The following is a 57671-nucleotide window of genomic DNA, read 5'->3' as shown; positions in this document are numbered from 1 at the left end:
GAGCTCGGCGAAGCGGTGAAGCGCAAATACGGCCTGCGGCAGGTGGAAATCGTGCCGAGCGATCCGGGCTCGGACTCGGCCACGACAGGCCTTGCCGAGGCCGGTGCCGCGGAAATCGAGCGCTGGCTGAAACAGCCCGAACCGCTGATTCTCGCCATCGGCACCGGACGAACTCTGCGCGCCGCCGTCGACCAATTGCCGCCGATGGCCTGTCCGCAGCACCGCATCGTCTCGCTCACCGGCAATATCAGCCCGGACGGCTCGGCTGCTTATTACAACGTCATTTTCTCGATGGCCGACGCCATCCAGGCCCGCCACTTCCCCATGCCGCTGCCCGTGCTGGTCTCGTCGCGTGCAGAGCGCGACCTGCTGCACCAGCAAGCCCTTGTCATTCCAACGATTTCACTGGGCACCAAGGCCGACGTGACCTTTGTCGGCATCGGCGAAATGGGTCACCAGGCGCCACTCGAAGTCGACGGTTTCCTGCAAGCCGACGAGATGGAAGGCCTGCTGACAGCCGGCGCCACCGGCGAGATCTGCGGCTGGATTTTCGACGCCAACGGGCAGCTGCTCGACAACCCCGTCAACGAGCGGGTCGCCAGTATTCCGCTGCCGTCGCGCGACACGTCCTGCGTCATCGGCATTGCCAAGGGCAAACGCAAGCACGCCGCCATCCGCGCCGCCGTCCAAGGCCGCTTCGTCAACGCGCTGATCACCGATGAAGACGCCGCGCGCTACCTTCTGAAAGCCTGACAGCCCTCGGCCACAAGTTTTTTCCAAGCCCATTCAGACCGTTAGCCCCCCGCTTCGGCAGTGCAGCATGGATTCTGCATTGACTTTCGTCGCGCCAAAAGTGAGTAATTGCCCATGAGCAAAGCGAATGCTCATTTCTCTTCTGGGAGGAAGACATGACATTGAAGACTTTTCTGCTGGGCGCATGCTCGGCATTGGCACTGGCTGGAATGGCCTCGGCCGAAACCCTCACCGTTGCCACCGTGAACAACGGCGACATGATCCGGATGCAAAAGCTGACGGAAGATTTCACCGCCAAGAACCCCGACATTCAGGTTGAATGGGTCACGCTGGAAGAAAACGTGCTGCGCGAACGCGTCACCACGGATATCGCCACCAAGGGCGGCCAGTATGACGTGATGACGATCGGCACCTATGAAGTTCCGATCTGGGCCAAGCAGAACTGGCTGCTGCCGCTCGACAATCTCGGCGCCGATTACGACGCCGCAGACATCATCCCGGCGATTGCCGGCGGTCTCTCCGTCGACGGCAAGCTTTATGCAGCCCCGTTCTACGGCGAAAGCTCGTTCATCATGTACCGCAAGGACCTGATGGAAAAGGCTGGCCTCACCATGCCCGACGCGCCCACCTGGGACTTCGTGGCCGACGCGGCCCGCAAGATGACCGACCGTAGCGCCGAGATCAACGGCATCTGCCTGCGCGGCAAGGCCGGCTGGGGCGAGAACATGGCCTTCCTGACCGCCATGTCCAACTCGTTTGGCGCCCGCTGGTTCGACGAAGAGTGGAAGCCGCAGTTCGATCAGCCGGAATGGAAGAACACGCTGCAGTTCTACGTCGATCTGATGAAGGATGCCGGCCCGGTCGGTGCCTCCTCCAACGGCTTCAACGAGAACCTGGCGCTGTTCCAGCAGGGCAAATGCGGCATGTGGATCGATGCCACCGTGGCAGCCTCCTTCGTGTCCAACCCGAAGGACTCGACGGTTGCCGACAAGGTTGCCTACGCCCTGGCACCGGACACCGGTCTCGGCAAGCGCGGCAACTGGCTGTGGGCATGGTCGCTGGCCGTACCGGCTGGCACGCAGAAGGCGGAAGCCGCCCAGAAATTCGTCTCCTGGGCAACCGGCAAGGCCTATCTCGAGCTGGTCGCCTCCAAGGAAGGCTGGGCCAACGTTCCCCCGGGCACGCGCTCCTCGCTCTACGCCAATCCCGAGTATCAGAAGGCGGCTCCGTTCGCCAAGATGACGCTCGACTCGATCAATGCCGCCGACCCGACCAAGCCGACTGTCAAGCCGGTACCGTATGTCGGTGTCCAGTTCGTCGCCATTCCTGAATTCCAGGGCCTTGGCACGACGGTCGGCCAGCTCTTCTCGGCAGCCCTTGCCGGCCAGATGAGCGTTGACGAGGCACTGAAGCAGGCCCAGGATGTCTCGACATCCACCATGACCGAAGGCGGCTACATCAAGTAGTCCTGACGAAAACGACTGAGCAGGGCCGCAGATCCACTCGACCGGCCCTGCCCATGGTCGCCCCCTCATCAGGCGGGCGGCCATATGTCTCTCAAGGCAAGAACCGCGGCGGCGGACGCGATGCGCCCCAGGTCACCGAAGCTGCGGCCGCAGGACGGTCGAGACCGCCCTGACGATCCCGGCAACGACCTTCGCGCGATGACGCGCCGACATGCAGCAAGAGACCGAACGGTCCAGATCAATCAAGGGAGGACTTCATGGCCACGCGACAGACGCAAACGCTTGCCAGGCTGATGCTGGCGCCATCCGTGCTGATGCTGTTCATCTGGATGATCGTACCGCTCGCCTTCACCCTGTGGTTCTCCTTCCAGCAGTATAATCCGCTGAACCCCATGCGCGATGGCTTCGTCGGTTTCGCCAATTATGCGCTGTTCTATTCCAATCCGGCTTTCCTCTATTCGATCATCAACACCCTTTTGATCGTCGGCAGCGTGTTGTTGATCACCGTGATCGGCGGCACCCTTCTGGCGCTGCTGCTCGACCAGCCGATCTTCGGCCAGGGGATCGTGCGCATCCTGGTGATCTCGCCGTTCTTCGTCATGCCGCCGGTGGCGGCACTGGTCTGGAAGAACATGATCATGCATCCGAGCTACGGCGTCTTTGCCGACATCTCGCGTTTCTTCGGCCTGCAACCGGTCGACTGGTTCGCGCAATATCCGCTGTTTTCCGTCATCATCATCGTCGCCTGGCAATGGTTGCCGTTTGCTACCCTCATCCTGCTGACCTCCCTGCAATCGCTGGACGGTGAGCAGAAGGAAGCCGCCGAAATGGACGGTGCCGGCTTCCTGTCGCGCTTCTGGTATCTGACGCTGCCGCACATGTCGCGGGCGATCACCGTCGTCATCCTGATCCAGACGATCTTCCTCTTGGCCGTCTATGCGGAGATCCTGGTCACCACCAATGGCGGCCCCGGCTACGCCTCCACCAACCTGCCCTTCCTGGTCTACCAGAAGGCCTCGCTCGAATTCAAAATCGGCCAGGCATCGGCCGGAGGCATCATCGCCGTCATCCTTGCCAACATCGTCGCCTTCTTCGCCATGCGCGCCGTCGGCAAGAACCTGGACAAGTAGGAGAAGACATCATGGCACGCGCTATCAGCACAAAACGCAAGGCAGTCTTCACCGTCGCGGCCTGGATCGTCGCCCTGATCATTTTCTTTCCGATCCTCTACACGATCATCACATCGTTCAAATCGGAAACGGAAGCGATCGCCGGCTTCAACATGATCCCCTCCGGCACGCTGGAAAGTTATGCCGAGGTCCAGGGCCAGTACAACTACTTCAAACCCTTCATGAACTCGGTGATTCTGTCGATCGGCTCGACGCTTCTCGCGCTACTGATCGCCGTCCCGGCCGCCTGGTCCATGGCCTTCTCGCCGACGAAGCGCACCAAGGACATCCTGATGTGGATGCTGTCGACCAAGATGATGCCGGCGGTGGCGGTGCTGTTTCCGATGTACCTGATCTTCCGCAACCTCGGCCTGCTCGACAGCCGCATCGGCCTGACCGTCATGCTGACCATGATCAACCTGCCGATCGTCGTCTGGATGCTCTACACCTACTTCCGGGAAATTCCGTCGGAAATCCTCGAAGCGGCCCGCATGGACGGCGCGTCCCTGTGGAACGAGATCATCTATGTCTTGACCCCCATGGCCGTGCCGGGCATCGCCTCGACCATGCTGCTCAACATCATTCTCGCCTGGAACGAAGCCTTCTGGACGATCCGCCTGACGGCGACCAATGCCGCGCCGCTGACGGCCTTCATCAGCTCGTTCTCCAGTCCGCAGGGGTTGTTCTGGGCCAAGCTGTCGGCCGCATCGACGCTCGCCATCGCACCGATCCTGATCATGGGCTGGTTTAGCCAGAAGCAACTGGTGCGCGGCCTGACCTTCGGCGCGGTGAAATAAGAGACGTCGGCAATCCAATAAGCCGAGAACGCTCGGGGAGAAAACAACATGGGCAATATCGTACTGAACAAGGTCTCGAAGTCCTTCGGGGCGACCATCGTCATTCCGGGCATCGACCTGGAGATCAAGGAAGGCGAATTCGTCGTCTTCGTCGGCCCGTCGGGTTGCGGCAAGTCGACGCTTTTGCGCCTGATCGCCGGCCTGGAGGACACCACCAGCGGCCACATCGTCATCGACGGCCGTGATGTCACCGGCGAAGCGCCCGCCAAGCGCGGTCTTGCCATGGTGTTCCAGTCCTATGCGCTTTATCCGCATATGTCGGTGCGCAACAACATCGCCTTCCCGCTGAAGATGGCCAAGCTCGATCCCGCCGTCATCGACAAGAAGGTCAACGACGCCGCCCGCGTGCTCAACCTCACCAATTATCTCGACCGGCGTCCGGGCCAACTGTCCGGCGGCCAGCGCCAGCGCGTCGCCATCGGCCGTGCCATCGTGCGCGAACCCTCGGCCTTCCTGTTCGACGAACCGCTGTCCAACCTCGACGCCTCGCTGCGCGGCACCATGCGGCTGGAGATCAGCGAGCTGCACCAGCAGCTGAAGACGACGATGATCTACGTCACCCACGACCAGGTCGAAGCCATGACCATGGCCGACAAGATCGTCGTGCTGAGTGCCGGGCACATCGAGCAGGTCGGTTCGCCGCTCGATCTCTACAACAAGCCCGACAACATCTTCGTCGCCGGCTTCATCGGCTCGCCGCGGATGAACTTTGCCACCGGCGCGGTGGCTGCACCCTACCAGGCCCACACCATCGGCTTTCGCCCGGAACATATCAAACTCTCCAAGGAGAGCGGCACCTGGCCCGGCATCGTCGGCGTCGCCGAGCATCTGGGATCGGACACCTTCCTGCACATTCAAGTCGACGGGATCGGCATGGTGACGGTGCGTACCAGCGGCGACTTTCCCGTTGGTCACGGTGACAAGGTCTTCCTCACCCCGGATGCCGACCGTATCCACCGCTTCGACGACAAGGGACTGGCAATACGATGAACAGACTGGCTGGAAAAAGCGCCCTCATCACCGGCTCGGCACGCGGCATCGGCCGGGCTTTTGCTGAAGCCTATATCGCTGAAGGCGCGACAGTTGCCATTGCCGATATCGACTTCGTGCGGGCCAGCGACACCGCCGCGGCCCTCGGGCCGAATGCCTATCCGGTTCTGCTCGACGTGACCGAACAGTCCTCCATCGATGCCGCCATCCGGGCCGTCGAGGAGAAGACCGGCGGCATCGACATCCTGATCAACAATGCCGCCCTGTTCGACCTGGCGCCGATCGTCGAGATCACCAGGGCCAGCTACGACCGGCTGTTCTCGATCAATGTCGCCGGCTCGCTGTTCATGCTGCAGGCCGCCGCCAAATCGATGATATCGAGGGGCAAGGGCGGCAAGATCATCAACATGGCAAGCCAGGCAGGACGGCGCGGCGAAGCGCTGGTCGGTGTCTACTGCGCCACCAAGGCGGCGATCATCTCGCTCACCCAATCGGCCGGCCTAGACCTCATCAAGCACGGCATCAACGTCAACGCGATCGCCCCCGGCGTGGTCGACGGCGAGCATTGGGATGGCGTCGACGCGCTGTTTGCCCGCCACGAAAACTTGGCACCCGGCGAAAAGAAGAAACAGGTCGGCGACGCCGTGCCCTTCGGCCGCATGGGCCGGGCCGAGGACCTGACCGGCATGGCGATCTTCCTCGCCTCGCCCGAAGCCGACTACATCGTCGCCCAGACATACAATGTCGACGGCGGCAACTGGATGAGCTGAGCGCCCCGGCGCCCATTTCGCAAAGACTATGCGTCTCGCTACCCGAGGACCGTGACATGACCCATACCCTATCGCTCGCCAATCTCGCCGACATCGCCTCGACGGCTGCCGTACCGGCCTATCGCCGCGAGCAGCTGAAAGCCGGCATCCTGCATTTCGGCGTCGGTAATTTCCACCGCGCCCACCAGGCAATCTATCTCCACGAGCTGTTCAACAAGGGCAAGGATCTCGACTGGGCCATTGTCGGCGCCGGCATCATGCCGTCGGACCGGCTGATGAAGGAGAAGCTCGAGTCCCAGGATTACCTGACCACCGTCGTCGAGCAGGACAACAACCGCAGTGCCGCCACCGTGACCGGACCAATGACCGGCATCCTGACCGCGCCTGACTTCGACCAGATCATCGCGGCGCTCGCAGACCCGGCGATCCGCATCGTCTCGATGACCATCACCGAGGGCGGCTATTACATCGACCCGGCCACCGGCAAGTTCGATCCGACCCATCCGGCCATGGTCGCCGATGCCGGCGATCCGAGCCATCCCAAGAGCGTCTTCGGCCTGATTATCGCCGGCCTCAAGGCCCGCCGCGCCGCCGGCATTCCGTCCTTCACCGTGATGTGCTGCGACAATATCCCCGGCAATGGCGAAGTGACGGAGGCAACCATCACCGGTCTCGCAAAACTGTCGGATCCGGATTTCGCCCACTGGATCGAGGAGAACGTATCTTTCCCCAATGCCATGGTCGACCGCATCACGCCGGCGACCGGCGAGCGCGAGATTGGCATTGCCCGCGACACCTACGGCATCGACGACAAATGGCCGGTGTTCTGCGAAGAGTTCAAACAATGGGTGCTGGAGGACAAGTTCCCGCTCGGCCGCCCGGCGCTTGAAGAGGTCGGCGTGACCTTCGTGCCGGATGTCGCCCCTTACGAGCTGATGAAGCTGCGCATCCTCAATGGCGGCCATGCGGCCATCGCCTATCCGGCCGCCCTGATGGACATTCATTTCGTGCACGAATCCATGGAAAACCCGTTGATCCGCGCCTATCTCGCCAAGCTGGAAAACGAGGAGATCATCCCGATCGTGCCGCCGGTACCCAACACCAGCCTGGCAGACTATTTCACCCTGATCGAAAGTCGCTTTTCCAACCCGAAGATCGGCGACACCATTCCGCGCCTGGCGCAGGACGGCTCCAACCGCCAGCCGAAATTCATCCTGCCCTCGACTGCCGATCGCCTTGCCAAGGGCCTCGACGTCACCGGCCTGGCGCTGGTGTCGGCCCTGTGGTGCCGCTATTTCGAGGGCGTCACCGACAGCGGCAAGGACATTACCTTCAACGATCCGAGCGCCGACCGGCTGCATGCCACGGCGCTCGCCTCGAAGTCCGACCCGCTCGTTTTCCTGGCGCAGGGCGACATCTTCGGCAAAGTCGGGGAAAACCCTCAATTCATCAAGCGCTTCGCTGAGGCTCTTGCTAGCTTGCGCGCAGTCGGCACCGCTGGAACCCTTCAGCGTTATCTCGACGGTACACTCGGCGGATAGGATGATCGGCATGGCGCAGACGGCACGACAGCTCATCATCTTCGATTGCGATGGTGTGCTGGTCGACAGCGAGCCGATTTCCGTCGACGTGCTGGTCGATGCCCTGGGTGCGGCCGGTGTCTCCATCGACAGCGATGAGGCCTATCGCCGCTTTCTCGGCCGCAGCCTTGGCGCCGTCATCGAGACGGCCCGCGACGAATTCGGCCTGGAGATCGACGAGGCCTTCCTGCTGAAACTGCGCACCGATCTCTATGCGCGGTTCCGGCGCGACCTGCAGCCCATTCCCGGCGTCGCCACGGCGCTCGACGATCTGCAAACCAAAGGCTTTTCCTGGTGCGTCGCCTCGTCCAGCCAGCGCGAGCGCATCGAGCTGTCGCTGACCGTCACCGGCCTCATCGACCGCTTCGTGCCGAATATCTTCAGCGCCAGCATGGTCAAGCACGGCAAGCCGGCGCCGGATCTGTTTCTCTATGCCGCCGGGCAGATGCAGCGGGATCCGAAGGACTGTATCGTCATCGAGGACAGCCCGGCCGGCATCGAGGCCGCGCAGGCGGCCGGCATGACGGTCTTTGCCTTTACCGGCGGCTCCCATGCCGGTACAGCAGGCCATCGCGACGCCGTGACACGGCTGAAGCCGGACGCCGTGTTTGACGCCATGGCCGAATTACTCCACCTTATCGCAAAATGAAGAACCGGGACGGAAACAGGCCATAATGCGGGACCACGTGATTGCGGTGGATGTCGGAACGGGCAGCGCACGCGCCGGCGTGGTCGACCGCAACGGCCAACTTCTGGTGCGCTGCGAACATCCGATTCTGCTGCGCCGGCCGCAGGACGAGCGCGGCGAACATGGCTCCGAAGACATCTGGCGCGCCTGCTGCCATGCAGTGCGGGGCGCCCTGCAACAGTCCGGCATTGCGCCGGATCGTATCGCGGCGCTGGCCTTCGACGCCACCTGCTCGCTGGTGCTGCGCGACCACGACGGCGCGCCGCTGGCGCTTGAGACAGAAGACGGCGAGGCCTTCGACACCATCGCCTGGCTCGACCATCGCGCCGCAACGGAAGCGGAGGAATGCAACCGCACCGGCCATCCGACGCTTGCCCATTGTGGCGGCAGCATTTCGCCGGAGATGCAGATGCCCAAGCTGATGTGGCTGAAGCGCCATCGTCCCGACCTTTGGGACCGCGTCGGCTATCTCTTCGACCTCTCGGACTTCCTCACCTGGCGGGCGACCGGCTCGACCGAGCGCTCGGTCTGCACGCTGACCTCCAAGTGGAATTTCGTCGCCGGCCGCGTCAGCGGCTGGCAGGCCGATTTCCTGAGCCTGATCGGCCTCGATGACCTCGTGCAGAAGGGCACGCTTCCAGACACCGCCGTCCCGGTCGGCGCGCCGGTCGGCCGTCTCTCGGCGGCAGGCGCGGCGGAATTGGGCCTCGACGAGACGGTCAGCGTCGCGGCCGGCATGGTCGATGCCTATGCCGGGGCGCTCGGCGTGCTCGGCGGCGTGGCGGCCGATCCGCACACGCTGCACCAGCAGACGGCGCTGGTCGGTGGCACGTCCAGCTGCATCATCAGTTTTGCCGGCGATCCGCAATTCGGCAAGAGCCTGTGGGGGCCTTATCGCGAAACGGTGTTTGCCGGCCAATGGCTGATCGAGGCCGGCCAATCGGCAACCGGTGCCCTGCTTGGCCATCTGCTCAGGCTGCACAGCCTTGGCGGCGACCCGACGCCCGAGCGCCACCAGCAGGTCATCGCCCGCGTCCAGCAGCTCCGCGCAATCGAAGGCGCAGGGTTTGCCGACCGCATCGCGATCCTGCCGGATTTCCACGGCAACCGCTCGCCCTTTGCCGATCCGCACCTGACCGGCGTGATATCTGGCCTGACGCTCGATACCTCCTTCGACGGCCTCGGCCGGCTCTACTGGCGCGCTTGCGTCGCCATCGCGCTGGGGCTCAGGCAGATCCTCGAAACCATGGCGGCAAGCGGCACGCACAGCAGCGTGCTGCACCTGACCGGCGGCCATGTGAAGAACCCGCTGCTGGTCGAGCTCTACGCCGATGTCACCGGCTGCGACCTCGTCATTCCCGACAGCCGCGACGCCGTGCTGGTCGGCACCGCCATGAACGCTGCCGCCGCCGGCGGGCTCTATAAAAGTCTCACCGCTGCCGGCGCCGCCATGGCCCCCTCGGGCCAACGCATCGCGCCGAACCCGGCCCGCAAGGCCCTCTACGACCGGGATTATGCAAAATTCCTCACCATGCAGCGCCACCGGGTCGAGCTGAACGGGCTCTGATCGGGCCGACGGGTGAAGACAGCGCCATCGGTTCCCCCCTCTGCCCTGCCGGGCATCTCCCCCACACGGGGGGAGATCGGCAGATCGCGACCGCTCGCCCTTCAGTTATGACGGAAGTAACGATGCTGCCATCCAGGTCTTCGTTGTTTCCAATCTCGCCGTTGTTTAACGGCTTGGATGCAGCGCCAGCCCCGCGTCGATCTCCCCCCGTGTGGGGGAGATGCCCGGCAGGGCAGAGGGGGGTAAACCACATATGATACCGGTCCTACCGTGCCCTACCCCCACAACCCCGCCGCCGGCGCCTGCATCTGCGACCCCTCGTAGCGGATCGCCTCGTGGCGGTCGCTAGCCAGCAGCAGGGGGCCGTCGAGATCCGCGTAGGGCGCGCCCTGTGCCACCAGGAAGGCCGGTGCCATGGCAAGCGAGGTGCCGAGCATGCAGCCGACCATGATCTGAAAGCCGGCGGCCACCGCCGCATCGCGCATGGCCAGCGCCTCGGTCAGCCCGCCCGCCTTGTCGAGCTTGATATTGACCGCATCGTATTTGCCGATCAGCTGGCCCAGCGACGCCCGGTCGTGGCAGCTCTCGTCGGCGCAGACCGGCAGCACGCGCTCGATCGTCGACAGCACCTCGTCATGACCGGCCGGCAGCGGCTGCTCGACCAGCGCCACGCCGAGCCGCACCAGTTCCGGTGCCAAGGCGAGGTAATGCTCCGCCGTCCAGCCCTCGTTGGCATCGACAATGATCGTCGAGTGCGGCGCCCCGGCCCGGACCGCCAGGATGCGCTCCAGATCGGCATCGGTGCCGAGCTTGACCTTCAACAGCGGCCGACCGGCATTTTTCTCCGCCGCGGCGCGCATATTGGCGGGCGTGTCGAGCGACAGGGTAAAGGCCGTCTGGATCGGTTTTGGCGGGCTGAGCCCCGCCAGCTGCCAGACCGGTTGACCGGCCCGCTTGGCCTCGAGATCCCACAGCGCGCAATCGAGCCCGTTGCGCGCCGCCCCGCCCGGCAACCGCTGCTGCAGGCCGGCCCGATCAAGCCCTTGCGCAAAGTCCGGCCCCAGCGACAGGATCGTCTCGATCACCCCGTCGACCGTCTCGCCATAGCGCCCATAGGGCACGCATTCGCCGCGCCCGATATGCACACCATCCGAGATCTCCACCGTCACGACCCGGATTTCCGTGCGCGAGCCGCGCGAGATCGTAAACGTGCCGGAAACCGGAAACCGCTCCTCGACGACGCTGAGCGTCAAACCTTTTTGCATCCAAATCCTCTTCTTGGCCCCATCCGGCCCTGACCGCGAATCAGCAACCCCTTGCATGCCGGAGCAATCCTTTCTATATCCCTCAACAATCGGATCGATATCGAGAATTGCCGCAGACCCGCAATTTGGCGTCTTTCGCGGCGGCTGAGCCTTTGAGGACGCGATCCCATGCAACGCTTGAGAATGGCGGAACGCCCGTGAATAGTCTGGATTTTGACAAAAGGCCGGAAGACACCCGCGTCGTCGTCGCCATGTCGGGCGGCGTCGATAGCTCCGTCGTCGCCGGCATCCTGAAGCGCGAAGGTTACGACGTGCTCGGCATCACCCTGCAGCTCTACGACCATGGCGCCGCCGTGCACCGCGCCGGCTCGTGCTGCGCCGGCCAGGATATCGACGATGCGCGCCGCGTCTGCGAAACGCTTGGCATTCCCCATTACGTGCTGGATTACGAACAGCGCTTCCGCGACACGGTGATCAACCCGTTCATGGAAAGCTATGTGGCCGGCGAAACACCGATCCCGTGCGTAGCCTGCAACCAGACCGTCAAATTCGCCGATCTGCTGGCAACGGCCAAGGAACTCGGCGCCGATGCGCTGGCGACCGGCCATTACATCCGCTCGAAATCCGTGCCGCTCGCCAACGATCCCGGCCACCGCGCCTTGTTCCGGCCGATCGACAACGAGCGCGATCAGAGCTATTTCCTGTTTGCCACCACCCAGGAACAGATCGACTACCTGCGCTTTCCGTTGGGGCACCTCTCCAAGGCAGAAACCCGGGCGCTGGCCGAAGACATGGGCCTGGTCGTCGCCAAGAAGGCCGACAGCCAGGACATCTGTTTCGTGCCGCAGGGCAAATATGCCGATATCATCAACAAGCTGCGCCCCAATGCGGCGCTGGCCGGCGAGATCGTCCATCTCGACGGACGCGTTCTCGGCACCCATGACGGCATCCTTCATTACACGATCGGCCAGCGCAAGGGCTTGGGCGTCGCCACCGGCGAACCGCTCTACGTGGTCTATCTCGACGCCCGCTCGCGCCGCGTCATCGTCGGCCCCAAGGAAGCGCTGGAAACCCACCGCGTCTATCTGCGCGACATCAACTGGCTGGGTGACCTGACACTTAATGAAGAAGCCGCCGACGGCTTTGCCTGTTATGCAAGGGTGCGCTCCACCCGCCCGCCGGCACCGGCAACCCTGCACAGCGACAGCAGCGGCACCTATGTCGACCTGGAGATCGGCGAAGCCGGCGTCGCCCCCGGCCAGGCCTGCGTGCTCTATTCCGGCCTCGGCCCGGATGCCCGCGTTTACGGCGGCGGCTTCATCGAGCGCTCGGAACGCTCACACGAGGCCGAAGCAAGCCTCCAGGCCCTGCTGCAAAGGCCCGTCGCCGCCTGAACCGGCCCGGCCGGCGCGAGCCGACGGACCATGCAAAAGCGCAGGCCGATTTTTCACGACACAAAGATGAAGGCGGCGCTTGACAGGATGACGAGCCGCATCTTATAAGCCGGCCAACCTAAGGCCGGAGCGGCGAACGCCCCTTCGGACCCCTGTGGCGGGGTAGCTCAGTTGGTTAGAGCGTGGGACTCATAACCCCAAGGTCGGCAGTTCAACTCTGCCTCCCGCTACCATTTTTTCCCGGATGTTTTTGTTTTGTGGTGCGGCCGCCGCGAGTCGGTGCTCGAAGTGCCATTGGCTTTGGCCCACACCAGAACTCTCGCAGCAGCCGCGTGGTGTTACCCCACCTCTTCATGCTATGCATGCTTCGTTTCAGCATGGCGAACCACAAGGAGCCAGCCGTCATGAAGTGCCTGCGCATCTATGCCACCCCGGATGGCGAGTCGCATTTCGACGAAGTCGAACTCCCCACCACGAAGATATCGGTGCACCCCGATGCCGCGCCGTTCGACGTGACGGCCAGTTGTCCGGCGTCCCGCGTCCGCCTCACCCACATCCCGGCGGGCATGCGGCAGGTTGCCTGGCACAAGGTCCCGGAGCCTGTGCTGACGGTGAGACTCGATGGTTCGGTTGAATACGAAACCAGCGACGGCGAGGTTCGCCACGTTCAGGCGGGCAGCTTCGTGCTCGTGGAAGACACACACGGCAAGGGCCATCTGTCCCGCCATTCCCCAGAGGCACAGACTGTCATCTGGATCTCGCTCCCGAACGGCCTCGACTTGCCGCCCGCATAGTCCGGGCAGGCTGTCATCGACACATCCTTGACGTCCGATAGGGTCGCTTGCCGACAGGTGACCGCATATCGTGCTGGCACTTTGGCTGTCGACATTATCGGAATCGATGCAATGTCCGCAATTGGCGGAACCGGAAATCATTTCCGCTCTGCGCCAATAGGAGACATAACAGCACAGCTCGATATTATCGTCTTTCAACCTTTATTGCGGACGTCGGCTCAGTCGAGCCGCCGAAGACCTGACATTGACCTACCGGAAAAGCATGTCGCAGATTTCGGGAATGCTGAGACAATCTAGGTCGGTATTCAGAGATTTGAGATATATTTAGTCGGCCGGACCAGCAAACAGTATGAGGTTTTCGTCCGGGTCCCTAACAATGAAATTTCGAGCACCCCACGGCTCCTTCTTGAGCGCCTGGTGAAAATCCACTCCGGTAGCTTGGAAATCCAGAAAGAGTCGCTTGATCTCACTTGCGGTGTTAACCGTGATCGAGGCGGAGAGCAGATGTTCGCGTTGTCGCATGTCGCCGACAAACACAGGCTCACAAACTAGCCTCAGAGCGAGGCGCGCATTGTCACGAACAACCTGTCCATAAAATGGAGGGTCGCCGTAAGCAAAGTCGAGCGCGAAGCCGAGTTTGTCGGTGAAGAATTCACACGACGCTTTGATGTCGGAGACGAAGAGTTGCGCGGAGACAGAACTCAGAACCGGGTGGGATGCGGTCTGTCTGCTTTGATTGGTCATGCCACAGGCTCCTGACTTGAGCGCCAGCCACCCCTCGAATCCCAATTGACGTGCGACAAGTTCTTGCGCGTCATTCAGCTTGAAACTAGATTCCAATATCTGATTATCGTCGAGGTGTTGAAATCGTGGCAAAGCAGCGCGGATATGGGCCGCGACTGGATAATACCGCTCGCGATGCCACCGCAGATACTGCTTGGCTTGCTTCTTGAGGTTTTCGAGATTCGGCATAAGCGCTACCTTTGAAGTTGTAGGCGGGCGTTGCCCAGTCGGCTCAAAGGCCGGTGCACCCTACGAAGCGCCATTTTCAGAATGCAGAATATGCGTGAGACTGTCAACACTCACGACTTTGTTGCGCTCCGCGACTAATCCGGCGACACATTCTGGAACAATCGTTCCTTATGAAAGAGAATCGGCCACCGCTTATCACAAAGCTTCCAATCCAACTCCGAAGAGTTTCCTCTACGACGCCGAGTGGCGAGTGCTCCGAGAACCCAATGGTAAGGCGACTGCCCGCTTTTTACCCGATCTCAGTTTTCTGGAGACCGGCCCCTGAATGTCTCCTTAGGGCCGATAGCGACCATTCCACCCGACACACCTCGTCTCTCACCACTCCGCCCCCTCTAAAGCACATCATCCGGATCCCGCCCCGGCAGCGCCTTGCCCCTGGGCAGCTGCCAGCCGTAATAAAGCGCCCCGCCGCGCACGGCGAAGGCTGAGAGGAAGCCGAGTACGGAGGCGGCCGATTGCGGCAGGCCGACCCAGCTGGCCAGCACGAAGACGAAGGAGCCGCAAAGAGCGGCCGTCACGTAGATTTCCGGGCGCAGCAGCACCGAGGGTTCGCCGGCCAGGATATCGCGCAGCACGCCGCCGAAGGTGGCGGTCAGCGCCCCTGTCACCAGCGCCACGGTGAACGAGCCGCTGGCCGCGAAGCCTTTGGCCGCCCCCATTACGCAATAGGCGGCCATGCCGACCGCATCGAGCCAGACCAGCACGCGGTAGCGTGATTGAAACAGATGAGCGGTGAAGAACAGCACGATCGCAACCGCCGTGCTGATCAGCAGATAGATCGGGCTTGCCACCCAGAAGACCGGCGTGGCGCCGAGCACGACGTCGCGCATGGTGCCGCCGCCGATCGCCGTCACGCAGGCCAGAAAGACATAGCCGATGATATCGAGCTGCTTGCGCGACGCCGATAGCGCGCCGGTGGCGGCAAACACCGCGATGCCGGCATAGTCGAGAATTTCGAGAATCGGCATGCCCATCTCCACCCGGTCGTCTTTTTTATCACGAAGCGACGCATTGCGCATCGCCCGCCGCCGTTCAGCTCACCTTATCAAACCTATTCCCTGCCATTCGGCAATGGGCCGGTCATCGACGCCGCCCCGCCCCCGCACGTCAGTCCAGAACCCGCCCGTGTCCATTTCGCCACACCAAGGGAAAGCTGATTATAATTGTCACCTTTAAAGTTGACTCATTTGGTTCAGTTAATAATGTCCCGTCGAAACAGGCCAATGTGATCGGGGACAGGTCGCATCGGCACTGGCAGTTTTGAGAGACAGCATCAAGGAGAGACGGAGATGGGCTTAACAGTTCAGGCGGGGGCCGGGAACAGGAATAGGGCAAGGGTCGCCGCCCATTGCAGGGCACTATCGGCCGGCGCAGCTCTTCTGATCCTCGTGGCACCTTTGGCTCCGGCTCTTGCCCAGGATGCGACCTCGACCACCAGCCAGGATGGAACGACCCAGCTCGACCCGATCACCGTCACGGGAACACAAGGCGGCGGCCCGGTCGGACCGGATGCCTCGATCGTCGCCACCCAGTCGGCGACCGCCAGCAAGACCGATGCGCCGATCATCGACGTGCCGGCCGCCGTCTCGGTCGTCACCGAGGAAGAACTGGAAACCCGCGGCGTCGAGAGCCTGCAGGACGCGCTGGCCTATACATCGGGCGTATTGGTCGATGAATTCGGCTCCGACGACCGTTACGACTATTACCGCATCCGCGGCTTCGCGCAGACCGTGCTCGGCACCTATCGCGACGGTCTGCCGGCGCGCATTCCGGCCTGGTTCACGGCCAGCCGCCTCGAGCCCTACGGTCTGCAGCGCGTCGAGATTTTGAAGGGATCGACCTCCACCCTGTTCGGCCTCAACGGCCCGGGCGGCCTGGTCAATTCGGTCACCAAGCGTCCGCAGGACGAGTTCCATGCCGAGGTCTACACCACCTTCGGCGAAGAACATCTGGAAGTGGGCACGGATTTCGGCGGCGCCATCGATCCGGAAGGCGTCTGGAGCTACCGCTTCACGGGCCTCTGGCAGGATGGCGACCACGGCAGCGACTATTCCAACGACGACCGCGTCTATATCGCGCCGGCACTCACCATCAGCCCGGATGACGGCACATCGCTGACCATCCTCACCGATTACAGCAAACGCGACGGCAACGGCGCCCGCGGCTTCCCGACCGGCCTCGACATCGACCCCGACACCTTTCTCGGCGAGCCGGAATACAACAAGTTCGATACCGAACAGACCGATATCGGCTATCTCTTCGAGCACGATTTCGACAACGGCCTGACCTTCCGCCAGACCGCCCGTTATTCCCATCTGAACCTCGACTACGAGGAAGTCTACGGCGCCTCGACCGACCCGACCGCCGACCGCACCTCCTTTGCCACCTACGGCACCTCGGATCGCTTCGCCATCGACAACCAGCTGCAGTATGACAGCAGCTGGCAGACTATGGACAGCAAGCTGCTGGTCGGCGCCGACTTCGCCTATGACGATACCCATGAGGATATCCGCTATGGCACGGCGGGACCGATCGACATCAACGACCCGGTCTATTGCGGCCGTGCCTGCGTCGTGGATACGCCTTATGTCGACTGGGTGGTCAAGCAGAAGGCCGTCGGCATCTATGCGCAGGAACAGCTGACCATCGACGAGCGCTGGATCGTCACGCTCGGCGGGCGCTACGACTATGTCGACAACACCGCGGATTACCTGTTGACCGGCACCTCCGATCACACCACGGCCGATGCCTTCACCAAGCGCGCCGGCCTCACCTACAAGATCAATCCGCAGCTGGCCGCCTATGCCAATTATTCGGAATCCTTCCAGCCGCTGGTCGCCCCGACCGGCAATGGCTACACGGTGGAGGGCTCGCTGAAGCCGCAGGAAGGCATCCAGTACGAAATCGGCATGAAATATCAGCCGGAGGGTTTTGACGGCCTGTTCACCGTCGCCCTGTTCGATCTCAGCCAGACCAATGTGCCGACCTATATCAGCCCGGCGGTGCAGCGCCAGATCGGCGAGGTCAACGTGCGCGGCGTCGAGCTGGAAGGCAAGATGGCGCTCAACGACCGCTGGAACCTGACGCTGGCCTATTCCTACTGGGATGCCGAAATCGTCGAGGACGGCATCAGCGGCAATAAAGGCAACCGCCCGGACCGCGTGCCCGAGCACATCGCCTCGGCCTGGCTCGACTACACTTTCCCGGGCGATGGTTTCCGCGGCGACCTGACGCTGGGCGGCGGCATTCGTTTCGTCGGATCGACCTATGGCGATGCCGCCAACACGGTTCCGGTCGACAGCTACACGGTGGTCGATGCCTCCGCCAAATATGCCGTCACCGAAAATGTCAGCCTGGCGGTCAATGTCTCCAACCTGTTCGACAAGAAATACGAGACCACCAGCTATTACGGCACCTCCTATTACGGCGACCGCCGCAAGATCGTCGGCACGCTGAAATACACCTGGTAAGCGGATAAAGCCTCTCCGCATCGGTGACGGCCAAATTGAAACCCCGGCAGCCTTGTCAGAACGCCGCCGGGGTTTTTTGGTCTTTGGAAGATGCTGAAGGGACGGCAATCGTGCTGGAAAAAGATCCCCTCCCCCTCCCCACAAGGGGGAGGGCATTAACCCGGCCGAACGCTAAGCGGACACCAAATAAGATCCGAGCGGCGTCCGCGGGTCTTCTCCCCCCTTGTGGTGCGGTGAGCGACGGTCCGCGCAGCGGAGAAATCGATCCAGTGAATCGATTTCAGTGACGAACGCCGGCAGGCCAGAGAGGGACTTTTTCTCATAAGCGAATGTCAGCCACCGCTACCCGATCAGCCGCGGCGGCGCATCAGCAGCATCAGGAACGGCGCCCCGACCAGGGCCGAGACCAGTCCCGCCGGGATCTGGTAGGGATAGACGATCGTTCGGCCCACCCAATCGGCCATGACCATCAGGGCAGCACCGATCAGGGCGGCGCCGATCAGCTGCGGACGGGCGCGGGTCAGCCCCGCCTCGCGGGCCAGATGCGGCCCCATCAGCCCGACAAAGCTCAGCGGCCCGACGCAGAGCGTCGCCGCCGCACTCAAGAGACCTGCCAGCGCGAAGAGCAAAAGCCGGGTGCGCGACAGAGGCAGGCCGAGAGCCGTTGCAGCCGTCGGCCCGAGCGGCAGGATATCGAGCCAGCGGCGGGCGAGCACCGCCAGTGCGACCAGGATCAGCGCCGCCCCGCAGACCGTCACGGCGGTCGTGCCGGTGACATTGTAGGTCGAGCCGCTCATCCAGCGCATCAGGAACATGGCGCGCGGATCGCCGCTCGCCGCCAGCACGCCGACCACGGCATCGACCATGGCGCTGAGCGCAATGCCGGCCAGAAGCACGCGCTCCGGCGCCAGGCCCGAACGCATCGCGAAGAGAAAGATCACCATGAGGACAAGGAGCGAGCCCGCCGAGGCAAAGCCGAGCTGCGCGCCAAGACCGGGCACTGCGAAGACGAACAGGGCCACCGTCACGCCGATCGTCGCACCGGCGCTGATGCCGAGCACCTCGGGGCTTGCCATTTCATTGCCGGTCAGCCGCTGCAGGATCGAGCCGGCCACGGCCAGCATGGCGCCCGAGGCCAGCGCCGCAAACACCGGCGGCAGCCGCAGAGGCAGGATATCGGCAAACAGCGACCGGTCGAGCAGCGTCCACTGCCCCTCGACGCTGCGCCCGAAAAACAGGGCAAGCGCCACGATCAACCCAAGGCCGGCGACAGCCAGCAGCCCGGCGCGCAGGCCCGGCGCATGCCGGTGCACGTGGCGGATCTGTTCCTGCAGAACCCGGTGGCGGGTTTTCAGACGCGGCAGGAGCAGCAGCAGCAGCGGCGAACCGAAGATCGCCGTCACCGCCCCGGTCGGCAGGAAATCGGCCATGGGACCGGCCAGATACTGCACCGCGCCATCGGCGAACCACAAAAGGCAGGCGCCGATCAGGCTCGACCAGATAAGCATCTGCGCCGGCCGCCGCGCGCCCGACAGCCGGGCAATGGTCGGCGCCACCAGGCCGATGAAGCCGACCACGCCGACCGCACTGGTGACGAAGGCCGCCAGCGCCACGGCCGCAGTCACCGCCAGAAACCGCAGATGCGACAGGCGCACGCCCAGCGCGCTGGCGCCGCTGTCGCCGAGATCGAGCAGCGACAGCGGGCGGATGATCAGCCCGGCGAGCAGCGCGATCACCGCCAGCTTCGGCAGCAGCGACAGAGGGATGGCCCAGCTCTGCTGCGACAACGAGCCGGCGCCCCAGATGAACAGGCTGACGAGATAGCGCTCGTTGAGCAGCATCAGCACCGCCGACAGCGCGCCGCACCACAGGCTGATGACAAGCCCCGACAAGACAAGCGAAAAGGGCGAGAAGCCGCGCCGTGCACCGAGCAGGAAGACAAGGGCTGCCGCCGTGCCGCTGCCGATCAGCGCAACGATATCGCGGCCGATGCCAAGCAGTCCAGGCACCCACAGCATGGCCAGCACCAGCGCCAGATTGGCGCCGGCCGAAATGCCGAGCGTGGTGGGAGAGGCCAGCGGATTGCGCAGCACCTGCTGGAACAGCGCGCCCGACAGCGCCAGCGCAGCACCACAGATCAGCGCGGTCGCCATGCGCGGCAGGGTCGAATAGAGGAACACCATGCGGCCGATATCATAGCCCTCGCCGGGTACCGCCTGAAGGGCTGCCCGAATTGGCATGAAGGCAAAGCCTGCCGCCAGCACGGCCAGCGCCAGTGTCGTCAGGGCCGGACCGGTCCGCTGCCAGTGGAAGGTCATGGTGGTCATAGGGTGTCTTCCAGATGGGCCGTGATCAGCCGCGCAAACCGCAGGGCCTCGTTGACCATGCCGAACATCAGCGCCGGCTCGAGCACGGCAAAATGCCCCGGTCGGGCAAAGGGCAAGGCATTCCACAGGGGACTTTGGCCGAGCTTCGGCAGGACGTCGGCCGGCACCGGATCGAAGGCGATCAGCCGCGCGTCGGGCGACGTGACCCCAGCCAGCTGCTCGATGCCGATCGTCTGGAACCCCCAGTAATTACCCGGCCCCTCCCAGGCATTGGTGAGCCCCATGCGGGTCAGCACGTTGTCGTAGAGGCCTGATTTGGTGTAGATGCGTACATGCCGGGCATCCATGAAATTGACCAGCGCCAGCGGCGGCGCGGAGCGACCCGAAAGACGCTGCTGGTAATCCTCAAAGGTATCGTCGGCGCGTTTGAGGAAATCCTCGGCCTGCTCGGCCCGGCCGATGCGGCGGCCGAGCTTTCGCGTCGCGGCAATCGCCTTGGGCAGGATGTCGCCGCCTTCGGCGATGAAGATCTCCAGCCGCTCGACGGGCGCCACCGTTTCCAGCCGCGGCTGCAGCGCATCGAGATAGGGCGTGGTCAAGATGAGATCCGGCTTGAGGCTGACCAGCATCTCGAAATTGACCTCCCAGGAATTGCCCAGATCGATGGCGCTGGCCGGCATTTCCGGCTCCACCACCCATTTGCCCCAGTCAGCAAGCGAGGCCACCGCCGCCGGCACGACCCCGAGCGACAGCAGGGTCGAGGCAAGGCCGTAGTCGAGGCTGACGATGCGCGACGGCAATGGATCGGCAAGGGCCGGGAAAGCCGGCAGCAGCGCGCTGCCGGCCATCAGGCCCAGCACGGCGCGGCGGGTGTGCAACGTCGAGAGGTGCATGGGATCAGCAAACATAGGCAAGCGGAATGTCGAGACCCGGATGGGGCGTGATATCCATGTCGATGCCGTAGATGTCGCGCAGCACGGACCCCTTCATCAGGCTGGCCGGCCGGCCGCTGGCGACCACCTCCCCCTGTTTCAGCGCATGCACGTGATCGCAGAACCGCGCCGCCATGTTGATGTCATGCAGCACGATGACGACGCTCAGGCCCTTTTCGCGCGACAGCCGCCGGATCAGCGCCAGAACCTCCATCTGATGGGCAATGTCGAGCGCCGAGGTCGGCTCGTCCAAGAGCAGGCACTGGCTGTCCTGCGCCATCAGCATGGCGATCCAGGCCCGCTGCCGCTCGCCGCCCGACAGCGTGTCGACCATGCGGTCCGCCATCGGCTCGATATGGGTGAGCGCCAGCGCCTCCTCCACCTTGGCGGCATCGGTGGCCGTGAAGCGGCCGAGCGCGCCATGCCAGGGATAGCGCCCGCAGGCGACCAGCTCGCGCACCGTCATGCCATGCGCCGCCGTCATGTCCTGCGGCAGGTAGGCGACGCTGCGGGCAAAGTCCCGCGTGCCGATCGATGCGAGTTCGGTGTCACCGAAACGAATGCTGCCCGATGTCGGCTTCTGCTGGCGGGCCAGGAGCTTCAGAAGCGTCGATTTGCCGGAGCCGTTGTGGCCGACAAGGCCGGAAATCTCGCCCGCCTTGAAATCCAGAGAGACGCCCTTCAAAAGACTTCTCCCGTCGACCGCAAAGGTCAGATCCGTGACGGAAAACGCATTCGCGTCACCGATGACAGTGCTATCCCGCATTTTTTGTCCGTTCATGCCGTGGTCCTTCCCGGCCCACAACAACAGGCCTTGAATGCCCGTTACTAAATATGATATTTTTAATCAAGTATCTATTGCAAATGGCCTGCCGGGACGATCCGCCAAAGCCTGATTTGTCCCAAGGAGACGGCATGACCTATCTGCCGCGCATGAACAACAAGATCGACGGTTTCTCGGTGCTGGACGGCTATCACCGGCGCTACTGGAACGGCATGGTCGCCGATCTGTGGAATGTCGACTGCGCGCCGAGCGCCGGCGGTTATTATGTCGGCAATGATCCCCGCCTGTTCATCGTGCTGGATGCGCGCAGCACCGAAACGGGGAATTTCACCATGGCGGAGATCGGCGGCCCGGTGCTGAACGGCTGCCAGCGCCGGGCGGTGTCCTTTATCCCGGCCGGCATGGAGATGCGCACGCAGGTGCGCGACATCCAGTATCTGCGCCATCTGGACCTGCATTTCGACACCGACGCCCTGAAGCGCCGGATCGGCGAGGACCTCGATATCGAGGCCCTGAAGCAGCCGCGCTTCCTGCTCAACGAACCCAAACTGATGGCGCTGGCCGAACTGATCGCCGCCGAATGCAGCGCCGCCCAGCCGCTGCACGACCTCTACGGCGACAGCCTGACCCTGGCGCTGCTGATCGACGTGCTGCAGATCGCCCCTGCCCAGAACCGCAAGCGCACCAAGCTGGCCGGCTGGCAATTGCGCCGCACCTGCGATTTCATCGAGGAGCATTGCCTGCGCAGCATCCGGCTGGAGGAACTGGCCGACCTGACCGGCCTGTCGCAATCCTATTTCAGCCATGCCTTCAAGGCCTCGACAGGCCTCTCGCCGCACCAGTGGCAGATGAAGGCGCGCATCGCCCGGGTCAAGGAACATCTCGCCAACCGCACAATGCCGCTGACCGCCATTGCCGCCGAAACCGGCTTTGCCGATCCCGCCCACTTTGCCCGCGTCTTCCGCCAGCAGGTCGGCATGTCGCCATCCGCCTGGCGGCGCACCCATGCCCTGTAAGGCTCAGAAACTGATTTATGGCAATTTCATGGGTGCAGTGCGAAGTTTACCCAAATCCGTTCAAGTCGGCACGGGTTCAGACAAGCGCCACGTTAATTCCTGAGCTAACTACTCATCTTATACTTTGAGTGGGGACCGGCAGCGCCAACCGCGCCTGCCAGCTAGTACGGGGTGCTTCATGCGCAGCAAGACAGGACTGAATTCCATCAACCGCTATCTGAAGACCAGCGTCGCGCTTCTGGCGCTCGCCCTGCCAACCTTGGCTCTGCCGGCCTCGGTCTATGCCCAGGACGCCGAGACGGAGCTTTCCACCATCACCGTCGAGGGCAAGGGCGAGACCGCCACCGGCCCGGTCGACGGCTATGCCGCGACGCAATCCTCGACCGGCTCCAAGGCCGATACGCCGATCAACGAAATTCCCCAGGCCGTTTCGGTGATTGGCACGCAGGAACTGTCCGACCGCGGCGTCGTCAACAAGGTGGATGAGGCCCTGCGCTACACGGCAGGCGTCACGACCCAGCCTTTCGGCGTCGACGGCGATACCGACTGGATCTATATCCGCGGCTTCGATGCCAGCCAGACAGGCCTCTTCCTCGACGGTCTGAGCCTCTACGGCTACAGCTACGGCAGTTTCCAGACAGATCCTTTCACACTGGAACGCATCGAAGTGCTGAAGGGACCGGCTTCCGTCCTATATGGCGGCGCCAATCCGGGCGGCCTCGTCAACATGGTCAGCAAGCGGCCGCTGGATGAGAAACACGCCTATACGGAAATCGGCATCAACAGCGACGGCAATGCCTTTGTCGGCCTGGACGCCGGCGACGTCGCCGAGGATGGCACGATCAGCTATCGTTTCACCGGCAAGTTGGCCGGCGGCGACCAGGCCGGCGACTATGCCGAAGACTTTCGTGGCGTCTTCATGCCGCAGATCACCTGGGCACCGGACGAAAGCACCAAGCTCAATGTCTTCGCCACCTATTCAACGCTCGATCAGACCCGCTCCAGCAACGGCTTTTTCCCCTATGTCGGCACCGTCGTCGACGCGTCCTTCGGCCGGATCGATCCCGACGCCAATTATGGCGAACCCGGTATCGACGACAGCGAATACCAGCAGAAGACCATCGGCTACGAATTCGAGCATGAGTTCGACAATGGCCTGACCTTCAGCCAGAACGCTCGCTACGGCCATCTCAACAAGCACGAGATCGGCCCTTACACCTACGGCTATTACGATCCGGAAACCGATACCGGCTATCTCGAAGAGCCGACCAGCGCGGATGCCTATCTGCAGCGCATCGGCTTTGAAGGCATCACCAAGGTCGATACCTTCGTCATCGACAACCGTCTGAACGGCAAGTTCGACACCGGTGCCCTGAAGCATGATCTGACGATCGGCATGGACTACAAGTATTATCGCCTCGACAACGTCCAGAAATGGAGTTCCGCCACACCGATCAGCGTGACGGATCCGGTCTATGGGACGACGCAGCCGGAAAATACGACGCAGATCGACGAGGTGCTGACCCAGCAACAGCTCGGCCTCTACGCTCAGGACCAGATCCATTTCGGCGCCGGCTGGGTGGCGACCCTCAATGGCCGCTATGACTTCGTCAACACCGAGGTGGACGATCGCCTCGGCACCGATAGTTACGAGTCCGACGACGGGGCGCTGAGCGGCCGCGCCGGTCTCGCCTATGAATTCGCCAATGGCCTGACGCCCTATGTCAGCGCCTCGACCTTCTTCAACCCCCAGATCGGCACCACCGACGGCGATGCCCTGAAGCCGGAGGAAGGTTTCCAGGTCGAGGGCGGCTTCAAGTACGAGCCGAGCTTCCTGCCGGGCATGGTCACGGCGTCCGTCTTCCATATCAACAAGGAAAACTGGACCGTCACCGATCCGGCCACCTACCTCTCCACGCAGATCGGCGAGGTGACCTCGACGGGCATCGAGCTGGAAGGCAAGTTCGACATTGCCCCGGACTGGAAGATGCTCACCTCGTTCACCTATCAGGATCTGGAAATCCAGGAGCATGCCGATACCAGCCTGATCGGCAACACGCCTTATCTCGTTCCGGCCCTCCAGGCCTCCGCCTGGCTCGACTACACAGTTCCGACCGGTGTGTTCGAAGGCGTCAGCATCGGCGCCGGCCTGCGCTACCAGGGCGAATCCTGGGCCGACATGGCCAATACCAAGAAGGTGCCTGATGTCGTCCTGGCCGACGCCGCCATCCGCTACGAAAAGAACGGCTGGGGCGCCTCGCTCAACGTCACCAACCTGTTCGACAAGGAATATGTCACGGGTTGCCAGGGCACCCTGGTCTGCGGCTACGGCCAGGGCCAGACGTTTACGCTGAAACTCAGCAAGACCTGGTAAGGGACGCGGCCGCGGGCACCCCCTGCTGAACCGCTCGACGACAAAGGCCCGGCTGATTGGAAGATCGGCCGGGTCTTTTTAGATGGCGCCGACGATATCACTCGGCATCGGGAGCGGCCAGGATATTGCCAAGTCCGGATACTGAAAAAGCATAAGCCAGATTACTCTTCCGCCGCGTTATAAGACAAAACACAAGCCGCGAATTCCGCAGCGTCCCGCATTACGTTTTCCGTTTCAGCACCCTTGAAGCCTCCGTGGAAATTGCTGACAGTCACTCGAACATGGATGACGTCATCGACGAGCAAGGACATGCTGTCCATTGTGCCTGGCAGGATGTACATTTTTGATTTTGCCGTATTCGTGATGCCATCAATATAGATCCATTTTATATCGTGGCCACAAATACTTCCGTACGCCCCACTTACTTTGTATGTAAATTTTGACCAAAGCTTTGCGTATCTTAGGGAACCTATAACAGCCGATGGCGCGGGCTTTATATATTTGCACTCCGGTATTTTAGCCAATTCGCAGAGGTCTTTAGGATAGAATCCATAACCGCGAATGGGCACGACACCGGGATGGCGCGCCACTTCTTCGTCCAGCTTGAGGTATGCCTCACGCAAGTCCTGCTGGCGTCCAGCGATATGGATCTCCTGTTCCAACAGGTCGACACTCACACCCCTAAAAATCGGCAGTGACACCTCGACACCACCTATGCTGGCGCGAAGATGCGTGCGCTCGCGCGGATCTTCGGCCGCAAGACCGAAGGCTGAAAAGCTCGATAGACACAGGGCACCCACGCCCATCAAACGCGCTATTTTCCCGAATACCCCTTGCCGAACTTCTGGCATGCGTCCCACCTTGCAGCCTTGCAATCAACGCTAGACAGATAGCATGCGGCACAATCGGATCAAGGGGTATTGTCGTTGGCACTCCATGGGTGCGATGGCGGCTGAGCGGACTAACCCTGACATCATTTTCAAACTGTGGGGCAATACCCCAGCCCGATCAGTGCCGATCGCCCTCGCCCCTCACTCCGGCATCGGCACTTCGACGGCACCGGTAATAATCGGCGCAGGCGTCGGGGCTTTGGCGGGCGACGGCACGCTCGGTGCGGCAGCCCTTGGCTTCGGGCGTTCCGCCACCTCCACCGGCTGCGGGCGCACCGCCGCCGGTATCGTAGCAGCGACGGGCGCAATGGGAGCAAACGATGCCGCGGCCGACGAACCGGAGGCAAAGCGCAGCATGTCGAGGGTCTGGCTGGTGATCGGCTTGATGCGCAGGTCGCCGAGCAGGGCCGCCAGCTGAACGGGGGTTGCGGCCGCATCGCAATAGCGCAGCCGGATGCGCACCGGCTGTTTCCGCTGCATCAGATTGCCGACCACTGGCGCGCCACCCTCGGACTGACCATTCTTGATCAACTGCCAGGCATAGACGCAGGCACCGCCGGACGGCAGCGAGCCGGTCGCATGGCCGTAAATACCATAGGCATTGCGGCCCATGGCTTCGGTCATCGTCATCGGCACGCCGCGCAGCGCCGCTTTCATCTCGCGCATCACATCATTGCGGCTCGGCGCCTGCCGGAAGCCGCTTTCGCCGGCAAGACCCACTTCGATCGTTAGGGCATTTTCACCGTCCTGGACCGTGTCATTGGCAAAGACGATGGTCTGCACGGCGGTCTCCGCCGTCAGGTTCTGCCGGATCGACAGAGTTCTGGCCGACAGACCCGGCAGCGAAGCCAGCGCAAACTGCGGCGCCACTTCGCTGGTGGAAGCCGAACCGCCGGCAATCCTCGGCGCATTGACCGTCGAAGCCGTCAGAAACGGATCCTGAACCGAGGTGCAACCGCACAGCAGGGCAAGAGAGAGCGAGGCGAGAAGGGTTTTGATCATTGTCCACTCAATCGGTCGTTGATGACGGCGATGCCGCGCAGGTTGGCCGGATCACTGATCGCGGCATTCAGCTGCGCGAAGATGGCCTTGGATTGGGAAAGATTGCCGAGATGATAGTGCGACCAGGCCCGCATCTGCGAAATGCCCGGAGTTTCCGGCGCGATCAGCAGGCGAGCGTTGAGCGCCTCCAGCACCTGCTGGTATTGCTTGCGATCGAAGGCATCGCGCGCCCGCTGCCAATAGACCTCGCTGCGGATCTCCCTGTCGCGCCCGGCGGTCAGCGGATAGCGCGACAACACCGCCTCGGCATCGTCGGTGAGTTTGGCGCGCAGCAGCGTCAAGCCCAAGCCATAGGCAGCATCCTCCCCCTTCTGTCCGCCGGCAGACAGGGCCGCCGAGAAGGCGGCGCGCGCTTCGGTCAGGTGATTGAGCTCCAGATGGCACCAGCCCTTGACCAGCTGCGCATCGACGGACAGGCTGCCGCGAGCTTCCAGAGCCTTGAGATCGGTGATGCAGGCGCCGAATTTCTTGTTGCGGAAATTCGCCACATAGGTCGCATCGATATTGGCGGCCGGTGCGGCTACATCCTTGCCGCGCTTTCCCTTCGGCGCCGTCATCGCCTTCAGATCCTCGAACGCCGCGGGATAGGAGGCGGCATAGTCGGACTTCAGCGCATCGACCCTTGCCGTGTCTTTCAGCTGGGCCGCACTCAACACCAGGCCCTTCAAACTGTCGGGACGCTTCTGCCACTCGAAGGACTTGCCGAACCAGGCGGCAGAGGCGGCAAACTGCCGGGAATTGTAGGCATACCAGCCCAGCACCGCCGCATGGTCGGCCGACAGGCTCTTCTGGATCGCTGCCGAATAGGCTTTGACCACCTCCGCGTCGATCTCTCCAGGCTCCGGTTTCTGGAAGCGCAGCGACAGCGTGTCGGACAGGAATTCGCTTTCGTCGGAAAGCTCTGCCAGATGATCGACCACGACCTGGTAGGCCTGGTCGTCCAGCTTCTGCCGCGAAAGGCTCAGCGACAGACCCTTGATCGTCTCGACCGATGCTTTTTGATCCAGCGCCAGGCGAAACCATTTTTCCGCCTCTTCCGGCTTCTCGGTTTTCAGCGCATACCAGCCGAGCAGCGTCAGGTCTTCGGGACGCTTGCCCTCGCCCGCCACGACCCGCAGCTTTTCGATCGTGCCCGGCGCCACGGCAGGACTGCCGGCGGCTGCGCTGTTGAAGTCGCTGACCTCACGGCGCAACAGGTCGAGCGACAGGTCGCGCATGCGTTCGGTCATGCTCGGCGAGACGGCAAACTGTGCAACGGCCTTGCGAAGCTCGGCCACCGGAAAATCCTCGACCGCCTTTTGCAGCGTCGTCATGATGATATCGTCGCTCATGCGCGCCTCGCCGTCGCGAAACAGGATGCCGCGATAGACCGGCACCAACGCCTCGGCCATATGGCTTTCGCGATAGGCCTCGATCAGCATCCACAGCAGGTCGACCTCGGTTTCGCGCTGCGGATCGAGCGTCTGCCCGGCGGCGATCACCGACGACCAGTCATGGTTCTTGTAGGCCTCGCTCATCAGATGGCGCTGCTTGCGGCGTTCCAGCTTGGTGCGGAAATCCTCAGACGGCTCCCAGCCGGGATTGGCAGCGGCAATCCGCGTCACCTCGGTCTCGATGCCGCTGTAATCGTCGACTTCGTAAAGCGCCCAGAGCGAACTTTCGTCCACGGGGGCTGTGGCCTCAGGCGCAAAAACGTCGTCGGGCATGGAGAAACCGGGATATTTCAACTGCAGCCGCCTTGTCTCGGCGGTGACACGGTCCATCCGGCCTTCCTTGGCATAATAATAGAGCGCCGCCAGCTCGACGGCATCCGGTGTCGAGCCCTGTGCATCACCGGCAGCCGCATCGTCCTTGACGACAAGCGCTTGTGCCGCGGGTGCGGCCGGCGCAAACAGCGAAACGGTCTGCTGGGCCACGGCAGCCGTCGCCAGCGGCAACAGCACGGTGCCTTGCAGAAGGAGCGAGGTGATGCGGGTAAAGCTCAGGGTCATTGATCGGTCCTCACGCCCTTGCGGGGAACAGCATAGCCAAGCCACAAGCCGAACAGGCCCATGCAGGCGATGACCAGCAGCACATAGATCTGGAAGTGATCGGACAGCCAGGCGGCCGCCAGCCGGCGCAGGTTGGCCAGGCTGGTATCGTCGGGGGCCGAAAACGAATAGCTCACCGGCATATAGGTAACGAGCGAATGACCGTCGCGCTTCATCAGCGCCGTGCCGCCTTTCAGCGCGCCCCAGACGGCCGGTGCCGTCAGGCCGCGCACACCGGCCTCCAGATCCTGAGGGCTGTCGGCCTCGACAACCGTCCACACGCCATTGCCGAGCGGCGCGCGCGTCTGGGTCATGCTGACCAGCACGTCGGACCGGTCGAGCCGCGCCACCTCGTCCACGGCATCCTCGTATTTCAGCCAGTGACTGATGACGCGGGACGCCTTGCTCATCCAGGCCCACACCCGTGTCTTCAGCGACAGGTTTTCATCCTCGAGCGCCGTGCTCTGCTGGAAGGCATCGAGCAGCGCTTCCGACTGCGAGACCATATCGGGGCCGCCGGCAATGGCCGATCCGATCGCTGCCGTCTTGACCATATCGATCTGGCCGGCATCGTCGACCGTCGAGGCCACCGGCTTGCTGTCGCTGCGCGACGGAACGCCATCCTGCCGACCATTGGCGGTGACGATCAGCGCGTCGCGATCGGCCGACGCATCGGGCGCGCCGACCTTCAGGGACGCATTGAGCGGCTTTTTGGCGGCCAGCGCCAGTCGCGTCACCATGGTCATCGCCGCACCCAGCGACGCGCCATCCGGCCGGTCGACATGCACGTCGAACGGCACCGCATCCTGGAACGGATAGGCCTTGCCGGAAAAGGCCGCCAGATCCGGCAGGCGGCCGATATGGGCGACGTCGGGGAATTCGAAGGCCGAATCCTCCAGCAGAAGGAACCGCGGCCGCTCCTGCGACCGGCCGGCCGGCTCGCAGGCCTTGTCGGCCTCCATGGGCAGTTCGGCCAGGATCTCGACCTGGTTGACGCCGGGGTGGAAGGCGCGCAGCGGCAGTTCGATGCGCTTGCCGTCGAATGTCGCGCCTTCCGGATTGTAGAGAACATGACTGGTGACGGCCCGCTCGTTGACCCGGAACAGCAACTGGGCGCCAGGCGCCAGGCCGGGGGCGGTCGCCGCCTTCAGATAGAAGTCGATCGCTCCGTAATCGCCGGGATAGAAATCGGCCGGCATGTCGATATCGAGCGTGGTGCGGAACAGGCGGCCGGTAAACGGCGCCGTGCGATAGCCGGCATCGGCCAGCGTGACCCGTCCGGTCTCGGTGCCGTCGACCATGCCCGGCCGGGCGTTCAGCACGCCGGCCTCGAAGCCAGGGCGCATGATATTGCCGACGGCGGCTTTGAGCGAGGCCGACAGATCGGCAGGACTTGCGCCGTGCATGATGACAGCGGCGCGATCCGCCGTCCCGCCGCCGCGCACGGACAGACCGTTCGGCGCACCGGCCAGAACCAAGCGGGCCTTGGCAGTCTGCGGATAGGAACGGGTGTCACCGAAATAAAGATCGATGCCGGCGCCCTCGCCCGGCTTGTCGGCAATCGAGATTTTCAGGTCGTCGCGGTTGAGGTAGAGCGCCAGGGCCTGCACGGTCGCCAGGCTGTCGGCCGCCATCACCGAGCGATCGCCCTCCGGAGAAATCAGCCGCAGTTCGGTCACGCCCTCGCCCGTCCGGCCGATCGCCAGGAGGTCGTCGAGCGTCGCAAACTGTCCGGCGGCACGCGTCACAAAGCCGCTCTGCACCGGATCGACCTGGGTCCAGAGTTCATAAACCGCATCGAGCGAACAATCGACGCGGTGATGCTGGCGGGCCCGCAGCCGCACGCTGTTGCGGCCGGGGATCAGATCGGTCGGCGACAGGGCCAGCTGCTCGGTGAGAAAACCGTTCGACGAGCGGATGGCAAACGAACCGACGGCACGGCCGTTGACCTCGACATCCATGATCGCGTCATCGGGGAGAACCGACACGGCGTTGGTATAGGCGATGCGCAGCGTGCCCGGCTGGCGGGCCTGCTCGCCGCTGAGGTGGAAGCTCAACAGGCGGGCGGCATCCTCGCCGATCAGCCGGAGCGTGTCGCCGGACTGCTCGAAGGGCACCAGCCGGCCGTCGATCGTGGCGGCATAAGTCGGAGCCTGCTCACCGCCGGCCGTTGCCGGCTCGGCGCCTGGAAGCAGTTGCAAGGAGGCAGCGAGGCCTGGCGCGGCAAACAAGCCGGCGCTCAGCGTCAGGAAGAGCGCGGTGGCGCTCGGGAGCTTAGCCATAGACGACGCCTCCAACCAGAACCGGATAATCATGGGCATTGGAATTGCCGCCCTCTTCGGAAAGCGCATCACTTCTGTCCTTGATGACCATCGGCGCATCGGAGAAGGACTTGACCTGCTGTTCGCGCACCAGACCGCCGGCATACTGTAGGGCACGCAGGGTCTCGGCCACGGTCCATACGGCAAAGCGCACGGTGCCTTCGAAAAAGCCCTGGCGCTTCTGGCGGCGGGTCAACCGGTCCTGCAACACCGACTGGTCGGAATACATCAGCTCGGCAATCACCATGAAGGTCTGCGGCGTGCGCTCGGCATAGGCAAAGCCATGCACGGTATCCTCGTCACGCTTGCTGGTGCTGCGATAGACGACGTTGAGGCCCAGGGCCTTGCCATTGCGGCGCAACTCGATGAAGGCCTCCAGCGGCTCGCCCTTGTCCATGACCGGCTTGCCGTCGAGGAACTGAATGGAGACACCGCCGCTCGAGGCGTCCTGGATGATGATCGTGTAGACCTTGTCGCCGACACGCATCAGCGCATGGCGCTTGACCGGCAGGCGCTGGTTGCGGCGCCGTTCGCGACGCTCCGAAACGACGCCGAGGGCAGCACCGGCAATGCCGAGATTGATGATGTTCCAGCCGGCGACGATCAGCAACAGTTCGGACGGCATCGGCTCCGTCATGTAGCGCCAGACCGCATAGAGGCTGGCACCGAGCAGCAGGAAGAAGATCGCGAAGTAAGGCCGCGCTAAGGGCGACAGCTTGCTTTCGTCCAGGGTCTGGCCCTTGGCCGTCACGTTGAAGGTCGGCTTGCGCGGATTGCGCACGACGCTGATGATCGAGCCGAACAGCAGCACCGACTGCACATATTCGTAGAGTTCGGAGATCCACGGCCAGCGCACCTTGCCATAGAGATAGCTCTGCATGGCGAAGGACGAGATCAGATAGGTCACCGTATAGGAGGCGAATTCGATGATATTGGCCTGGAAGATTTCCAGCGAGAAGAAGATGTAGAGCAGCGGCGCGAACATGAAGGTCAGCCGCGTCATCGGGAACAGCCAGAACAGGTTGGTGCCGGCGTAGCAGATGCGCTGCGCCATAGTCAGGCCGCGCGCCAGGAACGGCCGGTTGAGAATGAGGATCTGCAGCATGCCCTGGCTCCAGCGGGCCCGCTGGCCGATGAAGGAGACGAAGGTTTCCGGCTGCAGGCCGGCGATCAGCGGCTTGTCGACATAGACGCTGTGCCAGCCGCGGCTGTGCAGCGACAGCGCGGTTTCGCAATCCTCGGTGATCGACTGGCCGGAAAAACCATCGGTCTCCAGCAGCGCCTCGCGGCGCAGCACGGCGGCCGAGCCGCAGAAGAACGAGGCATCCCATTTGTCGAGGCCGCGCTGCACGACGGAGTAGAACATCTCGTTCTCGGACGGCATGCGGGCGAAGGTCTCGAGGTTCTTTTCCAGCGGATCGGGATTGAGGAAGAAATGAGGGGTCTGGACCAGGAACAGCTTTTCGTCCTCGGCAAAGAAGCCGACCGTCTCGTTGAGGAAATCGCGCACCGGCGCATGGTCGGCGTCGAAGACCACGACCAGTTCGCCCTTGGAGATCTGCAGGCCGGCATTCAGATTGCCCGCCTTGGCATGGCTGTTCTCGGCGCGCGCATGATAATGCACGCCCATCGCCTCGCACAGCGACTTCAACTGCTCGCGACGACGCAGCGCCGACAGGGCCGTGCGCGGATCCTTGTGGCTGCATTTGGCATCCGTGCCGCCGTCATCGAGCAGGTAGATGTTCAGCTTGTCCTTGGGATAATGCATCGAACGGGCGGCGGCCAGCGTCAGCGCCAGCAGTTCCGGCTCCTCGTTATAGCTCGGCACGAAGACGTCGACCGTCGGGCAATCCTTGTCGGCGGCCCGCGCCGGGGTCTTGCGCTTCAACGGATCGGCCAGCATGAAGAAGCTGATCGCCAGCATGACGAGGCAATACATCTCGGCCACATAGAGAATGAGGCCCGGAATATAGTTGAGCGGCTCGGAAAAATTCGGAAGGGTCTCGGTCGTGCGCCAGAAGGCGTAACGAAGCGCCAGAACGGCAGCGAAGACGAAGGTCATCAGCCGGAGCGTCTTGTTGTCCGGACGCGTCATGCAGAGCAGCATAAGGCCAAGGACGGAAACGCTCAACACAAGCTGCGCCTGCAGGCTCATCGGGAGCCAGATCAGAAACAAGCCAAAAACGCCCGCAATGATTGCAGGCCACTTAACGCACTTCATGTGCCCAGTCCCCATTTTTCATTGCCCCGCAAGTCATCTGCGAAGGTCCCATATCGGAACAGGGCGACATTAGAGAGCAAGTTCTCAACGAATTGCTAAGAATTGAACGGCGGACAAGCCTCTGATTTTAAATGGTTAATAGGATTTTAATTCGGCAGAAACCCAAGCTTTTGCGGGCTTTTGCGCCGCTTTGTCCAAACCGCGGAAAAATCCCGCTCAAAAACGGCGGCCATCAGATATTAAAAAGGCCTGAACGAATTGCTTCGCATTTTCTCCACCTGCGGGTCGCCCGGTTGGGGAACTCCAGTCAGGTTTTCCGCCGATCCTGCCGGCAAAGGTTAACCATTGCGCCGCACAGCCGCCGTTTTTCGGCCGATTTCCTTAATAATCCGGGGGTTTGCACGGATCGACGGTTAACCCAATCACCAAACGTTTCGTTAAATTTTACCTAATACAATAGCGGGTCAAAGAGAGGTCCCGCGATGCGTAGCGTATTAATCGTCGCCCTTTTCCTGGCATTGGCCGGTTGTGCCAAGCCACCGAGCCAGACCAAGAACGCCTGCGCCATTTTCGAGCAGCGCGATGGCGTGTTCAACAACTGGCGCAGGGAGGCCAACAAGGCCTCGCGCGAGTACGGCATTCCCGTGCCGATCCTCATGGCAACGATCTATACGGAGTCCGGTTTCCGCCACAACGCCCGGCCGCCGCGCCGCAAGCTCCTAGGTTTCATCCCGTGGAAGCGTCAATCGACGGCGCTCGGCTATTCCCAGGCGCTTGACGGCACCTGGGAGCGCTACAAACGCGAGACCGGCCGCGGCCTGGCGCGCCGCACCGATTTCGGCGATGCCGTGCGCTTCATCGCCTGGTATCACTACCAGAGCCATCGCCGCAACGGCATCGCGCTCAGCGATCCCTACAACCTCTACCTCGCCTATCATTCGGGCCACGAAGGCTTCAAACGCGGCGCCTATCGCGGCCGCCCGGAAGCGCTGAACGGCGCCAAGCGCTTCACCAATATCAGCTACACCTACGCCCGCCAGCTGAAGGATTGCAGCAACTATTAGGATAGCCACGGCACGTTTACGGCTTTATGAGCCTGCATTCGTGCCGGTTACGCCGTGCGTCCATCAGGATACTCCGCAGGACCTTTGATCTCGATTTTGTTGCCGAATGGGTCGTGGATATAGAAGGAATGCCCCATACCCCGAGCTCCGCCGTGAAAGGCTTCCCGGGAGATTTCGACCCCATGGCGTTCCAGATGGGTACGGAGTTCTTGGTGATCAAAAGGGCTCGTTGCGATACAGATATGATCGACATTGCGACCGCCGGCGACAGGCGGGAGCGCCGTTCGGCCGCCTGGGTGCGTAATGTCCCACAAGACGATCAACGACGACCCGCACCAGACCTGCTCCATGCCGAGCGCCGGATAGGAATAGCCGGGCCGGCACCCCATGACCTCGAAATAGAACTGGAGAGCGCGGTCCATGTCATCGATCAGCAGGACGACATGATCGATGCCAACAGGGGAGAAAGGAGGTGCCATGCCAGGTGCCCGTCATTTGGCGCCGTCGTGGTGCAACGACGATCACACGATCAATGGTCCAGCCGTCCGGGTAACGGCGAGCGCCCTCACCTGTCACCCTGCCGCCATCATCGCACATCTAAAACGGAAAAAGACCCGAAGCACAATCAGCGCTTCGGGTCTTTTGGTCTTTATGGTCAGGCTGCTTCCGCGCCCTGGATGGCGGAGACCTGCCAGCCGGCGCCGGGGCGGCGCACGAATGTCCAGATCTCGACCGAGTCGGACGCATTGTCCGGGTCGCCGCTGATGACAGCGCCGGTGGTGCGGTCGCGCATCACGTCGATCGCCTCGTAGCGCATGGCGATGGTGGCATAGTCGACAGTGCCTTCCCGCCAGCTCTCCGCCACATCGCCCTGCACCAGATGCACGTCGCGCACCTCATTGCGCAGGCCCTTGGTGGCGTTGTCGCTCAGTTCTTCGGCGAGATAGGACATGGCTTCCGGCGTCGTCAGGCGGCGCAAGGCCGAATAGTCTTCCGCCGCATAGGCGGCCTGCACATCCTTCAGAATGCTCTCGAACGTGTCGAGATCCTGCTTCTGGATGCCGATTTCGTCAGCCGATACGGGCTTCGAGCCGCCGAGCAGCGCGCCCATGCGGGGAATTTCGAAACCGGGCGCCTTGTTGCCCTGCGGCGGCAGACCACCGTTCGGGGTCGAATGGGCCGCCTGCTGGCGGCTGCGGAAGAACCGCATGGCAAGGCTTGCCAGGACCGCGATCAGAATGACCTGGAAGATCAGGCCGAGGAAGCCGATGCCGCCGCCCATGCCGCCGCCGAGCAGCATGCCGATCAGGCCGCCCATCATCAGGCCGCCGAGCATGGAACCGCCAAGGCCGCCGAAGAAGCCGGGACGCTGCTGGTTGGCGGGCGTGGCATTAGGCTGGGTGGCATTGGTCTTCGGCGTCATGCTGCGCTCGATCGGCGCTGCAGGTGCCGGCGCCGTGCGGGTGGTCGGCGGTGCCGAGAAGGTCTTGGTTCCGCGGCTGCCGAAGCCGCTGAAACCACCGGCCTTGCGGGCTTCGGCCATGTCCGTGGTGGCGATCGACACCATCAGGCCGACGGCCAGAATTCCCAGATATTTCGAAATGCTGCGCATAGACACCAGATTACCCTTTCCTCCGGGCGCTCCCGCGCACCCGTTTTCATTCATATGGCGACCGCATGCCGGCAATTGAAGGGCACGCCGTCGCTTTTCGCCAAATTCGTCCGGCAAGGCTAGACCGCCAGTGCCAGCTTGATCACCAGCGCCACTGCGCTGACGGCCAGCAACCCGCCGAACCACAGTCCGACAAACCACACGAGACGCTTGGGCAGAGATTGCTTCTCCATCAGTGATAGCCCTCCTCCGGATCGACCTTGCCGCGAAACACCCAATAAGCATAGGCGGTATAGGCCAGGATGACCGGCACCAGCACGGCCGCCCCGACCAGCAGGAACTTGAGGCTGGACTCCGGCGCCGCCGCATCCCAGATCGTCAGCGAGGTCGGCACGATATAGGGATAGAAGCTGATGCCGATCCCGGCATAGCCGAGCACGAACAGCCCAAGGGCGGCCACGAAGGGCCGGACGTCCTTGTGGCCACGCACGCCGGTGACGATCAGATAGAGGCAGCCAAGCACCAGCACCGGCACGATGACGCTGAACACCGCCGTCGGGAAGCTGAACCAGCGCTCCAGATAGAGCGGCTCGAGCCATGGCGTCCACAGACTGAACACGCCCATGGCGCCGACTGTCAGGAAAGCCGTGACCACGGCGAAACGCCGTGCCCGCGACGCCAGTTCATCCGTGGTCTTCATGACCAGCCAGGTCGACCCGAGCAGCGCATAACCGAGCAGCAGGGCGAAGCCGGTCGCCACCGAAAACGGCGTCAGCCAATCCCACCAGCCGCCGGCATAGGCGCGGTCGACGACCGGAATGCCCTGCACCAGGGCACCGAGCGCCACCCCTTGAGAAAAGCCCGCCAGGATGGAGCCGCCGGCAAAGGCATAGTTCCAGAGATGTTCGGCCCGCCTGGTGCGCCAGCGATATTCGAAGGCCACGCCGCGGAAGATCAGGCCCAAGAGCATGGCGATGATCGGCGCATAGAGCGCTGGCAGGATGGTCGCATAGGCGAGCGGAAACACAGCCATCAACCCACCGCCGCCCAGCACCAGCCAGGTCTCGTTGCCGTCCCAGACCGGTGCCACCGAATTCATCATCTGGTCGCGGTGGCGTTTTTCCGGAAAGAACGGGAAGAGAATGCCGACGCCGAGATCGAAACCGTCGAGCACGACATAGGCGAGAACCGCGAAGGCGATGATCGCCGCCCAGATGAATGCGAGATCAATGATCATGCTTGCCTCCCTTGGTCTGGGCAGCCGGCAGGATGCCGGACGTGCGGATCGGTCCGTCGTCGAGATCGGGCATCGGGTCGCGCGGCAGGCGCGCCATCAGCCGCAGGATGTAGAAAGTGCCTGCACCGAACACCAGGAAATAGACGATGATGAAGGCGATCAGCGACGTGGCGACGGCCGGTGCGCCGATCGGCGACAGCGAGTCCGACGTCAGGAGATGGCCGTAGACGGTATAGGGCTGCCGACCGACCTCCGTGGTGATCCAGCCGGCCAGCACCGCCACGAAACCGGCCGGTCCCATGAGTACGGCGGCCCGATGCAGCCAGTCGTCTTCATGCAATGTGCCGCGATACCGACACCACAGGCTCCAGAGGCCGATACCGAGCATGGCAAATCCGATGCCGACCATCACTCGGAACGACCAGAACACGATCGGGACCGGCGGTTCCAGCTCGTCCGGTACGGTATCGAGACCGGAAAGCGGTGCATTGAGGTCATGCTTGAGGATCAGGCTCGACAGCTTCGGGATTTCGATTGCGTAGTCGACGCGCTTTTCCGCCGAATTCGGCAGGCCGAACAGGATCAGCGGCGCACCGTCCGGGTGGCTCTGGTAATGGCCCTCCATTGCCATGATCTTGACCGGCTGATGTTCGAGCGTGTTCAGCCCGTGCATGTCGCCGGCGAAGATCTGGATGGGCGCGACGATCGCCGCCATCCACATGGCCATGGAAAACATCTTGCCGGCGCGGCGCGGCGCGGTCTTGCGCAAGAGGTGCCAGGCACCGACGGCACCGACCACGAAGGCGGTGGTGAGATAGGCGGCCAGCACCATATGCAGCAGGCGATAGGGAAAGGACGGGTTGAAGACGATCGCCCACCAATCGACGGGAATGAACTGGCCGGCATCGTTCATCGCAAAACCGGCCGGCGTCTGCATCCAGGAATTGACGGCAAGAATCCAGGTGGCCGAGATCAGTGTGCCGAGCGCCACCATCAGGGTGGCCAGGTAATGCAGCCCCGGCCCGACGCGCTGCAACCCGAACAGCATGACGCCGAGGAACCCGGCCTCCAGGAAGAAGGCGGTCAGAACCTCATAGCCCATCAGCGGCCCGATCACCGGCCCGGCCTTGTCGGAAAACACGCTCCAATTGGTGCCGAACTGGTAGGACATGACGATGCCGGACACCACGCCCATGCCGAAGGCAACGGCAAAGATCGTCTTCCAGAAGTTGAAGAGCTCCAGATAGACCTCTTTCTTCGTCCAGAGATAGAGGCCTTCGAGCACCGCGAGATAGCTGGCGACGCCGATCGAAAACGCCGGGAAGATGATGTGAAAGGACACCGTGAAGGCGAACTGAATTCGCGCCAGCAGTTCCGCATCGAAATTATCAAACATGTCTAGTGCTTCCTCTGGACGGAGCCGACCATAACCTGATGAAAATCAAATAGGCCTATCGCCCGAAGGATCAATGCGACATCCGGTCTGCACGATGCGACAGGACCGCACACTGCGACCCTTTGACCCCTCCGGCAAGCCGGAAATGAAAAACCCGACGCGGATGGGGTCCCGCGCCGGGTTCTGAAGGTCACAGATTGAATGTCGACGGATTATTCGATGTTGAAAGCCAGCAGCTTGGCCTGCTTGATGGCCGGATGCGCGGTCAGCTTGTCGAGCACGGTCTGGTCGATCAGACCATCCACGTAGAGCAGAGCGATGGCATCGCCGCCTTCCTTCTCGCGACCGAGCTGGAAGTTGGCGATGTTGACCTTGGCATCGCCGAGCGTCGTGCCCATGAAGCCGATCATGCCGGGCACGTCGGTATTGGTGATGTAGATCATGTGGGCGCCGACATCGGCATCCATGTTGATGCCCTTGATCTGGATGAAGCGCGGCTTGCCGTCGGAGAACACCGTGCCGGCGATCGAGCGGGTCTGGCGCTCGGTGGTGACCGTGAGCTTGATGTAGCCGTCATAGACGCCCGTCTTGTCGCGCTTGACCTCGGACAGGATGATGCCCTTTTCCTTGATCATGATCGGCGCCGAAACCATGTTGACGTCGGCCACCTGGCTGCGGATCAGACCGGCCAGAAGCGCCGAGGTCAGGGCCTTGGTGTTCATGGTGGCGGTTACGCCATCGTAGAGAATCTCGATTTCCTTGATCGGGTCTTCCGTGACCTGGCCGGCAAAGGCGCCGAGTACGTCGGCAAGCCGGATGAAGGGTTTTAGGATCGGCGCTTCTTCCGCCGTGATCGACGGCATGTTGATGGCGTTGGAAACGGCGCCCTTGATCAGGTAGTCCGACATCTGCTCGGCCACCTGAAGGGCGACATTTTCCTGCGCTTCCGTGGTGGAGGCGCCCAGATGCGGCGTGCAGACCACGTTCGGCAGGCCGAACAGCGGGCTTTCCGTGGCAGGCTCGACCTCGAACACGTCAAATCCGGCACCGGCGACGTGGCCCGACTTGATCGCTTCGGCAAGAGCCGCTTCATCGACCAGGCCACCGCGGGCGCAGTTGATGATGCGCACACCGGGCTTGGTCTTGGCAAGATTGTCCTTGCCAAGGATGCCGCGGGTCTTGTCGGTCATCGGCACATGCAGGGTGATGAAATCGGCCTGGGCCAGCAATTCGTCCAGTTCGACCTTGGTGACGCCCATTTCCTGGGCGCGCTCGTTCGACAGGAAGGGGTCGTAGGCCAGCACATGCATGCCGAGGCCGATCGCCTTCTTGCAGACGATGCCGCCGATATTGCCGGCACCGATGACGCCGAGCGTCTTGCCGGTGATTTCGACGCCCATGAACTTCGACTTTTCCCACTTGCCGGCCTGGGTCGAGGTGTCGGCCGCCGGCAGCTGCCGGGCAACGGCGAACATCAGCGCGATGGCGTGTTCGGCCGTGGTGATCGAATTGCCGAACGGCGTGTTCATGACGATGATGCCGCGGCGCGAGGCGGCCGGGATATCGACATTGTCGACGCCGATGCCGGCGCGGCCGATGACCTTGAGATTGGTCGCCGCGGCGATCAGCTTTTCCGTCGCCTTGGTGGCGGAGCGGATGGCCAGACCATCGTAATTGCCGATGATCTCGGCAAGCTTGTCCTTGTCCTTGCCGAGCTTCGGCTGGAAATCCACTTCGACGCCGCGATCGCGGAAGATCTGGACGGCGGTTTCCGACAATTCGTCGGATACGAGAACGCGAGGTGCCATGACGAGGCCTCCTTCAAAGAGTTCGTTTCAATTGAGATGACGAGAATTTAAAAGGGCTCCGCCGTTTGGGCAGCGGAGCCGAACCGCTTAGGCCGCAGCCTTGGAAAGCGTCGCCTTCTGGGTCTCAAAGGCCCAGGCAAGCCACGGCATCAGCGCTTCCATGTCTGATGTCTCGATGGTCGCACCGGCCCAGATGCGCAGGCCGGACGGGGCATCGCGATAGGCGCCGATATCGAAGGCGACGGCCTCCTTCTCGAGCAGGCCGACAACGCCCTTGGCAAAGGCCGCCTGGCCGTCTGCGTCAAGCGCCAGAACGTCCTTGTCGACGATGGTCAGGCAGACAGAGGTATTCGAGCGGGTCTCGTCGACCTTGGCCAGGTTGGCGAGCCAATCGGTCTTGGCGGCGAAATCGAAAATCACCTTCGCATTGGCATCGGCACGGGCGATCAGGGCCGGCAGGCCGCCGAGCGACTTCGCCCACTGCAGGGCATCGATATAGTCCTCGACGCACAGCATCGACGGCGTGTTGATGGTTTCGCCGGTGAAGATGCCCTCGATCAGCTTGCCACCCGAGGTCATGCGGAAGATCTTCGGCAGCGGCCAGGCCGGTACATAGGTGGTCAGACGCTCGACAGCGCGCGGGCTGAGGATCAGCATGCCGTGGCCGCCCTCGCCGCCCAGCACCTTCTGCCAGGAGAAGGTGACGACGTCGAGCTTGGAGAAGTCCATGTCCTGCGCGAAAGCCGCCGAGGTGGCATCGCAGATCGTCAGGCCCTTGCGGTCGGCCGGAATGAAATCGGCATTAGGAACCCGCACACCCGAAGTGGTGCCGTTCCAGGTGAAGACCACGTCGCGGTCGAAATCGACGGCGGAAAGGTCCGGCAACAGGCCATAATCGGCGTTGAATTTGCGAACGTCGGCCAGCTTCAGCTGCTTGACGACATCGGTAACCCAGCCAGCGCCGAAGCTTTCCCAGGAAAGCATGTCAACGCCGCGCTCGCCGAGCAGCGACCACAGTGCCATTTCGACGGCGCCGGTGTCGGACGCCGGAACGATGCCGATGCGGTAATCCGCCGGCACGTTCAAAATTTCGCGGGTGAGATCGATGGCCTGCTTGAGCTTTGCCTTGCCGACTTTGGCGCGGTGCGAACGACCGAGCGGGGCATCGGAAAGCGCTTCGAGCGACCAACCGGGGCGCTTCGAGCAAGGGCCAGAAGAAAAATGGGAATTGTTCGGACGCAGGTCCGGCTTCGTCGTCGTCATGATGCTATCCTTCCAGATAGAAAGCCTCTCGTTAGGGAGAGGTGGCCTGCCCCGGTGAATAGCTGTGTCGCCCTTTGCCGTCAAGTCGTTTTTATCGAACAGAGTGTCGTTCTTTGGACGTATAAAACTGGGCCGCAACACTCAACTTCATTGATTTATGTCAACGGCATCGCTGCAGGCCCGTATAGTTTGACAGTTGTTATTTGCCGGCACCCAAGCACGGCAACCGTTCATGAAACCGCAGCACCTGTGCCAGACACGCCGATATCCCGTCGGCATGCTGACGGGCGCCTATTTCAAAGAAAGAGATAGAGATGACCGACCTCCCCTTTTCCAACGACCGGCAACGCCTGTGGATCCCAGCCCTTGGCGGATTTTATGATCGGTTTGCGCAACCTTTTGCCTGGACGGCCTTTCGCGTCGCGATCGGCGGCATGCTGGTGGTCGAAGGCTGGCCGAAGATCATGGCGCCGCTCGCCCAGGTCGGCTTCGTCGAAAATCTCGGCTTCTATCCCGGCTGGGTCTGGTCGCCGTTCCTGGCGGCACTGCAATTCTTCGGCGGCTTCATGATCGCCATCGGCCTTTTGACCCGGCCGCTGGCGCTCGCCAACATGGTGATGCTGGCCATCACGCTATGGTTCCATTTCGCCTTCCCCTATGGCCACGCGCTCTTGACGGATGCCGGCATCGAGGCCCTGAAAGCCGGCGGCGACTTCTTCACGCCGGACGGCGTCAAGCGACTTGCCGACGGAGGAACAAAATTCCTGGAACAGGTCCAGACCAAAGCCGAACTCGCCTCGCTGTTCTGGACGGGCGGCGCCGGCCTGTTGGCAGCCTTCGGCGGCGGTTACTGGTCAATCGACCGGCTGGTCCTGAAGAAGGAATTCTGATCAGCCAATCGCTTTATACAAACGAAAACGCCCGCATCCTTGTCGATGCGGGCGTCGTCATTGAGTCTGGGGCCGTGAAAGGCTTACTTGTAGACGATCGGCTGCGGAGGCGGCTCGTAGGCCACCGGCTGGTCGCAGGCGCCGAAGCTGTAGCGGGCGCCGACGCGGGCTTCATGCATGTTGAAGCCCTTGTCTTCGCCGGGGCCGCCGCCGAGATTGTAGCCGAACATGTCGCCGCCGGAGATATGACGGAAGCGATAGCCGATATCGGCCTTGATATTGCAGGTCACGTCGATCGACGCACCGGCCATCAGCGCATAGGTCAAACGCCAGCTGCCCTTGCCGTCGTGGTCGACGGTCGGATCGCAATTGGTCGGATCGGTCGTGTCGCACGATGTGTTGTGCAGGTCTTTCCACTTGACGTAGGAGCCACCGATACCGGCGCCGACATAAGGGGTTACGGCGCCATAGGTGCCGAGATCCACATAGGCATTGGCCAGCAGGCTGTAGACCGTCATGGACGAGATATCCGAAGAGGTGCAGTCGTCGGAAACGCCGCACGAACCGCTGGTCGAGCCGTCGAAGTCGGCCTTGGTCAGGTAATCGAAGGTCACGTCCGTGCGCAGGTAATTGTTGACCTGGTAACCGACACCGGCGCCGAGCAGGAAGCTGTCCTTCAGGTCCGCGCTGGCGAAGTCGACGCTGTTGGCGTTGGAGCCCTGGAAATACTTGGCACCCTTCATGTCGTTGAACGAATAGCCGATATCGCCGCGCAGGTACCAGCCCGACGCTTCCGAGACCACGACTTCCGGCGCCTCTGTGATCGGCATCGGCTCGGGCTGATAGACATCGGCGGAATAGGCGGTGGTCGCCGCCAGAAGCGCGAAAGCCGCGCTCAAAAGACCCAGTTTCATGGCGATATTCTCCAAATCCTCGTTGATCCACAGGCCATTTCGCGGCCACCATCCTGATCTCGCTTGGATAATGAAGAAGAAAAGTTAAAGGGCGATTAACTACGTCTGTTTACTTTAAATTGCATCGCGCATCGAACAGTACTGTTGCAGATAAAGACAAACCGGCGGCAACGTCTCCGTCACCACCGGTTGAATATGTCCTGGATAATGTTGCTTTAGCCGGCCCGCCGATAGGCCACTGCCAGTGGCCGCTGTCCGCCCTGGTTGCCTGTCCCCTCCGCCAGCCGGAAGTGACCAAGCCGTTGATCCATCTCGACGGCTTCCGAGGCCAGCTTGTGAATGGCCGCCGTCGTCTCCTCGACCATGGCGGCGTTCTGCTGCGTCATGCCGTCGAGAGCCGCAACCGAACCGTTGATCTCGACGAGGGTGCGTGCTTCTTCGCGGGTCGAATGCATGATCTCGCCGATCTGGCCGTTGATGGCCGTGACATGGGCGCCGATGGCCTGGAGGGCAGAACCCGCCTTTTCGACCAGGCTCACGCCGCTGTCCACTTCGACCGTCGACTTGGCCAGCAGTTCCGAAATCTCCTTGGCGGCGGTCGACGAACGCTGCGCCAGCGCCCGCACTTCCTGCGCCACGACGGCAAAGCCCTTGCCGCTTTCGCCGGCCCGCGCCGCCTCGACGCCGGCGTTCAGGGCCAGCAGATTGGTCTGGAAGGCAATTTCCTCGATCACGCCGATGATCTGGTTGATCTGGCGTGACGAGGTCTGGATGGCCTCCATCGCGGCAATCGTATCGTGCATGATCTGGCCGGACTGCTCGGCGCCGCTCTTGGCGTCCCCGGCAATGCGAGCCGCCTGCTCGGCCTTGGCGATCTGGATCTTCACCTCGTCGGTGATCATCTTGATGGCACTGGCCGTTTCGGTCAGCGCTGCGGCCTGCCGCTCGGTACGCTCGGCCAACTGATCGGCACCGGCCCGCATCTCCTCGGATCCTTCGCGCACCGCGATCGAGTTGCCGCCGATGCCCGACAGCGTGTCGCTGAGCGTCGAAATCGCCTTGTTGAAATTCTGCCGCAGGCCGTCGAGTTCCGGCGGGAAGCGGGTGTCGATCTGGTGGCCCAGATCGCCCGCCGCCAGCCGGTCGAGCCCGGCATCCAGTGCCGCGACAACCTCCTGCAGGGTCCGCGCCTCGGCATCCCGTTCCGCCAGACGTTGGCGGCGTTCAAGCTCGGATTGCGCACGGGTCGCGTCATTGGCCGCCTCAAGCCGGCGCTGTTCCAGCAGTTTTGTGCGGAACTGCTCCAGCGATCGGGCCATGGTGCCGATCTCGTCGCGACGCTCCTGGTTTGCCACGACATCGTCGAGCTTGCCCTCCGCCACATTGCCGGTGACAACCGCCAGGCGCGTCAGCGGCGCAAACAGCCGGCGTGTCAGCACGCCGGTGGCAATGGCCATCACGACCAGTACACCAAGGCCGATCAGCGTCAGGAAGCCGGCGATCTGCAGGGAGCCGGCGCCCAGTTCCGACATCAGCAGGCTCTCGACCACCAGGATCGGTTCGCCACCGTAGGTGACCGACCGACCATAAGCACGCGCGGCACCATCGGCACGGCTGAAATCGTTGATCGCCAATTGATCGGACGGCGCCGCCTGGCTGGATAGGCCAAAGGCCGCGGGATCGATATCGACGAGCTTGCCGCCGGCATCCAGGCCGATGGCAGTGTTGCCCGAAACAAAAGCAGCCTGTTCGCTGCTGTCGGCGGCGATGCCCTTCGACAACAGGCTGGCGACGGCACTGTCGCGCAGCTGGAAGAGAATGATGCCTTTCAAAGCCGCGAACTTGACGACCGGCACCGCAAAGTAGATTTCGGGCGACGCCGCATCCGGACCAATCTTCAGCCCGGAAAATGCAGTCTGCGCCACATCGTCCACGGCCTTTGACGCCGCGTCGAGGCCTTTGGCGTAAGCGCGGCCGATGCCGGTTGCGGCCAGCGGTCCGCTAGCGATGTTTTCGGCGAAAAAGGCGTCCTTCTTGTAGGAATAGATGACATTGCCGTTCTGGTCGGCAATCAGCAGGTCGCTGAACTGGGTGTCGGCCAGAAAACCGGCGACATCGCCCTGGGCCTTTTCATGGGTCGAATAATAAAAGCCGCTTGGGCCCTCCGGCTTCAGCAGCTTTTCGCGCTCGGTCGCACCATGGGGGTTCTTGGTGACGAAGGCGTCGCGCAGCTCGGCCTTGGCATCGCCGGAGGTCTTGGTGATGGTGTTCCAGCCGCTCTTGAGACCTGACAGAGACTGCTGCAAGGCCTCGAACTTGGCGATAGAACTCGCCTGGCTTTCCATCTGCATCAACTGTTCGCGAAGCATGTCGCCGCGGAATATCAGCGTGCTCTGCATCGACTGGTAGGTCTGCCGGGCAAAGACCGAGCTGGAGCTGAAATAGGCAAGACTGGCCAGAACGCCGACTGACAATGCAGTCAGCAGGAGAAAAATCCCGATGACCTTGGAGGAGAGTGACCTGAATCCAAATACCATGACCGTTCCCGAACTTCGCTGGCGCCGCCGCGGAGAGAGCCAGGCGAGCGCGTTGAACGAAACACAACCCCGGTTACGGCCTCCTCCGACCACCGGGACTGCATTCCCATTCTGCCACCATTCCGTTACTTGTTTAAATGGCCGTTAATGGAGCCCGCAGTTTCTTGCAATTCGGTACGAAAGGCCTGGATTTGCGGGCTTTCAGGCTGCTGCCCGCATCAATTGCCCCAGTCCGGCAAAAAGCTCGACGGATCTAAGGCGCGCCTCGACATCATGGACAGGCATCGAGATGATCAGCTCGTCGGCACCGGTTTCCGCCAGGAACTGTGAAAGCTTGTCGCCGGCGGTGCGCTGCGAGCCGACGACGGCATAGCGCAGCGTGTGCTCGACGCTGAACTTCTCCATCTCGCTCCAGACCCCGTCCATGCTGTCGACCGGCCGTGGGAACGGCCGGCGAATGTTGCGGCGCAGATTGACGAACTGCTGCTGTGACGAGGTGAAATGCCGTTCGGCCTCGGCATCGGTGTCTGCCACCACGCCCATGACACCGACCATCATATAGGGTTCGGCCAGATCGGCAGAGGGCTGGAAGCGGTCGCGATAGATCGAGATTGCCTCCATCAGCGAATCCGGCGCAAAATGCGAGGCAAACGCATAGCGAAGGCCCAGCGCTGCTGCCAGATGGGCGCTGTAGAGGCTGGAGCCGAGCAGCCAGATCGGCACGTTGCTGCCCATGCCGGGTACCGCCAGCAGGGTCTGATCGTCACCGGGCGATCCCAGCAACCGCTGCAATTCGATGATATCGTTCGGAAAGCTCTCGGCGCCCGCCTCCAGATTGCGCCGCAGAGCCCGCGCCGTGCGCATGTCGGTGCCCGGCGCACGGCCGAGGCCGAGATCGACGCGGCCAGGAAACAGCGCCTCCAGCGTGCCGAACTGCTCGGCGATCACCAGCGGCGAATGATTGGGCAGCATGACACCGCCGGAGCCGATCCGGATCCGCTTGGTGGCCGCTCCGACATGACCGATGACGATGGAGGTCGCGGCACTGGCGATCCCGGGCATGCCGTGATGTTCGGCGAGCCAGAAGCGATTGTAGCCGAAGGCTTCCGCCGTCTGCGCCATGCGGCGCGACGCATCGAGCGCTTCGCTGACGCTATGACCTTCGGAAATCGGCGACAGGTCGAGAATGGAAAACGGGATCATCGGCAAGGGGCCTTCACAAAACGGGGAGCATAAAAAACGGTTTAGTTTCTCATGTAGTCACGTCCTTTGAAATTACCAATATTTAGCCATCCGACAGCCGCGCAATTGGCGCATGTTTTTGTTTTGTTCACTTTTCGCTGGCACTTCTGCAATTCGGAAGGATATCATCGGCCATGCACAACGCGATTCGCATTATCGGCATCGACCCCGGCCTGCGCCGCACCGGCTGGGGCGTCATCGAGACATTAGGCAATTCGCTGCGCTTCGTCGCCTCAGGCACGGTGACATCCGACGGCGACATGGATCTGGCATCCCGGCTCTGCCAGTTGCATGACGGCCTGGCGGAAATCGTGCACAGTTATCAGCCGCACGAGGCGGCCGTGGAGCAGACCTTCGTCAACAAGGATGCGGTGGCCACCCTGAAGCTCGGTCAGGCCCGCGGTATTGCCATGCTGGTGCCGGCCCGCGCCGGCCTTCCGGTCGCCGAGTATGCACCCAATGCTGTGAAGAAATCGGTGATCGGCGTCGGCCATGGCGACAAGAAGCAGATCCACATGATGCTGAAGATCCTCATGCCGAAGTCGGAGTTCAAGGGCGACGACGCCGCCGATGCGCTGGCCATCGCCATCTGCCACGCCCACAATCGCGGCGGCGACCGCATGCGCAAGGCGCTGCTGGCCGGCTAGTTTGTTCTTGACTTGTTCCGAACGTAAGATATTTTCTTACCACAAACGGAGCGGGATCATGCGCGTCACATCCAAGGGACAGGTCACCATACCACGCGATTTGCGCGAACTGGTCGGCATCACGCCGAACAGCGAGGTCATCTTCACCATTGAGGACGGAAAGTTGACGCTGGCGCCCAAGGATGGCCTTAAGCCCGACGCCGACCGGAAGCGTCTGGCCGCTTTCCTGCAATCGCTCGATGCCCTTGAGGGAACGGGCGACCAGACGATCGACGCCGATGCGTTGATGGCCATGACCCGGGACCGCTGATCCATGGCAACCCTTGTCGACACGAACATACTGGTGGATGTCGCGGTGCGCGACCCGGTCTGGCTCGGCTGGTCGCGGACCGCCCTGACCCGCGCCGCCGCCGAGCAGCCGCTGGTCATCAATCCGGTCATCTACGCGGAATTTTCCGTGCGCTACGACGATATCGACACCGTCGATCAACTGCTGCCGCAAACCGATTTCCATCGCGAGGGACTGCCCTGGGCTGCGGCCTTTGCCGCGGGCGTCGCTTTCCGGAAGTACCGTTTGCATGGCGGACTGCGCGACCGTGTCCTGCCGGACTTCATGATCGGCGCCCATGCCGCCATCCGCGGCTATTCGATCCTGACACGCGATCCGAAAGGCTACCGTGCGTATTTCCCGATGGTTCCCCTCATCTCCCCCGAAACCCATCCCTGACGGACATTCCCCATGATCGGCAAACTTAAAGGTACCATCGAGGAGATCGGCGACGATTACGTGCTCGTCGACGTGCATGGCGTCTGCTACGTCGCTTTTTGCTCGTCGCGCACGCTCGGCCGGCTCGGTTCGCCGGGTGAAGCGATCGTGCTCTACATCGAGACCTATGTGCGCGAGGACCAGCTGAAGCTGTATGGCTTCATGACGGCGCTGGAGCGCGAATGGTTCAACCTGCTGCAAAGCGTGCAGGGCGTTGGCGCCAAGGTGGCGCTGGCCGTGCTGTCGACGCTGACGCCGGGCGAACTGGCCAATGCCATCGCGCTGCAGGACAAGACCTCGATTTCACGGGCGCCCGGCGTCGGCCCCAAGGTCGCGACGCGGCTGGTGATCGAACTGAAGAACAAGGCACCAGCCTTTGCCGGAGACGCGGGCGCCAATATCGGCCTGAAGCAGGAACTCGGCGAAGGCGTCGCCTCGGCACCGGTCTCCGACGCTGTTTCGGCGCTGACCAATCTCGGCTACTCCCGCGACCAGGCCGCCAATGCGATTGCCGCCGCCTTGAAGAACGGCGGCGAGGACGCCGACAGCGCCAAGCTGATCCGGCTGGGGCTGAAGGAGCTGTCACGGTGACATCCTTGCTCGGCGAGCATTTCCTTACTATGATACAAAAGTAAGGACAGGAGGCAGCCATGGGCTACGGAGCAAAGCTGACATCGAAGGGACAAACGACGGTTCCCATCGAGATCAGGAAATTCCTGGATTTGACGCCGGGAGATCACATCGATTTCGTGATTGAAAATGGTGAGGTCAAGCTGAAAGCAAAAACCAGAAGCATCATGGAGTTTGCCGGGATACTAGGATCTCCTTCGACCGGCTCAGATAAGCCTATTGGCGAAGTCGATGACGTGATTGCCCAGTCCTTGGCCGACGACGACCGGAGAATTATGCGTGATTGGAATAGACACCAACGTGCTGCTAAGATTTCTGATGACCGACGATCCGGGCCAACACGCAAAAGCAGTTGAGTTCTTCCGCGGCCGATCCGCAGAGAGCCCCGCCTATGTGTCTCTCCTGGTTTTCGTCGAGACCTGCTGGGTGATGAAAAGTCACTATCGGATCACCAACAGAAAAATCAGCTTGCTGTTCAGCGGCCTGATGGACAGTCGTGAGATCGTATTTGAAGATCCCGACTTTATCGCCAGCATATTTTCTGCGAATGGCTTCGAAAAGCTGGATATCTCGGACTATGTTATCGCAGCGATTGCAACAAAGGCGGGCTGCCTGAAAACCGTCACCTTTGACAATGCCGCCGCCCGCCGCGTGCCCGGAATGGAACTGCTCGCATGACCGAACCAGCCCGTCTGATCACCCCGGAAAAGAAGGGCGAGGATCTCGACACCACCCTGCGGCCGCAGACGCTGGACGAGTTCACCGGCCAGGCGGAGGCGCGCGCCAACCTGAAGATCTTCATCGAGGCCGCCAAGAACCGCGGCGAGGCGCTGGATCATGTGCTGTTCGTCGGCCCGCCCGGCCTCGGCAAGACGACCCTGGCGCAGATCATGGCGAAAGAACTCGGCGTCAATTTCCGCTCGACCTCCGGTCCGGTCATTGCCAAGGCCGGCGATCTCGCCGCCCTTTTGACCAATCTCGAAGAGCGCGACGTTCTGTTCATCGACGAAATCCATCGGCTCAGCCCGGCCGTCGAGGAAATCCTCTATCCGGCCATGGAGGATTTCCAGCTCGACCTGATCATCGGCGAAGGCCCGGCGGCCCGCTCGGTGAAGATCGACCTGTCGAAATTCACGCTGGTTGCCGCCACCACCCGTCTCGGCCTGCTGACGACGCCGCTGCGCGACCGGTTCGGCATTCCGGTGCGCCTCTCCTTCTACACCGTCGAGGAACTGGAGGTGATCGTCAGGCGCGGCGCGCGGCTGATGGGCCTTGGCATGACCGACGACGGCGCCCGCGAGATTGCCAGGCGGGCCCGCGGCACGCCGCGCATTGCCGGCCGCCTGCTGCGCCGGGTGCGCGATTTCGCCGAGGTCGCCCGTGCCGAAGCCGTCACCCGCGACATCGCCGACGAGGCCTTGACCCGCCTGCTGGTCGACAATATGGGCCTCGACCAGCTTGACAAGCGTTACCTCAACATGATCGCCGTCAATTTTGGCGGCGGCCCGGTCGGCATCGAGACCATCGCCGCCGGCCTGTCCGAGCCACGCGACGCCATCGAGGACATCATCGAGCCCTACATGATCCAGCAGGGATTTATCCAGCGCACGCCGCGCGGCCGTGTTCTGACCGCAAATGCGTGGAAACATCTGGGTCTGCAGCCTCCGAAGGACATGGAGGCCGCGCAGTTCAGGCTGACGCTCGAGGACGATTGATTGATCAACAGACGGAATTTTTTGAAAACGCTCGGCGGCGGTGTCGCCGGCATGATGGTCCTTGGCTCCTATGCCTTCGCGATCGAACCCCTCGCCCGGCTCAACATCACCCGCTACGCCCTGACGCCACCCGGCTGGACCCCGGGCCTGAAGCTGCGAATCGTGGCGCTCGCCGATATCCACGCCTGCGAACCCTGGATGTCGGCCGACCGCATCGCCACGATCTGCGCCCGTGCCAATGACCTGGGTGGCGACGTCACCGTTCTGCTCGGCGATTATGTCTCCGGCATGAAGCTGACGACTGGTCAGGTCGCCCCGGACAGATGGGCGGCGGCCCTCTCGACGCTCAAAGCCCCCCTCGGCGTCCATGCGGTGATGGGCAATCACGATTGGTGGGAAGATAGCGAAGCCCAGGACGAAGGTGTCGAGACCTTCAGCCACCGCGCCCTGCGCGACGTCGGCATATCCGTGCATTCCAACACGGCGATCCGGCTGGAAAAGGATGGCGGCGCCTTCTGGATCGCCGGCCTCGAAGACCAGATCGCCTTGCTGCCCAATCCAAAGAAGAACCGCCATCGCGTGCAGGGCCTGCACGATCTCGACGGCACGCTGGCCAAAGTGACCGATGATGCGCCGGTGATCCTGCTGGCCCACGAGCCCGACATCTTTCCCGACGTGCCGCGCCGGGTGGCCCTGACATTGTCCGGCCATACCCATGGCGGACAGGTCCGACTGTTCGGCCACGCGCCGGTCGTGCCGTCGCGCTTCGGCGACAAATATGCCTATGGCCATGTGGAGGAGAACGGCTGTAATCTGATCGTCTCGGGCGGGCTCGGCTGCTCGATCGCGCCGATCCGCTTCGGCTCGCCGCCGGAAATCCTCGTCATCGATTTGGGATAGGCTGATGGCCAAGCGCACCATGATCACCATCAAGGCCAAACCGAAGCGGTTCAACTACCGCATCGCCGGCCTTGGCTTTCGCGATGGCCATGTCCTGGTCCATCGCGCCACCCATGAGGCCTTCTGGAGCTTTCCCGGCGGCCGCGCCGAGATCGGCGAGACATCGGCAGAAACCCTCAAACGCGAAATGGTCGAGGAACTGGGCGTCGAGGTTACCGTCGGTCCCCTGCTCTGGGTGGTCGAGAACTTCTTCCATTATGAGAAGCGCGACTGGCACGAACTCGGCTTTTACTACCGCATGGAGATCCCTCAGCATTTCCCCTTTCATCCGACCGATATCGTTCACCGTTTGGCAGACGGCGGCAACGATCTCGAGTTCAAATGGGTGGAAGCGACCACCGCCAGCCTGACCGCGCTCGATATCCCGCCCTATTTCATCGCCGAGCAGATCGAAACTTTGCCGGAAACGACACGCCATCTCGTATGGTTTGACGGGGAGCTTGACGACAAATGACCGACCCGGCCCGCGTCTTCCGAAAGCTCGCCTATGCCAATGTGCTGGCCAATCACCGGCTGCATGCCGCCTGTTCGGCCCTGCGACCGGGAGAATTCGAAGCGGCGCGCATCAGTTTCTTCCCCTCGATCCGCGCCACCTTGAACCACATCCTGATCGTCGACTGGTTCTATGTCGACGCGCTGGAAGGCGGGACGCTGGGCCCGAAGGCCTTTGAAAACCGCGAGCCCTTCCCGGAACTGCCGGCACTTGCCCAGGCACAGACCGACGTCGACCGCCGCCTGATCGCCCTTTGCGACGGTCTGAATGGCGAAAAATTGAGTGCCATCGTCAACGTCCATCGTGGCAGCCGCATCCAGCACGACCGATGCGACGATATCCTCAGCCATCTGTTCCAGCACCAGACCCACCATCGCGGCCAGGTGCATGCCATGCTGTCGGGCACCAGCGTCAGGCCACCGCAACTGGACGAGTTCATCGTCGGCGACGATGCGGCCGCCCGTACCCAAGACATGGCGGCTCTCGGATTGACCGAGGCGGATTTGATGCGTTAGCCGGCCTGCACCTCGGAACCAACCAGTCGCCGAACCGTCTCTTCCAGCAGCTTTTGCCCACCCGGTTGCCAGCCGAGTGCCCGGATCCTGGCCGTCGGCATTTCCGCGACAGCCCCTTTGTCCGCGACCTCCGGCAGCGGATGCGGACAGTGCGTCGCTTTCTGCACAAGAGCGAGAATGTCATACCGGTCGGCAACGATATCGGAGACGTTGAACACCTGACCGCTGATCTTCGGCGCCTCGGTCTCCAGCATCAGCCGAACCGCCCGGCCCACATCGCGCCCGTGCACCTCCGAGCCTGCCCGCGCCGCAATCGGCCGGCCCGCCAGGTAATCATCGACCAACGCGTCCCATTTGTTGGGCCGGAGATCGCCATAGACACCGGTCAACCGCAGGCTGGCGCCGGCGAAACCCGGCGATGTCAGATCCCGCAGCACCTGCTCGGCCGTCAGCTTGACTGCGCCATAAAGCGTCTGCGGCGAGAGTTCCAGGTCTTCGTCCAGCGCCGTCCCGGAGGCGACCCCGTCATAGACCGCGCGGCTCGACAGGAAGACGCAGCGCCGGACGCCGGCCCGTCTGGCCGTCTCGAACAGGCTGACCGTGCCATCGAGATTTCTGCGGCGGAAGCCCGAGGGATCATCCCCCTCCCCGCCGCGATAGTGTCCGGGCAGATGATCGAACGCGGCATGCACGAAGAAATAGGCCTCGTCGAAAGCCGAGATCTGGTCCAGGTCGGCATCAAGCAACAGCGGCACGGAACGCACCGGCTTGGAAAACAGCGAAGGCTGCGGTGCGTGGCGCCCGCCGACCGTCACGTCATAGCCAGCCGCCAGCAGATCCTCGACGATATAGCGTCCGACCAACCCGGTGCCGCCGGAGACCAACACCTTCATGCGGCCGCAACCCCTGTGGGATTGGAAAGCGACGCAATCTCCGGAATGTCCCTGCCGGTATAATAGGCCTGCCACAGAGCAATCAGCGGCTTCAGCCTGTCCGCCTTGGGATGATCCGCCTCCCACGGTTTTTCATACTGGTAATGCAGAACGGATATGCTCTTCCAGTCCCAGAGCTCCGGCAGGGCGAACCACACATATTGCAGCATGTTCATGAACACCGGCAGCCCGTGCCAGTCGGGAAAATAGTCCTCGAGAAAGGTCTGGTCGGTGCGCCGCCAGAAGGCACCCGGCTGGTCGAGCCGCTTCAGCATGGCCTCGAACGTCGCCAGCGACGGCCGAGCAACGAACACACCGGAATTTAACCGGTGAAAATCGGCAAGGCTTTCATAGACATTCGGCGCGGCGGAAAATTCGGGATAGTCGAACAGCCTGTCGATCGTCTTCAAGACGATCGCATCGGCATCGATGAATATGCAGGCTCGGTAGTCGATCAACTGCCAGAGCCTGAGCTTGCAGAAATTGTCGAGCGGCGAGTGGAAGGCCGGCTTGCGCCCCTTGGTAAAGGGCGCCGCGGCATGTACCTGGCTCTTGGCGTGGCGCGCGTTGAAACCGTCCGACAGCGGCAGATGATCGACCTCGACCAGCCGGCAACCGAAGGGCTGTAGCGGCTCCAGCTCGTCGGCCCGAACGCCGTCCGTATGCAGCACGACGATGTCGGCGTGGCTGCCCGTGAGCCTGATGGATCGGGCGAGCGCCAGTGCGCCCATGGCATAATCGCCATTCGTCACCAGCGTGACATAGGCCTCGCGGGAACTGGCGGGGGTCGCAGAGCGCATCCCCCGCAGCATCTCGGTTCCCATCATCATGACACCGATTTCAGCCGCTTGCCTTCCGGATCACGGTTGATGGTCTGGGCGATGTCCTTGGTCCAGGCGGAAACTGCCGGAACACGCGACCGGTCGACGCGATAGGAGAACTTTTTCGCCACATCGACGATCTCGGCCAGCAGGCCGCTTTCCAGCGTCGTCGGCTCCAGCCCGAGTTCCAGGAACTTGTCGTTCCGGACGATCAGTTCGTTCTCGGCCGCTTCCTTGCGCGGATTGGGCAGCCAGGCGACGTCGGCGCCGGAAATCTTCGCAATCATCTCGGCCAGATCGCGAACCCGATGGGTCTCGGTCATCTGGTTGAAGATCTCCACCCGCGCGCCACGGACCGGCGGATTGTTCAGCGCAATCTCGATGCAGCGCACCGAATCCTGGATGTGGATAAAGGCGCGGGTTTGGCCGCCGGTGCCATGCACGGTCAGCGGATAACCGATCGCCGCCTGGATCAGGAAGCGGTTGAGAACCGTGCCGTAATCGCCGTCGTAATCGAACCGGTTGATCAGCTGCGCATGGCGCCGGGTCTGCTCCGTATGGGTTCCCCAGACGATGCCCTGGTGCAGGTCGGTAATGCGCAGGCCATCATTCTTGGCGTAGAACTGGAACAGCAGCTGATCGAGGCACTTGGTCATGTGGTAGATCGAGCCGGGATTGGCCGGATAGAGGATCTCCTGGCTGACCGAGCGGCCGTCGGCCGTCTCGATGCCGACCGGCAGATAGCCCTCGGGAATGGCCGCGCCAACCGTCGAGTACCCGTAGACGCCCATGGTGCCGAGATGGACGAGATGCGCATCGAGATTGAGTTCGGTCAGCGCATTCAGGAGATTGTGCGTGGCGCTGACATTGTTGTTGACCGTGTAGTTCTTGTGGCGGTCGCTCTTCATCGAATAGGGTGCGGCCCGCTGTTCGGCGAAATGGATGATGGCGTCCGGCCGGTTTTCGGCAAGCCAGCTCTTCAGCAGTTCGTAGTCCTTGGCGAGATCGATCAGATGAAAATGAATGCGGCGGCCGGTCTCGGCATGCCAGATGCGGGTGCGTTCCTGAATGCTGTCCATCGGCGTCAGGGATTGCACGCCAAGCTCGGTATCGATCCAGCGGCGCGAAAGATTGTCGAGGATATGGATTTCGTGACCCGCATCGGACAGATGCAATGAGGTCGGCCAGCCGATAAACCCGTCGCCGCCCATTACTGCTATTTTCATGGAATCGTCTCCTGTGGTCACGTGATAGACGACCGTGATAATGCCGATTTGTGACAGAACTACAACGGCCGGCCCAGGTCGACCCTCCCTTCGGCCCCGGCCAAACTGCTGTAAAGGATAACAAGATGATAGATGTCAGTCCGCAGTTGAGCGGCGAACTGTCCGACAATGGACACCGGTTGTTCCAGCGGGTTTATTACGAGGACACCGACTTTTCCGGCCTCGTCTACCATGCCCGCTACCTGCACTTCCTGGAGCGCGGCCGTACGGATTACCTGAGATGTCTCGGGGTGGAACAAAGTGCCCTGCAGACGGTCGATGCGGAGGGCCTGGTGTTCGTCGTGCATCGCATGGAGGTCGACTTCAAGAGCCCGGCGCGCATGGATGATATCCTGCTGATCGAGACATCGACCGAAAAGGCCGGTGGCGCCAAGATGGTTCTCAAGCAGCAGATCAGCAGCGGCGGCCGCCTGTTGATCTTGGCCACAGTCATCATCGCCGTTGTCAACGCCAAGGGCCGCCCTCGCAGACTGCCGGAAGAACTGGCCGCCAAGTTTCTCGCATGATGCATCATATGCAATACTATGGTGCTAACGCTCCGTTAACCGTAATGATGTCTTAATCACTCCAATTGGATTTGTGCGGTGCACGCCTTCCTTTAACCAAATTTGAAGGCAAGAAGGCAGACTGGGTGCTTGGGGCTAGACCAGGGCGTTCCACGGAAGCCCCCGGACACATCTTGGCAGTAATACCACTTGAATCGCCCGGTCTCGCGCCGGGCGTTTGGATTTCGGGGACGAAAGAGCGATGGAACAAGTAGGATTGGCAGCGGCGACCCATGATGTAAGTCTGTGGTCGCTTTTCATTCAGGCCGGCCTTGTGGTGAAACTCGTCATGCTCGGCCTGATCGCCGCATCGGTCTGGACCTGGGCGATCGTGATCGACAAAGTCATGAGCTTTTCCCGCGCCCGGCGCCAGTTCGACCAGTTCGAACAGGTGTTCTGGTCCGGCCAGTCGCTCGAAGAGCTGTATCGCACGCTTGCCGAGCGCACCAATACCGGCATGGCGGCGATCTTCGTGGCGGCCATGCGGGAGTGGAAGAAAAGCTTCGAGCGCGGCGCCCGTTCGCCGATCGGCCTGCAGATGCGTATTGACCGCGCCATGGACGTGACGCTGGCCCGCGAGGCTGAAACGCTGGAAGCGCGCCTCAGTTCGCTGGCCACCATCGGCTCGGCCGGCCCCTTCATCGGC

Annotated in this window: 51 protein-coding genes and 1 tRNA gene (2 of these 52 only partly in view); 29 read left to right on the top strand and 23 right to left on the bottom strand. The window is 62.4% G+C overall.

Features of this window, described 5'->3' with window-relative positions:
• The 9 genes from HFC70_RS04550 to HFC70_RS04510 form a co-directional block, all read left to right on the top strand.
• Positions 1-753, top strand: the 3' portion of a protein-coding gene (locus HFC70_RS04550; RefSeq protein ID WP_168472022.1) for a sugar-binding transcriptional regulator. The gene continues 201 nt to the left of window position 1, outside the view; 753 of the gene's 954 nt are visible here — the last part of the coding sequence; the start codon falls outside the window, past its left edge; the stop codon is at positions 751-753.
• A 155-nt stretch (positions 754-908) separates the two neighbouring features.
• A complete protein-coding gene (locus HFC70_RS04545; RefSeq protein ID WP_168472021.1) occupies positions 909-2219 on the top strand; it encodes a sugar ABC transporter substrate-binding protein in 1311 nt (436 codons plus the stop codon).
• A gap of 257 nt (positions 2220-2476) precedes the next feature.
• Complete coding sequence (locus HFC70_RS04540) at positions 2477-3349, top strand: carbohydrate ABC transporter permease (protein WP_168472020.1); 873 nt, start codon at positions 2477-2479, stop codon at positions 3347-3349.
• Between the two features lie 11 nt (positions 3350-3360).
• A complete protein-coding gene (locus tag HFC70_RS04535) occupies positions 3361-4185 on the top strand; it encodes a carbohydrate ABC transporter permease (RefSeq protein WP_168472019.1) in 825 nt (274 codons plus the stop codon).
• A gap of 48 nt (positions 4186-4233) precedes the next feature.
• Positions 4234-5235 carry an ABC transporter ATP-binding protein gene (locus HFC70_RS04530; RefSeq protein WP_168472018.1) on the top strand — a complete coding sequence of 334 codons (1002 nt, stop codon included), beginning with the start codon at positions 4234-4236 and terminating at the stop codon, positions 5233-5235.
• Complete coding sequence (locus HFC70_RS04525) at positions 5232-6005, top strand: L-iditol 2-dehydrogenase (protein ID WP_168472017.1); 774 nt, start codon at positions 5232-5234, stop codon at positions 6003-6005. Before HFC70_RS04530 ends, HFC70_RS04525 begins: the two co-directional genes overlap by 4 nt.
• Before the next feature lie 56 nt (positions 6006-6061).
• Complete coding sequence (locus tag HFC70_RS04520; RefSeq protein ID WP_168472016.1) at positions 6062-7546, top strand: mannitol dehydrogenase family protein; 1485 nt, start codon at positions 6062-6064, stop codon at positions 7544-7546.
• Between the two features lie 10 nt (positions 7547-7556).
• Entirely contained in the window at positions 7557-8234 is a 678-nt protein-coding gene (locus tag HFC70_RS04515; protein ID WP_168472015.1) for an HAD family phosphatase, read from the top strand.
• Between the two features lie 25 nt (positions 8235-8259).
• Positions 8260-9840: an FGGY-family carbohydrate kinase gene (locus HFC70_RS04510; protein ID WP_168472014.1), complete on the top strand. Its 1581-nt coding sequence runs from the start codon at positions 8260-8262 to the stop codon at positions 9838-9840.
• A gap of 275 nt (positions 9841-10115) precedes the next feature.
• Here the strand turns inward: HFC70_RS04510 and dgcA are convergent, their stop codons facing one another.
• Positions 10116-11105 carry an N-acetyl-D-Glu racemase DgcA gene (gene dgcA / locus HFC70_RS04505; protein ID WP_168472013.1) on the bottom strand — a complete coding sequence of 330 codons (990 nt, stop codon included), beginning with the start codon at positions 11103-11105 and terminating at the stop codon, positions 10116-10118.
• A gap of 197 nt (positions 11106-11302) precedes the next feature.
• On the opposite strand from dgcA, the gene mnmA reads away from it, so the two are divergent.
• From mnmA to HFC70_RS04490, 3 genes are all read left to right on the top strand, one after another.
• Positions 11303-12499, top strand: a complete 1197-nt coding sequence (gene mnmA / locus HFC70_RS04500; RefSeq protein ID WP_168472012.1) for a tRNA 2-thiouridine(34) synthase MnmA — start codon at positions 11303-11305, stop codon at positions 12497-12499.
• Between the two features lie 156 nt (positions 12500-12655).
• A tRNA-Met gene (locus tag HFC70_RS04495) sits at positions 12656-12732 on the top strand.
• A gap of 171 nt (positions 12733-12903) precedes the next feature.
• Entirely contained in the window at positions 12904-13293 is a 390-nt protein-coding gene (locus HFC70_RS04490) for a hypothetical protein (protein WP_168472011.1), read from the top strand.
• Positions 13294-13617: 324 nt separating this feature from the next.
• On the opposite strand, the gene HFC70_RS04485 is transcribed toward HFC70_RS04490, so the two are convergent.
• A complete protein-coding gene (locus HFC70_RS04485) occupies positions 13618-14265 on the bottom strand; it encodes a VOC family protein (protein WP_168472010.1) in 648 nt (215 codons plus the stop codon).
• Positions 14266-14657: 392 nt separating this feature from the next.
• Positions 14658-15293 (bottom strand): trimeric intracellular cation channel family protein, encoded by a 636-nt coding sequence (locus tag HFC70_RS04480; protein ID WP_168472009.1) that lies wholly within the window; start codon positions 15291-15293, stop codon positions 14658-14660.
• A 321-nt stretch (positions 15294-15614) separates the two neighbouring features.
• On the opposite strand from HFC70_RS04480, the gene HFC70_RS04475 reads away from it, so the two are divergent.
• The gene (locus tag HFC70_RS04475; protein ID WP_168472008.1) at positions 15615-17795 is read left to right on the top strand and encodes a TonB-dependent siderophore receptor; all 2181 of its coding nucleotides are present in this window, start codon (positions 15615-15617) and stop codon (positions 17793-17795) included.
• A 350-nt stretch (positions 17796-18145) separates the two neighbouring features.
• On the opposite strand, the gene fhuB is transcribed toward HFC70_RS04475, so the two are convergent.
• From fhuB to HFC70_RS04460, 3 genes are read right to left on the bottom strand one after another with little or no spacing between them, the layout of a single operon-like run.
• Positions 18146-20122 (bottom strand): Fe(3+)-hydroxamate ABC transporter permease FhuB, encoded by a 1977-nt coding sequence (fhuB, locus tag HFC70_RS04470; protein WP_246735645.1) that lies wholly within the window; start codon positions 20120-20122, stop codon positions 18146-18148.
• Positions 20119-21015 carry an ABC transporter substrate-binding protein gene (locus HFC70_RS04465; protein WP_210259132.1) on the bottom strand — a complete coding sequence of 299 codons (897 nt, stop codon included), beginning with the start codon at positions 21013-21015 and terminating at the stop codon, positions 20119-20121. The genes fhuB and HFC70_RS04465 overlap by 4 nt, the downstream gene beginning before the upstream one ends.
• 4 nt (positions 21016-21019) lie before the next feature.
• The gene (locus HFC70_RS04460; protein ID WP_168472196.1) at positions 21020-21820 is read right to left on the bottom strand and encodes an ATP-binding cassette domain-containing protein; all 801 of its coding nucleotides are present in this window, start codon (positions 21818-21820) and stop codon (positions 21020-21022) included.
• 149 nt (positions 21821-21969) lie between these two features.
• Here HFC70_RS04460 and HFC70_RS04455 point away from each other — a divergent pair, with 149 nt between their 5' ends.
• Entirely contained in the window at positions 21970-22854 is an 885-nt protein-coding gene (locus tag HFC70_RS04455; RefSeq protein ID WP_168472007.1) for an AraC family transcriptional regulator, read from the top strand.
• 178 nt (positions 22855-23032) lie between these two features.
• A complete protein-coding gene (locus HFC70_RS04450) occupies positions 23033-25228 on the top strand; it encodes a TonB-dependent siderophore receptor (RefSeq protein ID WP_168472006.1) in 2196 nt (731 codons plus the stop codon).
• 161 nt (positions 25229-25389) lie between these two features.
• Here the strand turns inward: HFC70_RS04450 and HFC70_RS04445 are convergent, their stop codons facing one another.
• The 5 genes from HFC70_RS04445 to bcsA form a co-directional block, all read right to left on the bottom strand.
• Positions 25390-26079 (bottom strand): hypothetical protein, encoded by a 690-nt coding sequence (locus tag HFC70_RS04445; RefSeq protein ID WP_168472005.1) that lies wholly within the window; start codon positions 26077-26079, stop codon positions 25390-25392.
• A 180-nt stretch (positions 26080-26259) separates the two neighbouring features.
• Positions 26260-27120 (bottom strand): cellulose biosynthesis protein BcsN, encoded by an 861-nt coding sequence (gene bcsN, locus HFC70_RS04440; RefSeq protein WP_168472004.1) that lies wholly within the window; start codon positions 27118-27120, stop codon positions 26260-26262.
• Complete coding sequence (locus tag HFC70_RS04435) at positions 27117-29171, bottom strand: hypothetical protein (protein ID WP_168472003.1); 2055 nt, start codon at positions 29169-29171, stop codon at positions 27117-27119. Before HFC70_RS04435 ends, bcsN begins: the two co-directional genes overlap by 4 nt.
• The gene (locus tag HFC70_RS04430; protein WP_168472002.1) at positions 29168-31492 is read right to left on the bottom strand and encodes a cellulose biosynthesis cyclic di-GMP-binding regulatory protein BcsB; all 2325 of its coding nucleotides are present in this window, start codon (positions 31490-31492) and stop codon (positions 29168-29170) included. The genes HFC70_RS04435 and HFC70_RS04430 overlap by 4 nt, the downstream gene beginning before the upstream one ends.
• Positions 31485-33752 carry a UDP-forming cellulose synthase catalytic subunit gene (gene bcsA / locus HFC70_RS04425; RefSeq protein ID WP_168472001.1) on the bottom strand — a complete coding sequence of 756 codons (2268 nt, stop codon included), beginning with the start codon at positions 33750-33752 and terminating at the stop codon, positions 31485-31487. The genes HFC70_RS04430 and bcsA overlap by 8 nt, the downstream gene beginning before the upstream one ends.
• 482 nt (positions 33753-34234) lie before the next feature.
• Between bcsA and HFC70_RS04420 the strand changes: the two genes are divergently transcribed.
• On the top strand, positions 34235-34816 hold the full coding sequence (locus tag HFC70_RS04420) for a transglycosylase SLT domain-containing protein (RefSeq protein WP_168472000.1): 582 nt from the start codon (positions 34235-34237) through the stop codon (positions 34814-34816).
• Positions 34817-34863: 47 nt separating this feature from the next.
• On the opposite strand, the gene HFC70_RS04415 is transcribed toward HFC70_RS04420, so the two are convergent.
• The 6 genes from HFC70_RS04415 to HFC70_RS04390 all read right to left on the bottom strand — a co-directional run bounded on the left by HFC70_RS04415 (position 34864) and on the right by HFC70_RS04390 (position 42132).
• Positions 34864-35295, bottom strand: a complete 432-nt coding sequence (locus tag HFC70_RS04415; protein ID WP_168471999.1) for a VOC family protein — start codon at positions 35293-35295, stop codon at positions 34864-34866.
• A 176-nt stretch (positions 35296-35471) separates the two neighbouring features.
• Positions 35472-36428, bottom strand: a complete 957-nt coding sequence (locus tag HFC70_RS04410; RefSeq protein WP_168472195.1) for a Tim44 domain-containing protein — start codon at positions 36426-36428, stop codon at positions 35472-35474.
• Positions 36429-36660: 232 nt separating this feature from the next.
• Complete coding sequence (gene cydB / locus HFC70_RS04405) at positions 36661-37665, bottom strand: cytochrome d ubiquinol oxidase subunit II (protein ID WP_168471998.1); 1005 nt, start codon at positions 37663-37665, stop codon at positions 36661-36663.
• Positions 37655-39061, bottom strand: coding sequence for a cytochrome ubiquinol oxidase subunit I (locus HFC70_RS04400; protein ID WP_168471997.1), 1407 nt, complete (start codon positions 39059-39061; stop codon positions 37655-37657). The genes cydB and HFC70_RS04400 overlap by 11 nt, the downstream gene beginning before the upstream one ends.
• Before the next feature lie 212 nt (positions 39062-39273).
• Complete coding sequence (gene serA / locus HFC70_RS04395) at positions 39274-40869, bottom strand: phosphoglycerate dehydrogenase (RefSeq protein WP_168471996.1); 1596 nt, start codon at positions 40867-40869, stop codon at positions 39274-39276.
• 87 nt (positions 40870-40956) lie between these two features.
• The gene (locus tag HFC70_RS04390) at positions 40957-42132 is read right to left on the bottom strand and encodes a phosphoserine transaminase (protein WP_168471995.1); all 1176 of its coding nucleotides are present in this window, start codon (positions 42130-42132) and stop codon (positions 40957-40959) included.
• A gap of 314 nt (positions 42133-42446) precedes the next feature.
• On the opposite strand from HFC70_RS04390, the gene HFC70_RS04385 reads away from it, so the two are divergent.
• The gene (locus HFC70_RS04385) at positions 42447-43022 is read left to right on the top strand and encodes a DoxX family protein (protein ID WP_168471994.1); all 576 of its coding nucleotides are present in this window, start codon (positions 42447-42449) and stop codon (positions 43020-43022) included.
• Between the two features lie 83 nt (positions 43023-43105).
• Here HFC70_RS04385 and HFC70_RS04380 read toward each other — a convergent pair whose 3' ends face one another.
• The 3 genes from HFC70_RS04380 to HFC70_RS04370 all read right to left on the bottom strand — a co-directional run bounded on the left by HFC70_RS04380 (position 43106) and on the right by HFC70_RS04370 (position 47676).
• Entirely contained in the window at positions 43106-43936 is an 831-nt protein-coding gene (locus HFC70_RS04380) for an outer membrane protein (protein WP_168471993.1), read from the bottom strand.
• Between the two features lie 215 nt (positions 43937-44151).
• Entirely contained in the window at positions 44152-46473 is a 2322-nt protein-coding gene (locus HFC70_RS04375; protein ID WP_168471992.1) for a methyl-accepting chemotaxis protein, read from the bottom strand.
• A 201-nt stretch (positions 46474-46674) separates the two neighbouring features.
• Positions 46675-47676, bottom strand: coding sequence for an LLM class flavin-dependent oxidoreductase (locus HFC70_RS04370; protein ID WP_168471991.1), 1002 nt, complete (start codon positions 47674-47676; stop codon positions 46675-46677).
• A gap of 173 nt (positions 47677-47849) precedes the next feature.
• Here HFC70_RS04370 and ruvC point away from each other — a divergent pair, with 173 nt between their 5' ends.
• From ruvC to HFC70_RS04320, 10 genes are read left to right on the top strand one after another with little or no spacing between them, the layout of a single operon-like run.
• On the top strand, positions 47850-48362 hold the full coding sequence (gene ruvC, locus HFC70_RS04365) for a crossover junction endodeoxyribonuclease RuvC (protein WP_168471990.1): 513 nt from the start codon (positions 47850-47852) through the stop codon (positions 48360-48362).
• Between the two features lie 58 nt (positions 48363-48420).
• A complete protein-coding gene (locus tag HFC70_RS04360; protein WP_168471989.1) occupies positions 48421-48672 on the top strand; it encodes an AbrB/MazE/SpoVT family DNA-binding domain-containing protein in 252 nt (83 codons plus the stop codon).
• A 3-nt stretch (positions 48673-48675) separates the two neighbouring features.
• Positions 48676-49089 carry a type II toxin-antitoxin system VapC family toxin gene (locus HFC70_RS04355; protein WP_168471988.1) on the top strand — a complete coding sequence of 138 codons (414 nt, stop codon included), beginning with the start codon at positions 48676-48678 and terminating at the stop codon, positions 49087-49089.
• A 12-nt stretch (positions 49090-49101) separates the two neighbouring features.
• Positions 49102-49719 carry a Holliday junction branch migration protein RuvA gene (ruvA, locus tag HFC70_RS04350; protein ID WP_168471987.1) on the top strand — a complete coding sequence of 206 codons (618 nt, stop codon included), beginning with the start codon at positions 49102-49104 and terminating at the stop codon, positions 49717-49719.
• A 59-nt stretch (positions 49720-49778) separates the two neighbouring features.
• Complete coding sequence (locus HFC70_RS04345; RefSeq protein ID WP_168471986.1) at positions 49779-50114, top strand: AbrB/MazE/SpoVT family DNA-binding domain-containing protein; 336 nt, start codon at positions 49779-49781, stop codon at positions 50112-50114.
• On the top strand, positions 50077-50436 hold the full coding sequence (locus tag HFC70_RS04340; RefSeq protein WP_168471985.1) for a PIN domain-containing protein: 360 nt from the start codon (positions 50077-50079) through the stop codon (positions 50434-50436). Before HFC70_RS04345 ends, HFC70_RS04340 begins: the two co-directional genes overlap by 38 nt.
• A complete protein-coding gene (ruvB, locus tag HFC70_RS04335) occupies positions 50433-51473 on the top strand; it encodes a Holliday junction branch migration DNA helicase RuvB (protein WP_168471984.1) in 1041 nt (346 codons plus the stop codon). The genes HFC70_RS04340 and ruvB overlap by 4 nt, the downstream gene beginning before the upstream one ends.
• Positions 51474-52373, top strand: coding sequence for a metallophosphoesterase (locus tag HFC70_RS04330; protein ID WP_168471983.1), 900 nt, complete (start codon positions 51474-51476; stop codon positions 52371-52373).
• 4 nt (positions 52374-52377) lie between these two features.
• On the top strand, positions 52378-52887 hold the full coding sequence (locus HFC70_RS04325; RefSeq protein ID WP_168471982.1) for an NUDIX hydrolase: 510 nt from the start codon (positions 52378-52380) through the stop codon (positions 52885-52887).
• Entirely contained in the window at positions 52884-53441 is a 558-nt protein-coding gene (locus HFC70_RS04320; protein WP_168471981.1) for a DinB family protein, read from the top strand. Before HFC70_RS04325 ends, HFC70_RS04320 begins: the two co-directional genes overlap by 4 nt.
• Here the strand turns inward: HFC70_RS04320 and HFC70_RS04315 are convergent.
• From HFC70_RS04315 to HFC70_RS04305, 3 genes are read right to left on the bottom strand one after another with little or no spacing between them, the layout of a single operon-like run.
• Complete coding sequence (locus HFC70_RS04315) at positions 53438-54334, bottom strand: NAD(P)-dependent oxidoreductase (protein ID WP_168471980.1); 897 nt, start codon at positions 54332-54334, stop codon at positions 53438-53440. The genes HFC70_RS04320 and HFC70_RS04315 overlap by 4 nt on opposite strands.
• A complete protein-coding gene (locus tag HFC70_RS04310) occupies positions 54331-55203 on the bottom strand; it encodes a glycosyltransferase (RefSeq protein ID WP_168471979.1) in 873 nt (290 codons plus the stop codon). Before HFC70_RS04310 ends, HFC70_RS04315 begins: the two co-directional genes overlap by 4 nt.
• Positions 55200-56420 (bottom strand): NAD-dependent epimerase/dehydratase family protein, encoded by a 1221-nt coding sequence (locus tag HFC70_RS04305; RefSeq protein ID WP_168471978.1) that lies wholly within the window; start codon positions 56418-56420, stop codon positions 55200-55202. Before HFC70_RS04305 ends, HFC70_RS04310 begins: the two co-directional genes overlap by 4 nt.
• 125 nt (positions 56421-56545) lie before the next feature.
• Between HFC70_RS04305 and ybgC the strand changes: the two genes are divergently transcribed.
• Together ybgC and tolQ are read left to right on the top strand one after the other, a co-directional pair.
• Positions 56546-56986 (top strand): tol-pal system-associated acyl-CoA thioesterase, encoded by a 441-nt coding sequence (ybgC, locus tag HFC70_RS04300; protein WP_168471977.1) that lies wholly within the window; start codon positions 56546-56548, stop codon positions 56984-56986.
• Between the two features lie 241 nt (positions 56987-57227).
• Positions 57228-57671, top strand: partial view of a protein TolQ gene (gene tolQ / locus HFC70_RS04295; protein ID WP_168471976.1) — the 5' portion only. It continues 276 nt past the right edge of the window; only the first 444 of its 720 coding nucleotides appear in the window; it begins with the start codon at positions 57228-57230; the stop codon falls past the right edge of the window.

The organism is Agrobacterium sp. a22-2 (assembly GCF_012276985.1).
In the GTDB taxonomy this organism is placed as follows: Bacteria; Pseudomonadota; Alphaproteobacteria; order Rhizobiales; family Rhizobiaceae; genus Allorhizobium.
The sequence above is the reverse complement of the archived record's forward strand: the minus strand, read 5'-3'. Positions and strand labels throughout refer to the sequence as shown.

Coding starts and splice junctions, on each gene's coding strand:
- HFC70_RS04545 (WP_168472021.1), top strand. CDS start 909: ATGACATTGAAGACTTTTCTGCTGGGCGCATGCTCGGCATTGGCACTG.
- HFC70_RS04540 (WP_168472020.1), top strand. CDS start 2,477: ATGGCCACGCGACAGACGCAAACGCTTGCCAGGCTGATGCTGGCGCCA.
- HFC70_RS04535 (WP_168472019.1), top strand. CDS start 3,361: ATGGCACGCGCTATCAGCACAAAACGCAAGGCAGTCTTCACCGTCGCG.
- HFC70_RS04530 (WP_168472018.1), top strand. CDS start 4,234: ATGGGCAATATCGTACTGAACAAGGTCTCGAAGTCCTTCGGGGCGACC.
- HFC70_RS04525 (WP_168472017.1), top strand. CDS start 5,232: ATGAACAGACTGGCTGGAAAAAGCGCCCTCATCACCGGCTCGGCACGC.
- HFC70_RS04520 (WP_168472016.1), top strand. CDS start 6,062: ATGACCCATACCCTATCGCTCGCCAATCTCGCCGACATCGCCTCGACG.
- HFC70_RS04515 (WP_168472015.1), top strand. CDS start 7,557: ATGGCGCAGACGGCACGACAGCTCATCATCTTCGATTGCGATGGTGTG.
- HFC70_RS04510 (WP_168472014.1), top strand. CDS start 8,260: ATGCGGGACCACGTGATTGCGGTGGATGTCGGAACGGGCAGCGCACGC.
- dgcA (WP_168472013.1), bottom strand. CDS start 11,105: ATGCAAAAAGGTTTGACGCTCAGCGTCGTCGAGGAGCGGTTTCCGGTT.
- HFC70_RS04490 (WP_168472011.1), top strand. CDS start 12,904: ATGAAGTGCCTGCGCATCTATGCCACCCCGGATGGCGAGTCGCATTTC.
- HFC70_RS04485 (WP_168472010.1), bottom strand. CDS start 14,265: ATGCCGAATCTCGAAAACCTCAAGAAGCAAGCCAAGCAGTATCTGCGG.
- HFC70_RS04480 (WP_168472009.1), bottom strand. CDS start 15,293: ATGCCGATTCTCGAAATTCTCGACTATGCCGGCATCGCGGTGTTTGCC.
- HFC70_RS04475 (WP_168472008.1), top strand. CDS start 15,615: ATGGGCTTAACAGTTCAGGCGGGGGCCGGGAACAGGAATAGGGCAAGG.
- fhuB (WP_246735645.1), bottom strand. CDS start 20,122: ATGACCACCATGACCTTCCACTGGCAGCGGACCGGTCCGGCCCTGACG.
- HFC70_RS04465 (WP_210259132.1), bottom strand. CDS start 21,015: ATGCACCTCTCGACGTTGCACACCCGCCGCGCCGTGCTGGGCCTGATG.
- HFC70_RS04460 (WP_168472196.1), bottom strand. CDS start 21,820: ATGCGGGATAGCACTGTCATCGGTGACGCGAATGCGTTTTCCGTCACG.
- HFC70_RS04455 (WP_168472007.1), top strand. CDS start 21,970: ATGACCTATCTGCCGCGCATGAACAACAAGATCGACGGTTTCTCGGTG.
- HFC70_RS04450 (WP_168472006.1), top strand. CDS start 23,033: ATGCGCAGCAAGACAGGACTGAATTCCATCAACCGCTATCTGAAGACC.
- HFC70_RS04445 (WP_168472005.1), bottom strand. CDS start 26,079: ATGCCAGAAGTTCGGCAAGGGGTATTCGGGAAAATAGCGCGTTTGATG.
- bcsN (WP_168472004.1), bottom strand. CDS start 27,120: ATGATCAAAACCCTTCTCGCCTCGCTCTCTCTTGCCCTGCTGTGCGGT.
- HFC70_RS04435 (WP_168472003.1), bottom strand. CDS start 29,171: ATGACCCTGAGCTTTACCCGCATCACCTCGCTCCTTCTGCAAGGCACC.
- HFC70_RS04430 (WP_168472002.1), bottom strand. CDS start 31,492: ATGGCTAAGCTCCCGAGCGCCACCGCGCTCTTCCTGACGCTGAGCGCC.
- bcsA (WP_168472001.1), bottom strand. CDS start 33,752: ATGAAGTGCGTTAAGTGGCCTGCAATCATTGCGGGCGTTTTTGGCTTG.
- HFC70_RS04420 (WP_168472000.1), top strand. CDS start 34,235: ATGCGTAGCGTATTAATCGTCGCCCTTTTCCTGGCATTGGCCGGTTGT.
- HFC70_RS04415 (WP_168471999.1), bottom strand. CDS start 35,295: ATGGCACCTCCTTTCTCCCCTGTTGGCATCGATCATGTCGTCCTGCTG.
- HFC70_RS04410 (WP_168472195.1), bottom strand. CDS start 36,428: ATGCGCAGCATTTCGAAATATCTGGGAATTCTGGCCGTCGGCCTGATG.
- cydB (WP_168471998.1), bottom strand. CDS start 37,665: ATGATCATTGATCTCGCATTCATCTGGGCGGCGATCATCGCCTTCGCG.
- HFC70_RS04400 (WP_168471997.1), bottom strand. CDS start 39,061: ATGTTTGATAATTTCGATGCGGAACTGCTGGCGCGAATTCAGTTCGCC.
- serA (WP_168471996.1), bottom strand. CDS start 40,869: ATGGCACCTCGCGTTCTCGTATCCGACGAATTGTCGGAAACCGCCGTC.
- HFC70_RS04390 (WP_168471995.1), bottom strand. CDS start 42,132: ATGACGACGACGAAGCCGGACCTGCGTCCGAACAATTCCCATTTTTCT.
- HFC70_RS04385 (WP_168471994.1), top strand. CDS start 42,447: ATGACCGACCTCCCCTTTTCCAACGACCGGCAACGCCTGTGGATCCCA.
- HFC70_RS04380 (WP_168471993.1), bottom strand. CDS start 43,936: ATGAAACTGGGTCTTTTGAGCGCGGCTTTCGCGCTTCTGGCGGCGACC.
- HFC70_RS04375 (WP_168471992.1), bottom strand. CDS start 46,473: ATGGTATTTGGATTCAGGTCACTCTCCTCCAAGGTCATCGGGATTTTT.
- HFC70_RS04370 (WP_168471991.1), bottom strand. CDS start 47,676: ATGATCCCGTTTTCCATTCTCGACCTGTCGCCGATTTCCGAAGGTCAT.
- ruvC (WP_168471990.1), top strand. CDS start 47,850: ATGCACAACGCGATTCGCATTATCGGCATCGACCCCGGCCTGCGCCGC.
- HFC70_RS04360 (WP_168471989.1), top strand. CDS start 48,421: ATGCGCGTCACATCCAAGGGACAGGTCACCATACCACGCGATTTGCGC.
- HFC70_RS04355 (WP_168471988.1), top strand. CDS start 48,676: ATGGCAACCCTTGTCGACACGAACATACTGGTGGATGTCGCGGTGCGC.
- ruvA (WP_168471987.1), top strand. CDS start 49,102: ATGATCGGCAAACTTAAAGGTACCATCGAGGAGATCGGCGACGATTAC.
- HFC70_RS04345 (WP_168471986.1), top strand. CDS start 49,779: ATGGGCTACGGAGCAAAGCTGACATCGAAGGGACAAACGACGGTTCCC.
- HFC70_RS04340 (WP_168471985.1), top strand. CDS start 50,077: ATGACCGACGATCCGGGCCAACACGCAAAAGCAGTTGAGTTCTTCCGC.
- ruvB (WP_168471984.1), top strand. CDS start 50,433: ATGACCGAACCAGCCCGTCTGATCACCCCGGAAAAGAAGGGCGAGGAT.
- HFC70_RS04325 (WP_168471982.1), top strand. CDS start 52,378: ATGGCCAAGCGCACCATGATCACCATCAAGGCCAAACCGAAGCGGTTC.
- HFC70_RS04320 (WP_168471981.1), top strand. CDS start 52,884: ATGACCGACCCGGCCCGCGTCTTCCGAAAGCTCGCCTATGCCAATGTG.
- HFC70_RS04315 (WP_168471980.1), bottom strand. CDS start 54,334: ATGAAGGTGTTGGTCTCCGGCGGCACCGGGTTGGTCGGACGCTATATC.
- HFC70_RS04310 (WP_168471979.1), bottom strand. CDS start 55,203: ATGATGATGGGAACCGAGATGCTGCGGGGGATGCGCTCTGCGACCCCC.
- HFC70_RS04305 (WP_168471978.1), bottom strand. CDS start 56,420: ATGAAAATAGCAGTAATGGGCGGCGACGGGTTTATCGGCTGGCCGACC.
- ybgC (WP_168471977.1), top strand. CDS start 56,546: ATGATAGATGTCAGTCCGCAGTTGAGCGGCGAACTGTCCGACAATGGA.